The organism is Shinella yambaruensis, assembly GCF_022899355.1.
Lineage (GTDB): Bacteria > Pseudomonadota > Alphaproteobacteria > Rhizobiales > Rhizobiaceae > Shinella > Shinella yambaruensis.
This window is the reverse complement of record NZ_JALJCK010000006.1, coordinates 56,014-113,684: the sequence shown is the minus strand read 5'-3', so window position 1 is coordinate 113,684 and position 57,671 is coordinate 56,014. Positions and strand designations below refer to the sequence as shown.

Annotated in this window: 48 protein-coding genes (2 of these 48 only partly in view); 27 read left to right on the top strand and 21 right to left on the bottom strand. The window is 65.6% G+C overall.

Annotation, left to right across the window (positions count from 1 at the left end):
* Window positions 1–806 carry the 3' portion of an oxygen-dependent tRNA uridine(34) hydroxylase TrhO gene (gene trhO / locus MUU56_RS15595; protein WP_244768216.1) on the top strand. 133 nt of this gene lie to the left of the window's left edge, so only the last 806 of its 939 coding nucleotides appear in the window; its start codon lies off the left edge, out of view; its stop codon occupies window positions 804–806.
* Here the strand turns inward: trhO and MUU56_RS15590 are convergent, their stop codons facing one another.
* On the bottom strand, window positions 807–3,002 hold the full coding sequence (locus tag MUU56_RS15590) for a putative bifunctional diguanylate cyclase/phosphodiesterase (RefSeq protein ID WP_244768215.1): 2,196 nt from the start codon (window positions 3,000–3,002) through the stop codon (window positions 807–809).
* An 87-nt stretch (window positions 3,003–3,089) separates the two neighbouring features.
* A complete protein-coding gene (locus MUU56_RS15585) occupies window positions 3,090–4,463 on the bottom strand; it encodes a GH1 family beta-glucosidase (protein ID WP_244768214.1) in 1,374 nt (457 codons plus the stop codon).
* A 215-nt stretch (window positions 4,464–4,678) separates the two neighbouring features.
* On the opposite strand from MUU56_RS15585, the gene MUU56_RS15580 reads away from it, so the two are divergent.
* On the top strand, window positions 4,679–5,584 hold the full coding sequence (locus MUU56_RS15580; protein ID WP_244768213.1) for an HD-GYP domain-containing protein: 906 nt from the start codon (window positions 4,679–4,681) through the stop codon (window positions 5,582–5,584).
* Window positions 5,585–5,626: 42 nt separating this feature from the next.
* Here MUU56_RS15580 and MUU56_RS15575 read toward each other — a convergent pair whose 3' ends face one another.
* The 5 genes from MUU56_RS15575 to MUU56_RS15555 form a co-directional block, all read right to left on the bottom strand.
* Window positions 5,627–6,811: a Gfo/Idh/MocA family protein gene (locus MUU56_RS15575; RefSeq protein ID WP_244768212.1), complete on the bottom strand. Its 1,185-nt coding sequence runs from the start codon at window positions 6,809–6,811 to the stop codon at window positions 5,627–5,629.
* A gap of 177 nt (window positions 6,812–6,988) precedes the next feature.
* On the bottom strand, window positions 6,989–8,041 hold the full coding sequence (locus MUU56_RS15570; RefSeq protein ID WP_244768211.1) for a sugar phosphate isomerase/epimerase family protein: 1,053 nt from the start codon (window positions 8,039–8,041) through the stop codon (window positions 6,989–6,991).
* Window positions 8,042–8,329: 288 nt separating this feature from the next.
* Window positions 8,330–9,283 (bottom strand): substrate-binding domain-containing protein, encoded by a 954-nt coding sequence (locus MUU56_RS15565; protein ID WP_244768210.1) that lies wholly within the window; start codon window positions 9,281–9,283, stop codon window positions 8,330–8,332.
* Between the two features lie 93 nt (window positions 9,284–9,376).
* The gene (locus tag MUU56_RS15560) at window positions 9,377–10,387 is read right to left on the bottom strand and encodes an ABC transporter permease (RefSeq protein WP_244768209.1); all 1,011 of its coding nucleotides are present in this window, start codon (window positions 10,385–10,387) and stop codon (window positions 9,377–9,379) included.
* Window positions 10,388–10,433: 46 nt separating this feature from the next.
* On the bottom strand, window positions 10,434–11,960 hold the full coding sequence (locus tag MUU56_RS15555) for a sugar ABC transporter ATP-binding protein (protein ID WP_244768208.1): 1,527 nt from the start codon (window positions 11,958–11,960) through the stop codon (window positions 10,434–10,436).
* A gap of 220 nt (window positions 11,961–12,180) precedes the next feature.
* Between MUU56_RS15555 and MUU56_RS15550 the strand changes: the two genes are divergently transcribed.
* Window positions 12,181–13,212 (top strand): LacI family DNA-binding transcriptional regulator, encoded by a 1,032-nt coding sequence (locus tag MUU56_RS15550; RefSeq protein ID WP_244768207.1) that lies wholly within the window; start codon window positions 12,181–12,183, stop codon window positions 13,210–13,212.
* 34 nt (window positions 13,213–13,246) lie between these two features.
* On the opposite strand, the gene MUU56_RS15545 is transcribed toward MUU56_RS15550, so the two are convergent.
* The 7 genes from MUU56_RS15545 to MUU56_RS15515 all read right to left on the bottom strand — a co-directional run bounded on the left by MUU56_RS15545 (window position 13,247) and on the right by MUU56_RS15515 (window position 23,041).
* Window positions 13,247–14,755, bottom strand: a complete 1,509-nt coding sequence (locus MUU56_RS15545; protein ID WP_244768206.1) for a methyl-accepting chemotaxis protein — start codon at window positions 14,753–14,755, stop codon at window positions 13,247–13,249.
* A gap of 348 nt (window positions 14,756–15,103) precedes the next feature.
* Window positions 15,104–16,414 (bottom strand): xylose isomerase, encoded by a 1,311-nt coding sequence (xylA, locus tag MUU56_RS15540; RefSeq protein WP_244768205.1) that lies wholly within the window; start codon window positions 16,412–16,414, stop codon window positions 15,104–15,106.
* A gap of 27 nt (window positions 16,415–16,441) precedes the next feature.
* A complete protein-coding gene (gene xylB / locus MUU56_RS15535) occupies window positions 16,442–17,896 on the bottom strand; it encodes a xylulokinase (RefSeq protein ID WP_244768204.1) in 1,455 nt (484 codons plus the stop codon).
* 10 nt (window positions 17,897–17,906) lie between these two features.
* Window positions 17,907–18,956 (bottom strand): LacI family DNA-binding transcriptional regulator, encoded by a 1,050-nt coding sequence (locus tag MUU56_RS15530; protein ID WP_244768203.1) that lies wholly within the window; start codon window positions 18,954–18,956, stop codon window positions 17,907–17,909.
* A gap of 83 nt (window positions 18,957–19,039) precedes the next feature.
* On the bottom strand, window positions 19,040–20,185 hold the full coding sequence (locus MUU56_RS15525; RefSeq protein ID WP_398432643.1) for a metallophosphoesterase: 1,146 nt from the start codon (window positions 20,183–20,185) through the stop codon (window positions 19,040–19,042).
* Window positions 20,186–20,222: 37 nt separating this feature from the next.
* Window positions 20,223–21,812, bottom strand: coding sequence for a DHA2 family efflux MFS transporter permease subunit (locus MUU56_RS15520; protein WP_244768201.1), 1,590 nt, complete (start codon window positions 21,810–21,812; stop codon window positions 20,223–20,225).
* Between the two features lie 26 nt (window positions 21,813–21,838).
* On the bottom strand, window positions 21,839–23,041 hold the full coding sequence (locus tag MUU56_RS15515; protein WP_244768200.1) for an HlyD family secretion protein: 1,203 nt from the start codon (window positions 23,039–23,041) through the stop codon (window positions 21,839–21,841).
* A gap of 143 nt (window positions 23,042–23,184) precedes the next feature.
* Between MUU56_RS15515 and MUU56_RS15510 the strand changes: the two genes are divergently transcribed.
* From MUU56_RS15510 to lysS, 5 genes are all read left to right on the top strand, one after another.
* Complete coding sequence (locus MUU56_RS15510; RefSeq protein WP_244768199.1) at window positions 23,185–23,844, top strand: TetR/AcrR family transcriptional regulator; 660 nt, start codon at window positions 23,185–23,187, stop codon at window positions 23,842–23,844.
* 145 nt (window positions 23,845–23,989) lie between these two features.
* Window positions 23,990–24,739, top strand: coding sequence for a TerC family protein (locus MUU56_RS15505; protein ID WP_244768198.1), 750 nt, complete (start codon window positions 23,990–23,992; stop codon window positions 24,737–24,739).
* A gap of 297 nt (window positions 24,740–25,036) precedes the next feature.
* The gene (locus MUU56_RS15500) at window positions 25,037–26,809 is read left to right on the top strand and encodes an SLC13 family permease (RefSeq protein ID WP_244768197.1); all 1,773 of its coding nucleotides are present in this window, start codon (window positions 25,037–25,039) and stop codon (window positions 26,807–26,809) included.
* A 175-nt stretch (window positions 26,810–26,984) separates the two neighbouring features.
* Complete coding sequence (gltX, locus tag MUU56_RS15495) at window positions 26,985–28,454, top strand: glutamate--tRNA ligase (RefSeq protein ID WP_244768196.1); 1,470 nt, start codon at window positions 26,985–26,987, stop codon at window positions 28,452–28,454.
* A gap of 13 nt (window positions 28,455–28,467) precedes the next feature.
* Complete coding sequence (gene lysS, locus MUU56_RS15490; RefSeq protein ID WP_244768195.1) at window positions 28,468–29,961, top strand: lysine--tRNA ligase; 1,494 nt, start codon at window positions 28,468–28,470, stop codon at window positions 29,959–29,961.
* A gap of 203 nt (window positions 29,962–30,164) precedes the next feature.
* On the opposite strand, the gene MUU56_RS15485 is transcribed toward lysS, so the two are convergent.
* Complete coding sequence (locus MUU56_RS15485) at window positions 30,165–30,827, bottom strand: hypothetical protein (RefSeq protein WP_244768194.1); 663 nt, start codon at window positions 30,825–30,827, stop codon at window positions 30,165–30,167.
* A gap of 212 nt (window positions 30,828–31,039) precedes the next feature.
* On the opposite strand from MUU56_RS15485, the gene MUU56_RS15480 reads away from it, so the two are divergent.
* The 6 genes from MUU56_RS15480 (at window position 31,040) to MUU56_RS15455 (ending at window position 36,894) form a co-directional block, all read left to right on the top strand.
* Entirely contained in the window at window positions 31,040–31,942 is a 903-nt protein-coding gene (locus MUU56_RS15480; protein ID WP_244768193.1) for a metal ABC transporter substrate-binding protein, read from the top strand.
* Window positions 31,939–32,808 carry a manganese/iron ABC transporter ATP-binding protein gene (locus tag MUU56_RS15475; protein WP_280531076.1) on the top strand — a complete coding sequence of 290 codons (870 nt, stop codon included), beginning with the start codon at window positions 31,939–31,941 and terminating at the stop codon, window positions 32,806–32,808. The genes MUU56_RS15480 and MUU56_RS15475 overlap by 4 nt, the downstream gene beginning before the upstream one ends.
* Window positions 32,805–33,677, top strand: coding sequence for a metal ABC transporter permease (locus MUU56_RS15470; protein WP_284219076.1), 873 nt, complete (start codon window positions 32,805–32,807; stop codon window positions 33,675–33,677). The genes MUU56_RS15475 and MUU56_RS15470 overlap by 4 nt, the downstream gene beginning before the upstream one ends.
* Entirely contained in the window at window positions 33,674–34,528 is an 855-nt protein-coding gene (locus tag MUU56_RS15465; RefSeq protein ID WP_244768192.1) for a metal ABC transporter permease, read from the top strand. The genes MUU56_RS15470 and MUU56_RS15465 overlap by 4 nt, the downstream gene beginning before the upstream one ends.
* 122 nt (window positions 34,529–34,650) lie before the next feature.
* A complete protein-coding gene (locus MUU56_RS15460; protein WP_244768191.1) occupies window positions 34,651–35,886 on the top strand; it encodes an NAD(P)/FAD-dependent oxidoreductase in 1,236 nt (411 codons plus the stop codon).
* Between the two features lie 57 nt (window positions 35,887–35,943).
* Window positions 35,944–36,894 (top strand): nucleoside hydrolase, encoded by a 951-nt coding sequence (locus tag MUU56_RS15455; RefSeq protein ID WP_244768190.1) that lies wholly within the window; start codon window positions 35,944–35,946, stop codon window positions 36,892–36,894.
* A 24-nt stretch (window positions 36,895–36,918) separates the two neighbouring features.
* Here the strand turns inward: MUU56_RS15455 and MUU56_RS15450 are convergent, their stop codons facing one another.
* The 3 genes from MUU56_RS15450 to MUU56_RS15440 all read right to left on the bottom strand — a co-directional run bounded on the left by MUU56_RS15450 (window position 36,919) and on the right by MUU56_RS15440 (window position 39,879).
* Entirely contained in the window at window positions 36,919–37,893 is a 975-nt protein-coding gene (locus tag MUU56_RS15450; RefSeq protein WP_244768189.1) for a squalene cyclase, read from the bottom strand.
* Window positions 37,894–37,925: 32 nt separating this feature from the next.
* A complete protein-coding gene (gene ung / locus MUU56_RS15445; protein ID WP_244768188.1) occupies window positions 37,926–38,621 on the bottom strand; it encodes a uracil-DNA glycosylase in 696 nt (231 codons plus the stop codon).
* 85 nt (window positions 38,622–38,706) lie between these two features.
* Window positions 38,707–39,879 carry a dihydrodipicolinate synthase family protein gene (locus MUU56_RS15440; protein WP_244768187.1) on the bottom strand — a complete coding sequence of 391 codons (1,173 nt, stop codon included), beginning with the start codon at window positions 39,877–39,879 and terminating at the stop codon, window positions 38,707–38,709.
* Between the two features lie 373 nt (window positions 39,880–40,252).
* On the opposite strand from MUU56_RS15440, the gene MUU56_RS15435 reads away from it, so the two are divergent.
* The 5 genes from MUU56_RS15435 to MUU56_RS15415 are packed head-to-tail and all read left to right on the top strand — an operon-like array spanning window position 40,253 to window position 46,193.
* A complete protein-coding gene (locus MUU56_RS15435) occupies window positions 40,253–41,299 on the top strand; it encodes a LacI family DNA-binding transcriptional regulator (protein WP_244768186.1) in 1,047 nt (348 codons plus the stop codon).
* A complete protein-coding gene (locus MUU56_RS15430; RefSeq protein ID WP_244768185.1) occupies window positions 41,296–42,297 on the top strand; it encodes a Gfo/Idh/MocA family protein in 1,002 nt (333 codons plus the stop codon). Before MUU56_RS15435 ends, MUU56_RS15430 begins: the two co-directional genes overlap by 4 nt.
* Before the next feature lie 5 nt (window positions 42,298–42,302).
* Window positions 42,303–43,916 carry an acyl CoA:acetate/3-ketoacid CoA transferase gene (locus MUU56_RS15425; protein ID WP_244768184.1) on the top strand — a complete coding sequence of 538 codons (1,614 nt, stop codon included), beginning with the start codon at window positions 42,303–42,305 and terminating at the stop codon, window positions 43,914–43,916.
* Window positions 43,909–44,688, top strand: coding sequence for an enoyl-CoA hydratase/isomerase family protein (locus MUU56_RS15420; protein ID WP_244768183.1), 780 nt, complete (start codon window positions 43,909–43,911; stop codon window positions 44,686–44,688). The genes MUU56_RS15425 and MUU56_RS15420 overlap by 8 nt, the downstream gene beginning before the upstream one ends.
* Complete coding sequence (locus tag MUU56_RS15415; RefSeq protein ID WP_244768182.1) at window positions 44,688–46,193, top strand: aldehyde dehydrogenase family protein; 1,506 nt, start codon at window positions 44,688–44,690, stop codon at window positions 46,191–46,193. Before MUU56_RS15420 ends, MUU56_RS15415 begins: the two co-directional genes overlap by 1 nt.
* A gap of 47 nt (window positions 46,194–46,240) precedes the next feature.
* On the opposite strand, the gene MUU56_RS15410 is transcribed toward MUU56_RS15415, so the two are convergent.
* Window positions 46,241–47,293, bottom strand: coding sequence for a LacI family transcriptional regulator (locus MUU56_RS15410; protein ID WP_244768181.1), 1,053 nt, complete (start codon window positions 47,291–47,293; stop codon window positions 46,241–46,243).
* Between the two features lie 345 nt (window positions 47,294–47,638).
* Here MUU56_RS15410 and MUU56_RS15405 point away from each other — a divergent pair, with 345 nt between their 5' ends.
* The 8 genes from MUU56_RS15405 to MUU56_RS15370 all read left to right on the top strand — a co-directional run bounded on the left by MUU56_RS15405 (window position 47,639) and on the right by MUU56_RS15370 (window position 56,335).
* Entirely contained in the window at window positions 47,639–48,850 is a 1,212-nt protein-coding gene (locus MUU56_RS15405) for an ABC transporter substrate-binding protein (RefSeq protein WP_244768492.1), read from the top strand.
* A gap of 165 nt (window positions 48,851–49,015) precedes the next feature.
* Window positions 49,016–49,897, top strand: coding sequence for a carbohydrate ABC transporter permease (locus MUU56_RS15400; protein ID WP_244768180.1), 882 nt, complete (start codon window positions 49,016–49,018; stop codon window positions 49,895–49,897).
* Window positions 49,894–50,775: a carbohydrate ABC transporter permease gene (locus tag MUU56_RS15395; protein WP_244768179.1), complete on the top strand. Its 882-nt coding sequence runs from the start codon at window positions 49,894–49,896 to the stop codon at window positions 50,773–50,775. Before MUU56_RS15400 ends, MUU56_RS15395 begins: the two co-directional genes overlap by 4 nt.
* Before the next feature lie 4 nt (window positions 50,776–50,779).
* Complete coding sequence (locus MUU56_RS15390) at window positions 50,780–51,895, top strand: ABC transporter ATP-binding protein (RefSeq protein ID WP_244768178.1); 1,116 nt, start codon at window positions 50,780–50,782, stop codon at window positions 51,893–51,895.
* 8 nt (window positions 51,896–51,903) lie between these two features.
* The gene (locus MUU56_RS15385; RefSeq protein WP_244768177.1) at window positions 51,904–53,412 is read left to right on the top strand and encodes a GMC oxidoreductase; all 1,509 of its coding nucleotides are present in this window, start codon (window positions 51,904–51,906) and stop codon (window positions 53,410–53,412) included.
* Window positions 53,409–54,188, top strand: coding sequence for a 3-ketoacyl-ACP reductase (locus tag MUU56_RS15380; RefSeq protein WP_244768176.1), 780 nt, complete (start codon window positions 53,409–53,411; stop codon window positions 54,186–54,188). Before MUU56_RS15385 ends, MUU56_RS15380 begins: the two co-directional genes overlap by 4 nt.
* 162 nt (window positions 54,189–54,350) lie before the next feature.
* A complete protein-coding gene (locus MUU56_RS15375) occupies window positions 54,351–56,006 on the top strand; it encodes a GMC family oxidoreductase (protein ID WP_244768175.1) in 1,656 nt (551 codons plus the stop codon).
* Between the two features lie 8 nt (window positions 56,007–56,014).
* Window positions 56,015–56,335 (top strand): Dabb family protein, encoded by a 321-nt coding sequence (locus tag MUU56_RS15370; protein ID WP_244768174.1) that lies wholly within the window; start codon window positions 56,015–56,017, stop codon window positions 56,333–56,335.
* Here MUU56_RS15370 and MUU56_RS15365 read toward each other — a convergent pair.
* The gene (locus MUU56_RS15365; protein WP_244768173.1) at window positions 56,332–57,075 is read right to left on the bottom strand and encodes an ABC transporter permease; all 744 of its coding nucleotides are present in this window, start codon (window positions 57,073–57,075) and stop codon (window positions 56,332–56,334) included. The two genes, MUU56_RS15370 and MUU56_RS15365, sit on opposite strands and share 4 nt — an antisense overlap.
* A protein-coding gene (locus MUU56_RS15360) for an ABC transporter ATP-binding protein (RefSeq protein ID WP_244768172.1) crosses the window boundary here: on the bottom strand, window positions 57,072–57,671 show its 3' portion. The gene runs 339 nt beyond the window's last position; only the last 600 of its 939 coding nucleotides appear in the window; its start codon lies off the right edge, out of view; the stop codon is at window positions 57,072–57,074. Before MUU56_RS15360 ends, MUU56_RS15365 begins: the two co-directional genes overlap by 4 nt.

Here is a 57,671-nt window from a genome sequence, read left to right as displayed (position 1 = left end):
GCGGCACGCTGCTGCTCGCCCACGAGGGCATCAACGGCACGATCGCCGGTCCGGCCGATGGCATCCGCCGGGTGCTCGCCTTCCTGCGCAGCCAGCCGGAGTTTGCCGCGCTGGAGCACAAGGAGAGCCATGCGGCCGAAATGCCCTTCCTGCGCATGAAGGTGCGGCTGAAGAAGGAAATCGTCACCATGGGCGTCGAGGACATCGACCCCACGCGCTCCGTCGGCACCTATGTGGCGCCTGAGGACTGGAACGCGCTGATCTCCGATCCCGATACCATCGTCATCGACACGCGCAACGACTACGAGACGGCGATCGGCATGTTCAAGGGCGCGGTCGACCCGAACACGAAGACGTTCCGCGAGTTCCCGGACTGGGTGCGGGGCAATACCGGCCTGCACAACAAGCCGAAGATCGCCATGTACTGCACCGGCGGCATCCGCTGCGAAAAGGCGACCGCCTTCATGAAGGAACAGGGCTTCGACGAGGTCTACCACCTCAAGGGCGGCATCCTGAAATATCTCGAGGAGGTGCCGGCGGAGGACAGCCTCTGGGAAGGCGCCTGCTTCGTCTTCGACGAGCGCGTCTCCGTTCTTCACGGCCTGGAAGAGGGCGAGCACAAGCTCTGCCGCGCCTGCCGCCATCCGTTGACCGCGGAAGAGATCGCCTCGCCGCTCTACGAGGCCGGCGTCTCCTGTCCGCATTGTCATGCAACGCGCAGCGAGGAGGATCGCCTGCGCTTCCGCCAGCGGCAGATGCAGATGGATCTTGCAAGGAAGCGCGGCGAGCGTCACCTCGGCAAATAATCAACCGGCCGCGGCCTCGACGTCGACGGGCGGGGCCAGCAGGTCGCTTATCGCCCTCTCGCTCATCGGCTTGCCGAAGAAATAGCCCTGCAGCTGGTCGCAGCCGCACAGATGCAGGAAGGCCGCCTGCTCGGCCGTCTCCACCCCCTCGGCCGTTACCGGCATATCGAAGGAGGCGGCGAGCGCCACCGTCGCCTGCAGCATCGCCCCGCCCTTCGGCGACTGTTCCCCGGCAACGGTGAGCGAGCGGTCGATCTTCATGCGGTCGAAGCCGAAGCGGATGAGATAGCCGATGCTGGAAAAGCCGGCACCGAAATCATCGAGCGCGATGCGCACGCCGCCGGCCTTCAGCCGGTCCATGACGAGTTTCGCACGGCCGGGATTCTGGATAAAGTAGCCCTCGGTGATCTCCAGCGTGACACGGGACGGCGCGATACCGGCCTCCGCGATGATGCCGAGCGCCTGATCGGGGAAATAGGGATTGCGGAACTGCGCCGGCGAGACGTTGATCGAAATATCGATGTCCGGCCAGTTGCGCACCGCCGCGCAGGCCCGCCTGAGGATGAGCGGGCCGAGTGCATCGATGATGCCGGTCGCCTCCGCCAGCGGAATGAAGACACCCGGCGGCACCGGCTTCGTTCCGCCGCGATACCACCGGGCAAGCGCCTCGACGCCGCAGATCGTCCGGCTCCGTGCCCCGACGATCGGCTGGAACACGACGTCGATCTCGCCGCGTGCCACCGCAGCCCTCAGCGCCTCCTCCATTTCCCGCCGTTCGTCGCGGTCGTCGTCCATCAGCGTCTCATAGTGCATCGCACGGCCGCGGCCGGCATGCTTGGCCCGGTACATGGCGACATCCGCCCGGCGCAGAAGCTCCTCGCCCCCGACCGCCCCCTTGCGCGAGACGGCAATGCCGATGCTGGCGCCGACGACGGCGACGCGCTCGCCGATCGCGAAGGGTTCGGAGAAGAAATCCAGGATGGACCGGGTGAGGCGCTCGGCTTCCGGCCCGTCGGGCCTGTCGATGAAGGCGATGGCGAACTCGTCGCCGCCGATGCGCGCCAGCATGGCCTTGGCCGGGACGAGACGGGAAAGCCCGGCCGAAACCCCGCGGATCAGCCTGTCGCCGACCGCGTGGCCGTAAAAATCGTTGACGTCCTTGAAGCCGTCGAGATCGAGATAGAGCATCACGACGTCGCGCTCCTCCGCCCTCGCGCGGGCGGTCAGCTCGTCAAGGCCGAGATAGAGGCCGGTGCGGTTTTTGAGGCCGCTGAGCCTGTCGGTGAGAGCCTGGGTCCGCGCCGTGTTTTCATCCGCCTTGAGGCGTATGGCGAAGGCGGCGCCGGTCAGCACGAGGAGCGCGAAGAAGACGACGACTCCGGCGAGCGCCAGAAGCACGAGCGGGCGCACCTGCGCATAGCTCTGGTTACCCGGCGCATCCGGCGTCCAGGAGAGGAAGCCGAGGGTCTTTCCGTCCGGATCGGCAAGGGGCACGGCAGGCCCGCTCGAAGGAGCCGATTCCGCCAGCAACAGGCCCGAGATCAGGAAGTTGTCGGCAATGCGGGAAATGCGGGCGGGTGTCAGGTGGCGGATGATGAAGAGCGTGCGCAACGCCTCCGACGGAGCCTCGACCGCGCTGGAAACCGGCCGGATGGCGGAGGCGGCACCGACCGCGGGTCCATCCGGCGTTTGCAGGAAGACGCCGAGTTCCGCGCCCGGCTCCAGCCCGGCGCGCAGGATCTTGCGGTGCATCTCCAGGAAGGCGGCGCCGCCATAGCTGCGTGCATCGGCCTTAACGGGCGCACCGTTGCGATAGGCGAGCATCGTCCTGCCCGTCTCGTCGACCAGGAAAACCGTATCGAAAAGCGGCCCGCCCTCCGTGGCAAGGCCCATATTGGCGATGAGCCAGGGCATGTCGGTCGTGCCATAGACGGCCGCGACCGCATCGTCCCAGACGGCATAGTCACGCACGGTGGTCACCATGGAATTGCGCATGGTGGAGAGCGCGCCGAACACGGTCTGGCGCGTGCGCTCCTCGTCGAGTTCGTTCGCCCGGTTCGCGAGGAACCCGAGCGCCATCATGACGAGGACAGTGGCAAGGCTGACCACGACGGCAAAGGAGGCGAGCACACCCAGAACGACCGCAAGTCGTCGGGCGCCGATCATGCCTGAAAGGTGGCGCGCTAGCCGCAGCATCGTCTTCTCCGACCAAGCGGCGATGATGCGGCAGAACCGTTATGAATCCTTTACGTCGCGCGCGACAATGCAAGGCAGATGGCGGTTTCAGGCGGCCCGATGCCTGCCCTTGCGAAACGCGCCGGCGAGTTCGGCATACCACCTGCCGCTCTTCTTGATCGTGCGGAGCTGGGTCTCGTAGTCGACATGCACGATGCCGAAGCGCATCCGGTAGCCCTCGGCCCATTCGAAGTTGTCCATCAGGCTCCAGGCGAAATAACCGCGCATCGGATACCCTTCGCGGATGAGGTCCGCGGTGATGCCGAGATGCTCGGCGATATAGTCGAGGCGCGGCTGGTCGTCGACCGCGCCGTTCTCGACGCCCATATTGTAGCAGGCACCGTTTTCCGTGATGTAGCAGGCGGGCAGCGCGTAATCCGCGTTGAGCTTGCGGATGAGGTCACCGAGCGCCGGCGCAAACACCTCCCAGCCGATATCCGTCCTGATGTCGGCGACCGGCGGCGCGGGCACGGTCGCGGGGAATTCGGCGCCCTCCGCCGGATCGTGCGAAACCCGCATCGGCGTGTAGTAGTTGAGCCCCCACCAGTCGAGCGGCTGGCTGATCGTCTCCATGTCGCCCGGCTCGATGATCGGCATGCGGACGCCGAGCGCCGAGAGGAAGCTTTCGGGATAGTCTCCCTTGAAGACCGGGCCGAAGAAGACGCCATTGTGGAAGTCGAAGGCGCGCGCTGCCGCCGCCTGGTCTGCCTCGCCATCGCTGCCGGCATGGATGGAATGCGCATTCAGGACGAGGCCGGTGGCAAGCTGCGGGCGCTCCGCACGGATCGCCGCGACGCCGAGGCCATGCGCCAGGTTGGTGAAATGCAGGGCATGGAGCGCCGCATCCATGTTGCGCTCGCCCGGCGCATGAATGCCGTAGAGATGGCTGAGCCAGACGGAGCACCATGGCTCGTTGAAGGTCGCCACCGCATCCAGCCGGTCGCCGAGCCGGGCGATCACGGTTTTCGCGTAGCGCTGGTAGGCATAGGCCGTCTGCCGCGCCGTCCAGCCGCCGTCACCGGCCAGCATCAGCGGCAGGTCCCAGTGATAGAGCGTGGCGAAGGCCTTTATGCCGCGTGCCTTGAGGCGGTCCACGAGGCGATCGTAGAAATCCAGCCCCTTCTCGTTCACCGGGCCGGTGCCTTCGGGAATGATGCGCGGCCAGGCGATGGAGAACCGGTAGGCCGACACGCCGAGCGACTGGATGAGATCGAGATCCTCCTCCAAACGGTTGTAGTGATCGCAGGCCACGTCGCCATTGTGACGGCCATAAACACGGCCCGGCATGTTGGAAAACGCGTCCCAGATCGAAGGCTTGCGGCCATCCATCTTCGCAGCGCCCTCGATCTGGAAGGCGGCTGTCGCCACGCCGAACACGAAGTCGTCGGGAAACCGGCCGGCCAGGATTCTGGGATCGTTCATTTTCGTCTCTCACGCGCAGCGAATGGTGTGAATCTTGTTACTGCAACGTTGCAGTATGATTCCGGATCGCAAAAATCAATGTTTTTTCGGATCCGGAACCAGGTTTTACGCCTGGAAGCGGCCGACTCCAAAGCCGCCCTTAAACAGGGATTGCTTAAACAAGACTTAGGGACTTGCCCTCTAAACTGCCGATAGCCCGGGATGGAGGCACTGGCGTGGTACGACGAATTGCGAAGCATCTCGTGCGGAAGGGCATGTTCGTGGAATCGCTGGAATGCCCGAACGCCGAATTCTCCGGGCGACGTTTCCTCATCCAGTCCGACGAAACCGTACGGGCCATCCTGGCGACCTCCGCCGCCTATGCCCTGGTCAATCCGCAGAAGAGCACCGTGGACATTGACCTCGCCACCGGCATAGCGCCTGCCGCGCAGGCCGCCGAAGAGCGCGGACGCACGCTGGAGACGGTGGCGCAATCAACCCGCTCGCTGCGCAACAGTTTCGACGCCGCGCGAACGGGCCAGCTTGAAATCGACGCGCTGTCGCCGGTCGCCGACGAGATATCCGACCGCATCGACGCCGCCCCCGATGTCTTCCTGAAGGTCACGCGCCTGAAGACGAAGGACGAGGGGACCTATGTGCATTCGCTGGCGGTGAGCGCCCTCATGATGCGCCTTGCCCGCATGCTCGGCCATGATGAAAGCGCGGTGCGCGAACTCGGCGTGGCCGGCCTGCTGCACGACGTCGGCAAGCTGATGATCCCGAACGCCGTTCTCAACAAGAGCGGCCGGCTGGACAGCGAAGAAAGACGTCTGGTGCGCGGCCACCCCGAACTCGGATACCGCCTGCTGAAGGAGCAGGCCAACGTCTCCGACCTCGTGCTCGATATCTGCCGCTACCATCATGAAGCCCTGGACGGCAGCGGCTATCCGCTCGGCCTCAAGGCCGACAAGCTGAGCCCGGAAATCCGTCTTGCCACGGTCTGCGACGTCTTCGAGGCCCTGACGAGCACCCGCCCCTACAAGCGGCCGTGGACCACGCGCGACGCGCTGAACTGGATGTTCGACCGGGGCCAGCTGTTCGACAAGAAACTGGTGATCCGCCTCGGCAGCATTTTCGCCTGAAAGGCGCCGGCCGCCGCGGAGGGCGGCAATCCGGCGAAAACCTCAGACCTTGACCCAGGCCCCGTTCTTCTTCGACGACTGGACGCAGGCATCGACGAAAAGCATACCCTTGAGGCCGTCATCCACCGTCGGATAGGTGACGGCGGGATCGACCGGCGCGCCCTTGCGCTTGGCATGGATGGCCCGGGCGGCTTCGGAATAGATGTTGGCGAAGCCTTCGAGATAGCCTTCCGGATGACCGGAGGGCACGCGGCTGACGCGCGCGGCCGCCGCGCCGGAGCCGGCACCGCCCCGGGTAATCAGGCGCTTCGGCTCGCCGAAGGGCGTGTACCAGAGGTAGTTCGGATCGGCCTGCACCCATTCGAGACCGCCCTTGGTGCCATAGACGCGCACCTTCAGCCCGTTCTCGTGGCCCGGGGCCACCTGGCTGCACCAGAGCATGCCCTTGGCGGCAACCCCGTCCTTTTCCTTGAAGCGCATCATCACATGGGCATTGTCGTCGAGACGGCGGCCCGGCACGAAACTGTCGAGGTCCGCGGCAAGCTCGGCGAGCTCCAGCCCGGAGACGAAGCAGCCGAGATTGTAGGCATGCGTGCCGATGTCGCCGGTGGAGCCGCCGGCACCCGATTTCGAGGGGTCGGTGCGCCAGGCCGCCTGCTTCTGGCCGCCCGACTCGATGTCCTCCGTCAGCCAGTCCTGCGGATATTCCATCTGCACGAGCCGGATCGCGCCGAGATCGCCATTGGCCACCATCTCCCGCGCCTGGCGGACCATCGGATAGCCGGTATAGTTGTGCGTCAGAACGAAGAGCGCATCGCTCTCCTCCGCCAGCTTCTTCAGCTTGCGCGCATCCGAGAGCGTCGAGGTCAGCGGCTTGTCACAGATGACATGGATGCCGCGCTTCAGGAATTCCTTCGCCGCCTCGTAATGCACATGGTTCGGCGTGACGATCGCCACCGCCTCGATGCCGTTCTTCAGCTTCGCCTCGCGGATTGCCATTTCCTTGAAGCTGCCGTAGCTGCGCGCGGGATCGAGCCCGAGCTCGCGGGCCGACTGCGCCGCCTTTTCCGGCGAAGACGACAGCGCACCGGCGACGAGTTCGTAGTGATCGTCGAGCCGAGCCGCGATGCGGTGCACCGCGCCGATGAACGCGCCCGAGCCGCCGCCGACCATGCCGAGCCGGATGCGGCCCTCCCGCGCCTCGCTGGCGCTTCCTTCGATTGCCATGGGTTTCCTCCTACAGTGTCTCCGGGGCGGGTGCCCCTCATCCGGCCTGCCGGCCACCTTCTCCCCGCAAGCGGGGCGAAGGGGATATGCCGCGCCGTCTTCCTCATACAATAGCCATTCGTGGGGCACCTTCCCTCTCCCCGCCTGCGGGGAGGGGATTAGGGTGAGGGGCAGCCCTCAAAGCCCCAGCATGCGCCGGTTGGCCGCCTGGTCCGTGCCGCCGTCGGCAAAATCGTCGAAAGCCTTTTCCGTGACGCGGATGATATGCGCCTTGACGAATTCCGCGCCTTCCCGCGCGCCATCCTCCGGATGCTTCAGCGCACATTCCCATTCCACCACGGCCCAGCCGGCAAAGTCGTTGGCCGCCATCTTGGAGAAGACGGCGCCGAAATCGACCTGGCCGTCGCCGAGCGAGCGGAAGCGGCCGGCGCGGTTCACCCAGCCCTGGTAGCCGCCATAGACGCCCTGCCGGCCCGTCGGGTTGAACTCGGCATCCTTCACATGGAACATGCGGATGCGGTCCTTGTAGATGTCGATATTGTCGAGATAGTCGAGGCATTGCAGCACGTAATGCGACGGATCGTAGAGCATGCAGGCCCGGGCATGGTTGCCGGTGCGCTCCAGGAACATCTCGTAGGTGATGCCGTCATGCAGGTCCTCGCCGGGATGGATCTCGTAGCAGACGTCGACGCCGTTTTCTTCCGCATGGTCGAGGATCGGCTTCCAGCGCCTGGCCAGTTCGTCGAAGGCGGTCTCGACGAGGCCTGCCGGGCGCTGCGGCCAGGGATAGACGAAGGGCCAGGCGAGCGCGCCGGAAAAGCTGGCCATGGCATCGAGGCCGAGATGCCGCGAGGCCGTCAGCGCCATCTTCACCTGCTCCACCGCCCATTCCTGCCGTGCCTTCGGGTTGCCGCGCACTTCCGGCGCCGCAAAACCGTCGAACGCCTCGTCGTAGGCCGGATGCACCGCGACGAGTTGGCCCTGCAGATGGGTGGAAAGTTCGGTGATCTCGACGCCGTTCTCGCGCGCCCTGCCGGCGAAGTCGTCGCAATAGGCCTTGGATTCGGCGGCCTTCCTGAGGTCGATGAGGCGCGCATCCCAGCTCGGGACCTGCACGCCCTTGTAGCCGATGTCGGCGGCCCATTTGGTGATCGAATCCCAGGAATTGAACGGCGCGGCATCACCGGCGAACTGGGCGAGAAACAGGGCCGGGCCCTTGATCGTCTTCATCTGTGGCGTCCTCCCATGGACCGGGCCGCACCTTGCGGGCGGCCGACGATATTCTTGCGGTACGTACCGCAGCGCGTGGAAAGCTATCGGCGTTTGGCGGGGTGGGCAATGCCGATTTGCAAGGCGAGTACCCTTCTCCTCCGTCATGGTCGGGCTTCACCCGACCATCCACACCACGCCCGCGACCTGGATGCCCGGGTCAAGCCCGAGGATGGCGGAAGAGAATGAGGAACTGTCGTTGTCAAACCGCCCGGGCCATCATGTCCCGGGCGGCTCGTTTCCGTCAGGTCAGAACGGGGAATCCGGGAAGTAGAAGTCCTTCGCGTTGTCCTTCGTCACCAGCGTCGCGTCGATCGTGTAGACGCCGCGGACCGGGACCTGGCCGTAGAAGTTGGCGGCCGTCATTTCGAGCGCAGTGCCCACCATCGCCGGCGGATAGAGCACGTCGACCGGGATCATCTTGTCGCCGTCCATGACCTTCTTGATCATGTCCTTCGAGCCGGCACCGGCCACGACATACTGGATGTCCGTGCGGCCGGCCTGCTCGATGGCCTGCAGGACGCCGACGGCCATGTCGTCGTCCTGGCACCAGACGACGTCGATCTTCTGGTACTTGGTGAGATAGTCCTGCATGACCTTGAAGGCGTCGTCGCGGTTCCAGTTGCCGTACTGGCGATCGAGAACCTTCACGCTCGAGCCTTCGATGCCCTTGTCGAAACCGTCCTGGCGCTCCTGGTCGATCGGGATCGGCATGCCGCGGATGACGACGACCTCGGCTTCCGGCGTCGTGGCCTTGATGTATTCGCCGGCCGTCTGGCCGAGCGCGAAGTTGTTGCCGGCGACATAGAGGTCACGCACGGAATTGTCGTTCGTGCTCGGCGCACGGTCGACCAGCGCGACGAAGGTGCCACTGTCCTTGATTTCCTTGATGGCGTTGACCAGCGGATCGGGATCCGTCGGCAGGATGACGAGCGCATCGATGCCCTGCGTTGCAAGGTCCTGCACGGCATTCGCCTGGCTTGCCGGGTCCGGCGACGTCTTGACGACGACGTTGAGGCCCGGATGGCTCGCCATCAGGAGCTTGGCGACACGCTCGGCATGGAAGATCACGCCGGCCGTCCAGCCGTGGCTGGCCGCGGGGATCGAGACGCCGATCGTCACCTTCTTCTCTTCCTGTGCATGGGCGAAGCCGGTGAGAACGGCGAATGCCGCAACCGTCAGGCCCAGTAGTTTCTTGCGCATGAGTTTCCTCCCAAAATCAGGTCTTCCTCAGAGGCCGGGCGACCTGTAGACCCGGCTACTTCCCCGCAATTCCATGGCTGGAACTGCCTGGTCTCACGATTTGCGCACCAGCGAGCGCTGGACGAGCATCGCAATGATGATGATCGCGCCCTGGATGGCCCCGATCAGGTATTCGCTGATGAAGTTGGAAAGCAGCATGATGTTGCCGACCAATTCGAGGATGAAGGCGCCGCAGATCGTGCCCCAGACACGCCCCGCCCCGCCCTTCAGAGCCGTACCGCCGACGACGACCGCGGTGATCGCCTGCAACTCCCACAGGATGCCCGTCGTCGCCGAGGTGGACCCGAGGCGCGGCACATAGAGCAGCACGGCGATGGCGACGCACAGGCCCTGGATGACGAAGGCGATGGTGCGCACGCGGTCGACCGGAATGCCCGAATAGCGCGCGACATCCCTGTTCGAACCGACCGCCACGACATGCCGGCCATAGCGCATGCGATAAAGCACGAAGGCGGCGATGGCGGTGACGACGAGGATGACGGCGATCGGCACCGGCACGCCGAAGATCGAGCCGAAATAGACCGGGCGATAGAGCGCCTGCAATTCCGGCTCGCGCAGCGTGATCGCGCCGCCCTGCGAAAGCCAGGTCGTCAGGCCGCGATAGATGCCCATCGTGCCGAGCGTCGCGATGAAGGGCTCGATCTTGCCGACGGTGGTGATGAGGCCGTTCAGAAGGCCGCATCCCGCGCCGATGACGACCGTAAGAACCATCGCCGCGGTCAGCATCAGCGAGGGATCGGCGATCGCGCCGGAATTCATGAAGAGGATCATGAGGCTGGCGACGAAGGCGACCATGGCGCCGACCGAGAGATCAAGGTCGCCGGACGAGATGACGAAGGTGGCGCCGACCGCGATGATCGCGATGAAGGCGCTGCGCGTCGCCACGTTCGCCAGATTGGTGAAGCCGATGAAGTTGGGGTTCACCAGCGCGCCGACGACGAGCAGCAGGGCCAGCGCCGCGAAGGGCGCGACGGCCCTCAGGTCGACATCCCGCCAGCTGCGACCCTTGCCCTTCGTTTCGACCGCGTCTTCGCTTGCCGTCATGTCCGTCCCCAACCTTGAATTCTGTGTGATGCCGCCGGCGCAAGGCTCAGGCAGCGGCCTTCTTCTTCAACCCTGCCGAATAGCGCATGATCTCCTGCTCGGAGATCTCCTCGCCTTCGAGAATGCCGACGATCCGCCCTTCCCGCATCACGGCGACGCGGGTGCACAGGCCGATGATCTCCGGCATCTCGGAAGAGACGACGATGATCGACTTGCCGTCGCGGGCGAGCGCCGAGATGAAATGGTAGATCTGCTGCTTGGTGCCGACATCGATGCCGCGTGTCGGCTCGTCGATGATGATAACGTCGGGCTCGGTCTCCATGACCTTGGCAAGCAGCAGCTTCTGCTGGTTGCCGCCCGACATGCGGCCGGCGACGACGCGTCCGTCGCGCACGCGGATATCGAAGCGCCGGCGCGCGCGCTCCAGCGCCTCCGCCTCGCTCTTCGGGCTGAGGTAACCGTAATGACCGTGCTTCTCCAGCGATTGCAGCGTGAGGTTCGCCGTCATGCGGGAATTCAGGAGCAGGCCCTTGTGCTTGCGGTCCTTCGTCATATAGGCGATGCCGACGCGGTTGGCGGCATGCACGTCGCCGCCCGGCACGCTTTCCCCGCGCACCGAAACCTCACCGGAAAGGCGCGGGCGCAGCCCCGCCACGGCCTCCATCAATTCCGAGCGCCCGGAGCCGATCAGCCCGGAAAAACCGAGAATCTCGCCCTTGCGCACCTCGAAGCTCGCATCCTTGACGTAGTGGGTCGAAAGGCCCGCCACGGCGAGCGTTACCTCTTCGTCGACGCTGGGCTCCTGCTTGGAGGGATAGAGGCTGGAAAGCTCGCGGCCGACCATCAGCTGGGCGATCGACTCGCCGTCGAGAATGGCGGTGGGCGCGGTCTTCACCCATTGCCCGTCGCGCAGCACCGTGACCCGGTCGGTGAGCTCCATCACCTCGTCCAGCTTGTGCGAGACGAAGACGAAGGAGGTGCCCTCCTCGCGCAATTTGCGCACCTGGCGGAAGAGATAGCTGGTCTCCTCGCGCGAGAGCACGGCCGTCGGCTCGTCCATGAAGATGATGCGCGCATCGCGGCTGATGGCCTTGGCGATCTCCACCATCTGCTTGTCGGCGATGGAGAGCGAACTGATCAACGCGTTCTCGTCGACATGGGATCCGAGCTGGTCGAGCACGCGGCGCGTTTCGGCGCGCATGAATTTCCGGTCGAGCACGCCGTAGCGCGTCACTTCCCGGCCGAGAAACAGGCTCTCGGTGACGGTCAGGTGTTCGGCGAGGTTGAATTCCTGGTGGATGATGACGATGCCGAGCTGCTCGGCCTGGCCGTTCGGCGGCAGCTTGACCGGCTGGCCGTCAAGAAGGATCTCGCCCGATGTCGGCTGCTCGAAGCCGGAGAGGATCTTCACGAGCGTCGACTTGCCCGCGCCGTTCTCGCCCATCAGGGCATGGATCTCACCGGCGCGCAGCTCGAAATTGACGCTGAACAGCACCTGCACGCCATTGAAAGACTTGGCGATGCGGCGTGCAGCGAGAACGACGGGAGCCCCGTCGGCAGCGTCCGGATTCATGATTTCCTCCCTGCGGCTCCTCGACCGCTTGAGAAACGATGTAAACCTTTACACGATCCATGTAAAGGTTTACATCATGGGATATCAGGAATTTTCACCAAGCGCCGTTTGACCCTCAGTCCAGTCTGTGTAGTGTCCCCCGCACTTCGTTTGTTAATGCAATTCCGGATGCTGCGCTTCGCACCCCCGCCGGACTTGCCCGTGCCGAGTGAGAGCCAGTTTGTCGACGTCCAGCCCCGCCACGATCGAGGATGTTGCGCGCATCGCGCAGGTCTCGATCGCGACCGTATCGCGGGCGATCCACACCCCGGAAAAGGTGGCCAACTCGACGCGGCTGAAGGTCAACCAAGCGATCGCGATCACCGGTTATACGACCAATGCGATGGCGCGCAGCCTGCGCCTCGGCCGGTCGAACATGATCCTCGTCGTGGCACCCGACATCGGCGACCCGAACTTCTCCAACATCCTCGTCGGCCTGGAGAACGAGGCGCGCGCGCACGGCTACGGCATCCTGATCGGCCATACGCAGAACGATCCGCAGCGCGGCCTCGAATACCTGAAGTTCCTGAATTCCAACCAGGCGGCCGGGCTGATCCTCTTCACCGGCATCCTGCCCTTCGGCCACCAGTCCATGACGGCCCGCCTGCCGCCCAGCGTCGGCGTCTTCGAGCCGGTCTACAATGGCGGCATCCCCTATGTCGGCGTCGACGACATCGAAGGCGCGCGCAAGGCGGTCGATCTCCTCATTGCCGAGGGACATCGCAAGATCGCCTTCATCGGCGATTCGCGCACGCGCCTTGCCTATAGCCGGCGCCGCCAGGGCTATGATGCCGGGCTCGACGCCGCGGGCGTGCCGGCCGGCGAGCGCATCATCCTGGAGGGCGACGGCACGATCGAGAGCGGGCGCCTCGCGCTCGAGCAACTCTTCATGCGCGACACGCTGCCGAGCGCCTTCATGTGCGTCAACGACCAGACGGCGATCGGCGTGATGATCGGCCTCGGCGCGCGCGGCTACGACATTCCGAACGACTTTTCCGTCACCGGCTTCGACGACGTGCCGCAGGCGAGCTTCATGACGCCTTCGCTCACCACCATCCGCCAGCCGCGCACCGCGATCGGCAAGAGCGCCATGGCGCTGCTGTTCGAGCTTCTTTCCGACAGCGAGCCGACTGACACGGAAATCCTGCTCCGGCCGGATCTGATCGTGCGCAATTCGGTCTCCGCGCCGTCGCGGCGGTTCCAGAAACGGTAGAAGCCCTCGATCCGGGCACGCACGCCGCCAACCCTTACCCGTAGCGGCGCTGGGCCGGCTTTGCCATTCGCTGCTCGCGCGCCGCCGAAACCGTGAACCGGTCGACGAGACCCTTCAGCGTCGTGCTGATCTGCATGAGATTGTGCGTCGCGGCATTGGTCTCCTCGACCATCGCGGCATTCTGCTGGGTCATCTGGTCCATGCTGCCGACGGCCGTATTGATCTCGGAAATGCCGGCCGACTGCTCGCGGGCGGAGCTGGCGATGGCATCGATATGCGCGTTGATGTGCACGACCTGCTCGCCGATATGATGCAGCGCCTCGCCCGTCTTGTTGACCAGCGATACGCCGAGCTGCACGTCCTCGAAGGACTTGTCGATCAGGGCCTTGATCTCCCTGGCCGCGTCCGCGGATTTCTGCGCGAGTTCGCGCACCTCCTGCGCCACGACGGCGAAGCCCTTGCCCGCCTCGCCCGCCCGCGCCGCCTCGACGCCGGCATTGAGCGCCAGGAGGTTGGTCTGGAACGAGATCTGGTCGATGACGCTGATGATCTGCGTGATCTTCCCGGAGGAGTCCTGGATGGCGCCCATCGCGGAGACTGCCTGTTCGACGATCTGGCCGGAGCGCCGGGCCTCGTCCGTGGCGCTGCCGACGACGCGGCGGGCCTCTTCCGCGCGCTGTGCGGCCTCGCGGGAAATGGTGGTGATTTCCTCGACGGCCGCAGCGGTCTCCTCCAGCGAGGCGGCCTGCTGCTCGGTGCGCTTGGCCATGTCGTCCGTGGCATTCACCAGTTCGCCGGAATTGCCGGCCGCATCGTCCGCCGCCGTGACGATGGCGCCGAGCGTGTCGTCCAGCTTCTCGATCGCCCCGTTGAAATTGGAGCGCAGGCGCTCGAACTGCGGGGCGAGCGGCGTGCTGATCGAGGCCGTGAGGTCGCCGCCCGCAAGGCGGGTGAGCGAGGTGTCGAGCGCAGCCAGCGCCTCTTCCTGCTCGGCATTCAGCGCCTGCCGTTCGGCCTCCGCCTTCTCGCGCTCCTCCTGCAGCGCCTCCAGATAGACGGAGATCGCGTAGTCCATGTCGACGAGCGCGGCCTTCACGATGGCCGAGATCTCCTCGCCGAGCGCAGCCGCCTTCTTGCGGTAGATGAAGCCTTCGAGATGTTTTGCGATGACGCTCTCGACGATCGCCTCGAGGATCAGCGCGTAACCGCCGATATACCAGCGCGGCTCCAGGCCGAGGCGGGCATGCGTCTTGCCGATCATGGTGACGGCATCGACATATTGCGTATCGAAACGCGCCGAGCCGATCAGTTCCCAATGCTTGACCTGCCGGCCCTTGGCACTCTGGATATGGGCCTCATTGGCAAAGAAACGCGCCGTCTCGGGCGTGGCCCGCGCCTTGCGGTAGAAGGTGTCGAGGGCACCATCGAGCGAGGCGGAGATCGTCGGCAGCGCGCGCTTCAGCGCATCACGCTGGCCACCGTCGAGCTCGACGAAGGAGAGGCGCTCGTTCAGTTGCTGGGTCTTGGCATCCTGCGCTGACATCCGGAAATCCTCGTGCGGTTGGAACGGCGATCGACGCCGGCCCCAAATCGGGCTCCGGCTTGCGGTCTGTCGCGATTTTTCGCAGGAGATGGTAAACAAACATCTACGAACGGAACGGCGATACTTTACAGAAATTGATAGAAGTCAAAAAAGTTGCAGTTTTCTCCAATAATGGTTCCTTACCCATATAATTTTAGGGGATCTGGAAAGAAGACACCAAATACAACCAGACGCAAGGCAAAGTATATCTCACCTAAGGTGAGGCGGCTCGCCGCACGGTCTCCCCGAACAAGAAAGGGCGCTAGGAAGGCGCCCTCTCCGGTCCATGAATGACCTCTCCCAGACACGTCAGACGTAACGGTTGACGACGTTTTCCAGGAATTCCTGCCTGCCGGAGCGCGGCTGCGGATTGATGCCGTCGGCAAGCACATAGGCTTCCAGCGCGTCCAGCGAGGAGCCGCCGGACAGTATCTTCTGCGCTTCCGGCGTCTGCCAGCCGGCATAGCGCTCGGCGAGCGGACCGGACAGCGCCTTGTCCTCGATCATGCGGGCCGCGGCCTTCACGCCGCGCGCGCAGCAATCCATGCCGCCGATATGGCCGATCAGGAGATCGGCCGGATCGATCGACTGGCGGCGCAGCTTGGCGTCGAAATTCGTGCCGCCCGTGGTGAAGCCACCGCCGGAGAGCACCTGATAGAAGGCGAGCGCCATTTCCGGAACATTGTTGGGAAACTGGTCGGTGTCCCAGCCGGACTGGTAGTCGTTGCGGTTCATGTCGATCGAGCCGAAGATGCCGAGCGCATTGGCAAGCGCCAGCTCGTGCTCGAAGGAGTGGCCGGCGAGGATCGCGTGGCCCTGCTCGATGTTGAGCTTCACTTCTTTCTCCAGGCCGTATTTCCTGAGGAAACCGTAGACCGTGGCGACGTCGTAGTCGTACTGGTGCTTGGTCGGCTCCTGTGGCTTCGGCTCGATGAGGATCGCGCCCTTGAAGCCGATCTTGTGCTTGTATTCGACGACCATGTTGACGAAACGGCCGAGCTGGTCGAGCTCCTGGCCGATATTGGTGTTGAGCAGGGTCTCGTAGCCCTCGCGGCCACCCCACAGCACGTAATTGTCGCCGCCGAGGCGGTGCGTGGCGTCGATGCAGGTCTTCACCGTCGCCGCGGCGAAGGCGAAGACATCCGGATCCGGATTGGTCGCCGCGCCCCCCATGTAGCGACGGTTGGAGAAGAGGTTCGCCGTGCCCCACAGCAGCTTCACGCCTGTCTCGGCCTGCTTCTTTTCAAAGTAGTCGACGATCTCGTTGAGGTTCTTCGTGTTCTCGACGAAATCCCTGCCCTCCGGCCGCACGTCCGCATCGTGGAAGCAGTAGAAGGGAACGCCGAGCAGCTGGAAGAATTCGAAGGCGACGTCAGCCTTCAGCTTGGCCGCCTGCATGGAATCCTCGAACCACGGACGCTCGAAGGTCTGCCCGCCGAAGGGGTCGCCGCCCGGCCAGACGAAGGTGTGCCAGTAGGCAACGGCAAAGCGCAGGTGATCCTCCATGCGCTTGCCGAGCACGATCTCGTCGGGATTGTAGTGGCGGAAGGCGAGCGGGTTGGTGCTGTCGGGGCCTTCATATTTGATCCTGGCGATATCGCCGAAGAAGCCGGTGGCCATGGGTGTCTCCTCTGGTGTGCTTGCTGGTCAGTAGGCGGCGCGGATTGCCGGATAGAGGCGGCGATAGCGCTGGTAGGCGTCCTCGTAGGCGGCGCTCAGCGCCGTCTCGGGTTCGATCGTCTCGGCCGTCGCTGCCGCACTGCAGACCGCAACGGGGTCCGCACCGGTTGCCGCGACGAGGCCGAGGCGGGCAGCGCCGAAAGCGGCGCCGAAATCGCCGTCCGCCGGCAGGTCGACGGGCAGGTTCAGCGCGGTGGCGATCGATTTCAGCCAGTAGCGCGAGCGCGAGCCGCCGCCGATGGCGGTGACGCGGGAGAGCACCGTTCCGGCGGATTTCAACGCTTCGAGACTGTCGCGGATGGCGAAGGAGACGCCTTCGAGCACGGCTTGCGTCAACACCGTGCGGCTGCTCTCATGGCCGAGGCCGAGGAAGGCGCCGCGGATCGCCGCATCGTTGTGCGGCGTGCGCTCGCCCGAAAGATAAGGCAGGAAGGTGACGCCGGACGGCGCTTTCAGCGCATCGCCGAGTTCCTGTGTCAGGTCTGCGGCGGAGGCACCGGTGACGCGCGAATGCCAGTTCAGCGCATCGGTGGCCGACAGGATCACGCCCATCTGGTGCCAGGTGCCCGGCAGCGCATGGCAGAAGGCATGCACGGCACTTTCCGGGTTCGGCAGGTAGTTGGCATTGGCCGCAAACAGCACGCCCGACGTGCCGAGCGAGACGAAGGCCGCCCCCTCGCGCACCGTGCCCATGCCGCAGGCCGAGGCGGCATTGTCCCCCGCCCCGCCGGCAACGACGATACCGGCGCCGAGGCCCCATTTTGCGGCAAGCTCCGGCCGCAGGATGCCGGCGGCATCGGTGCCTTCCACCAGCGCTGGCATCTGGCGCTCCTCGAGCCCGGTCGCCGCCAGCAGTTCGCCGGACCATTTGCGCGCGCCCGTATCGAGCCAGGAGGTGCCCGCCGAATCCGACATTTCCGACATGTGCTCGCCGGTGAGCCAGACGCGCAGAAAATCCTTCGGCAGCAGGACCCAGCGGACCTTCGCGAAGATATCCGGCTCGTTGTTCTTCACCCAGGCGAGTTTCGGCGCGGTGAAGCCGGGAAAGACGATGTTGCCGGTGATCCGGCGAAAGCGTGGATCCGCATCGAGCGCCGCCGCCTCGCGGTGGCTGCGCGTGTCGTTCCACATGATGCAGGGGCGCAGCACCCTGTCCTCGGCGTCGAGCAGCGTCGCGCCGTGCATGTGGCCGGACAGGCCGATGCCGCGCACGGCGGCGAGCGCGGCGGGGTGGGCGGCGCGAAGGCCGGCGATCGCCTCCTCCGTCGCGCGGATCCAGTCCGCCGGGTCCTGCTCGGACCAGCCGGCCTGCGGCCGCGCGGTCTTCACCTCCGTGCTGGAGGCCGAGCCGACGACCGTCTGCTCCGCATCGATCAGCATGGCCTTGACGCTCGACGTGCCGAGGTCGATCCCGAGATACATGGCGTTCTCCCTAGTTGCCGTCATCCCCGTCCGGACCGGCCGGAAGGTTGTCCTTGATGAAAATGTCGAGGCGGATGCGCTCCTGCGCCGCGATGACGGGCAGGCCGTCCGCCTTGGCGCGCAGCACGCGGATGGCGCTGCGCACCTCGTGGCCGGCGTCCTGGTTGAGCACGGCATCGATGGTGCCGGTTTCGAGCGCGGCGCGGGTATGGTCCGTCAGTTCGTGGGCGATCACGCAGATATCGTCGCGGTCGCCGGCGGCAAGCGCCGCGACGAGGCCCCGGTTGCCGGCACCGAGGCTGTAGATGCCGGCAAGGTCCGGAACGGCGGCGAGGCACTCGGAAATCAGCGCACGGGAGCGGGCAGGATCGTCCTGTCCCTCCAGCACCGGCAGGATCGCGCGCGTGACGGGCATATCCGCCATCGCAGCGCAAAAACCCTCCAGGCGCTCGCGATGGTCGCGCACGCGCATCGAGCCGGCGAGCACGGCGACGGGACCGGGCCGGCTACCGAGGAAACGCCCCAACAGGCTGCCGGCCGTGCGGCCTGCGGCAATGTTGTCGACACCGACGAAATGATCGCGGCCGGAACCGGCAAGGTCGGAAACGAGCGTGACAAGGGGAATGCCGGCCGCATGCGCCCGGCCGATGGCCGCGGAGACCTCCGGCGCGTCCACCGCGACGGCGGCGATGCCGGAGACCTTTTCGGCAATGGCGCCGTCGATGGCCTTCGCCAGCGCGCCGGCGTCGAAGGCGGGAACGGTGACGACGGCAAGCCGGGTGCGCTCGTTCGCCGAATGCATGCCGGCGCGGCGCACCTCCGCCTCGAGCCCGCGCATGAAGGGATTGTCGCCCGCCGGCAGGATGAAGACGAGCGGATAGACCCGGCTCTTGGCAAGGTTCGCCGCCGCCACGTCGCGCACATAGCCGAGCGCCGCAATCGCCGCCTCGACCCTGGCCCGCGTCACGCCACGAACGCCGGGCCGGCCGTTCAAGACGCGGTCAACGGTGGCGAGGCTGACGCCCGCCTTGTCGGCAATATCGTGAACCGTAGGTCTCATTTCTCCTCCGTGCCGAGACCCATAGAGGAATTTCTGATGTACGTAAATCAGAAATTTTCACGCTGCTGCCCGGCCGTGATTTTTCAGCCCGAAAAGCGCTTGCTGAAGGCGTGGGTAAAGATGATCGCACCCGGCCTGTCCCCGGCGCGGGCAAGCACGACATCCATGAATCCGTTCGTGACGCGGACAAGCGCAAAGCCGCCCAGGAAGGCCGCGATGGGCTTGAAGATATCGTAGCCCTCGCGGTCGTAGATCATCGGCGTCGGATGCTCGTGGCCGTGGAAGATGCCGACGACGTTGTACCCCTTCAGTGTCGAAAGCAGACCGGCACGCTCCTCCTCCGTCCACCAGTGCGCGGAGCCGGCGCCCTGCGGATCGAAGGTCTTTGCCGCCGGATCCCAGTGTTCGGTGGAAAACCGGTCCCAGCCGTAGTGCTGGAACAGCACGACCGGCCGGCCATCCGCCGCATAGGTGGCAAGGTCCTGCTTCAGCCAGGGCAGGCCGCTGATGGCGCCCTTGGTATCGTCGCCGCCGAAGCGCTGGAGCTGCACGAGATGCAATCCGCCCCAGTCCCAGGAGAAATTGTCCGACTCGATATCGTAGTTCGTCACCGGCACCGGCGCCTTGTAGAAGACGGTGGAGCGGTGGTTCAGTTCGACATAGTCGCGCAATTCTCGCCGGTACCAGTCGAGATGCGGCGGCACGCCGTCCTGGTCGAGGTCGTGATTGCCGAGGCCGTTATAGACCGGATAGTGTACGCGGTCCGGCCCCGTGCCCTGCTGGTAGCGGCTGGCGAACTGCTGGAGCTGCCGCCCCTCGCCCGGCACCTTTACCTGCCCGCCGCCGTCATCCGTCATGTCGCCGCCGAGCACCAGGCCGAGCGGCGCCGCGATGGTCGTGCCGGCGCCGGCAAGGCCGGACGGCCTGCCGTCGATCTCCGCCGGCCAGGCAAGGCCGCCGACCGCATTCACCGCCGCGACATGCCGCAACAGCGCCGCATCGGTTTTGCCCTCGTCCGCGCAGTTGGGGCTGAGCCCGTCCGCCGAGACGAGGCAGGCATGCACGTCGCAGGAGAAAAGGAAGGTCGCATCCGTCGCCGGCCGGGCCGCGCGCGAAGGGAACACCGGCAAGGCAAGCGAGAGCCCCAGGCCGCCGGCGGCGGTGAGGAGACGACGGCGCGTGGGATCGAACGACAAGCGGGCCTCCGGGCAGGGACAGGACCACCCCATTGTGACGGAGCGATCCCGATCACCGCAAGAGGCAGGTTCAGTGCCCGCTGCCCCGCACCGCGCCCTGCGGCTTGCGGATTGCCAGCACACAGAAGATGAGCGTCGCAAAGAGGCCGGTGAGCAGCACGAAGATGTCGATGAAGGACAGGATATAGGCCTGCTGCTGCACCATGCCGGCCATCTGCTTGATGGCGATGGCGGGGCCGTCGAGGCCATGGGCGCTGTAGTTCGCGGCCATGCTGTTCATGCGCTCGACGGCTTCGGGATTGCCCCACTGCACATGCTCGGAGAGGCGCAGGTAATGCTCCTGCGAGCGCTGGGTGAGGATCGTGTTGATGACCGCGAGCCCCACGGCGCCGCCGAGATTGCGCGTCAGGTTGAAGAGGCCGGAGGCATTGCGGATGCGGTCGGGCGAGAGCGTGCCGAGCGCCACATTGTTGATCGGCACCATGCAGATCATCAGCGAGACGCCGCGCAGGATCTGCGGCACGAGCAGTTCGTAGAAATCCCAGTCGGCCGTCAGCTGCGTCATCGACCAGGTGCCGAGCGCGAAACCGCCGAAGCCCATCATCATCATGACGCGCGGATCGAGCCGCGACGACATCATGCCGGCGATCGGCGCCGTGCAGAACATGGCAAGGCCGGAGATGAACAGCGTCTCGCCGATCATCAGCGAATCGTAGCCGCGGATGCGCGCCAGATAGAGCGGATAGAGATAGGTGAGGCCGTAGAGGCCGATGCCCATCGTGAAGGAGAAGATCGAGCCGAAGGCGAAGTTGCGGTTCGCGAAGGCGCGTAGGTCCACCACCGGGAACGGCACCTTGAAGGCGCGCCAGAAGAAGACCACGGCGCCGACCACGACGGCGACGGATCCCATGACGATATGCTCGTCGCTGAACCAGTCCTTGTTGTTGCCCTCTTCCAGCACATATTCGAGCGAGCCGAGGAACACCGCCATGGAGATGAGGCCCCACCAGTCGAAGCGCTTCATCAGGCTGAATTCCGGCTTGTCGAAGTCGATGAGATTCCAGGTCAGCACCGTGACGATGATGCCGGGGATGATGTTGACGAGGAACAGCCAGTGCCAGGAGAAGGCGTGGCTGAGATAGCCGCCGACCGTCGGGCCGATGGTGGGCGCGAGCGTGGCGACGAGGCCGATCATCGGCGAGACGACCGACCGCTTGGAGGGCGGGAAGATGGTGAAGGCGGCCGCGAAGACCGAGGGGATCATGCCGCCGCCGATGAAGCCCTGGATGGCGCGGTAGACGATCATCTGGTCGATATTCGTCGCGGTCGCGGCAAGCGCGCTCGCCAGGGTGAAGCCGGCGGCCGAGAAGGCGAAGAGCACGCGCGTCGAGACGATGCGCGCCAGCGTGCCCGACAGCGGGATCATGATGACCTCGGCGATGAGATAGGAGGTCTGCACCCAGGCGATCTCATCGGCGCCTGCGCCGAGGCCGGCCTGGATCTCCGAGAGCGAGGCCGAGACGATCTGGATGTCGAGGATCGACATGAACATGCCGAAGACCATCGCGAAGAACGCGACGACGCGGCGGACGGGAACCTTGTCGGCCTGCGCGGGCGCCGCCATCAGGGCGCCGGCTGCCGGTTGAGCGGTCGCGGCCATGGCCCGCGCTCCCTTGCTGGAGGTCTCTACTCGGCCCGGGCGGCGAGCGCCGTGCCGTCCGGCGCCGTGCGGCTGTCGACGTCGACGACGACGCTAAGACCCGCGCGCAGCTTGCCGGTGTCGAGCGCTTCCCGGGGGATGGCGATGCGGACCGGCACGCGCTGCGTGACCTTGGTGAAGTTGCCCGTGGCGTTTTCCGCCGGCAGCAGCGAGAAGACGGAGCCGGAGGCCGGCGCGATCGAATCCACCGTGCCGACAATGTCGTCCTCCTCGAAGGCATCGACATGCAGATGCACTTTCGAGCCCGGCACGAGACGAGCGATCTGCGTTTCCTTGAAGTTCGCCTCGACATAGAGGTCCTTCACCGGAACAAGGGCCGCAAGGCGCTGGCCGGCCGAGACGAGATCGCCGACCTGCACGGAAATATTGCCGACGACGCCGTCATAGGGCGCCTTCAGCACGGTGAAGCCGAGGTCGCGCTCGGCCTTGTCGCGGGCAAGCTCCAGCGTGCGGATCTGGCTTTCGGCCTCCGCGCGCTGCGCCTCGAGCACGGTGATGGCCGCCTTGGCGGCAACGATATTGGCATCCGCGCCGACGAGATTGGCCTTGGCCTGGTCCAGCGCCACGGTGGCGCTGTCGAGCGAGGCGGTGGTGCCGACGGCCTTGGCGTTCAGCTCCTTGGCGCGCTTTTCGGCGACTTGCGCGCCGCTGAGGGCGGCCTGGTAGGCCGTCTTCTGGGCATCCGCCTGGGCAAGGCTTGCCCTGGCGCCTTCGATCTGCGCGTCGATGCGGCCGAGCGAGAGCTTCTGCGTCGCGATCTGCGCCTCGGCCTGCTCGCGGGCGAGCCGATAGTCGCCGTCATCGAGCGTGACGAGCGGATCGCCGGCCTTCACCGTCTGGTTGGCGACGGCGTTGACCACGGCCACATAACCGGAAACCTTGGGGGAGATGGAGGCGATATCGCCCTCGACATAGGCGTCGTCCGTCGAGATCATGAAGCGGCCGTTCGTCCACCATTCATGGCCGTACCAGCCGGCGGCGGCGATGAGGGCGACGGCAAGGATCGGCAGCGCTAGGCGCCGGCCGCCCTTTCTGGTCTCCGGCTGGGCCACGGTGGCGGCGGGTGCAGCCTCCGCCGTGGTTGCCGGCCGCGCCTCGGCGGTCTCCGCCTCGAAATCATCGTTGACCGGACGAACCTTCGCCGTGCCGGCGCCATGGGAAGTCGACATGGGCTTGCCACCATCTCTGGGATAAAATTCCGAACTGAACCGTTCGGTTCGATTTGACATAGTCCTCTTTCTCGCGCATATCAAGTAGAAATCGAACCGCTCGGTTCGAAATAGCTGGCGAGGCTTCGAGCGCGGGAACGGAGATGCAGACGACGGAAGAAAAATCGGCAGCCCCGCATACGGGCCGCCGCATTGCCGGCGAGGATCCCGCCAAGCGCGAGCAGATCCTCGACGGCGCGAAACGCGTGTTCATGGAACAGGGCTTCGAGGCCGCCAGCATGAACGACATCACGCGTGCCGCCGGCGTTTCCAAGGGCACGATCTACGTCTATTTCGAGAACAAGGAAGACCTGTTCGGCTCGATGATCGAGCGCGAGCGCCGGCGGATCACCGAAACGGTGCGCCATGTGCTGGACGGCAGGAAGCCGATCACCGAGACGCTGAAGGAATTCGGCACGCTGTTCGCCACCCACATGACGGCGGACAAGACGATCCGTGCCATGCGCATGGTGATCGCCGCCAACCATCGCCTGCCGAAGCTCTGTAGCCGCTTCTTCTCCGCAACGCCGATCAACCCGGTCTCGGTGCTGCAGGAATATCTCGACCGTCAGGTGGCGGCGGGCATCGTCGTTTCGGACGACACGGCGCACGCGGCCAAGCAGTTCATCGAGCTCACAACGGTCGGTCTTTTCAAGCCCCGCCTCTTCGGCGCGATGGAGGAGGTGCCGCCGAAGGCCGTGATCGAGCAGAACGTCGCCTCGGCCATAAGGGTCTTCCTCGCAGCCTATGGCGCGAAGCCGTAAAGCCGGGAAAACCGCCGGCCGGCCGTCCATCAGATGACGAAATCGTGATATGAGCTTGAACGGCCCTCGCTCAGCTTGTCAGCGGTCAAATTCTGCATAAATACGGAAGTCCATTCTCAAACCCGTATTTGGAGAGGAAGACCGGATGGACAGCATTCTTGCGCTCGTGCAAGACCCGGCCGCCTGGATAGCCCTCATCACGCTCATCGTGATGGAGGTCGTTCTCGGCATCGACAACCTTATCTTCATCTCGATCCTGACGAACAAGCTGCCACCCGAGCATCGCGAACGGGCCCGCCGCATCGGCATCGGCCTCGCGCTCATCATGCGCCTTGCGCTGCTCGGCACCGTCGCCTGGATCGTCCAGCTCACCACCCCGGTCTTCGAGGCCTTCGGCCATGGCTTCTCCTGGAAGGACATGATCCTGATCGCCGGCGGCCTCTTCCTCGTCTGGAAGGCGACGAAGGAGATCCACCACAATGTCGATCCCATCGACCACAAGGAGGACATGGTCGGCGGTGCGGTCTCGACGACCTTCACGGCGGCGATCGGCCAGATCCTGCTGCTCGACCTCGTCTTCTCCATCGACAGCATCATCACGGCCGTCGGCATGACGCCGCACCTGCCGATCATGGTGGTCGCCGTCCTGGTTGCCGTTGCGGTCATGCTGCTCGCGGCGACCCCGCTTGCCAACTTCATCGAGAAGAACCCGACGATCGTCATGCTGGCGCTCGCCTTCCTCCTGATGATCGGCACCACGCTGATCGCCGAAGGCATGGGCTTCCATGTGCCGAAGGGCTATGTCTACGCCGCCATGGCCTTCTCGGCCCTTGTCGAGGTGCTCAACATGTTCTCCCGCCGGGCGCGGCAAAAGAGCAAGGCCTCGGGCCACTAGCACAGAAAGACCGGCGGGACGAAGGTCCCGCCGGCTTCCGTTTGGAAGGGTGTCGAAGACGGGCCGGACGGGTGGGGAGCTCGACTGCCGTTTCGTTGGCCACGGGAAGAAACCGGAAAAACGCCCGCATTCTCCATCTCCGTCGCGTCCGGTTGACACGGCCCGCCTTCTCTTGGCAAACCTTTCGCCGGGTGGATTGTTCCGCGAAAGTTTGTAACCGGTTTGCGCGTCGTGCAGGAACCGGAAAGGCCCGTACGGAATTCATGCCGAGCATCGTCCCGCCGCACGGACCATAACATGACCCTTGAGCAGACCTTCGCCTTCGTCGTCATCTCACTTATGATGGCGGCGTTCATCTGGGGACGGTTCCGCTACGACCTCGTTGCCTGTTGCTCGCTGCTTCTGGCGCTCACGCTCGGCATCGTGCCCTTCGACAAGGCGTTTTCCGGCTTCAGCGACGACATCGTCATCATCGTCGGCAGCGCGCTGATGGTGAGCGCGGCCGTCGCCCGCTCCGGCATCGTCAACCTCGCGGTCAAGCGCTTCTTCCCGAACCTCACCGCCGGCCGCGCGCAGCTCGCGCTGCTGCTCGTCTCCGTCGCGGTGCTCTCGGCGTTCATCAAGAACATCGGCGCGCTCGCCATCATGATGCCGCTCGCCTTCCAGTTCGCCCGGAAATCCGGCACGCCCGCCTCGAAATTCCTGATGCCCATGGCCTTCGCCGCGCTGCTCGGCGGCCTGATGACCCAGATCGGCACCTCGCCGAACATCGTCGTCTCGCGGCTGCGCCAGGAGATCACCGGCGAGAGCTTCACCATGTTCGACTTCACGCCCGTCGGCGCCACGCTGGCGGTCTGCGGCATCCTCTTCATGCTGTTCTTCAACCGCATCGTGCCGGAACGCACGAACAGCAATGCCAGCATCGAGGAATCGCTGGAGGCCGCCGCCTATTCCTCCGACGCCACGGTGGAGGAAGGCTCGCCCTCGGTCGGCAAGTCGCTGAACGACGTGCTGAAGCATGGCGACGGCGAGGTGATCGCCACCGCCATCATCCGCGGCCATGTCCACCTCTCCCCGCTGCCCGACGTGCGCCTTGCCGCCAGGGATACGATCCTGATGGAGGGTACGGCGAGCGCACTCGACAAGGTCGTTTCCGCCGCCGGCCTCATGCTGTCCGGCAAGCCGATCCGCGCCGGGCGCGGCGAGGAAGGCGAGATCAGCGCCATCGAGGCCGTCGTCGGCAACGATTCCCGGCTGATCGACATTTCGGCGCGCAGCATCGCGCTGTTCCATTCCTACGGCATCAACCTGCTCGCCGTCAGCCGCCAGGGCGAGCGGCTGCGGGAAAAGCTCTCCGAGGTGCGGCTGCGCCCCGGCGACATGGTCGTGCTGCAGGGCAACAACCGCACCCTGCCGACGCTCTTGCCGGAACTCGGCCTGCTTCCCCTCGCCCAGCGCGAAATCCTGCTCGGCGCCCCCCGCCGGGCGATCATCCCCGTGCTGGTGCTCATCGCCGCCATGGCCTCCACCGCCGTCGGCCTCGTGCCGGTGGCGACCGGTTTCTTCGCCGCCGCCGTCGCCATGGTGCTCTTCCGCGCCGTGCCGCTGCGCGAGGCCTATGCCGCGCTCGACGGGCCGATCCTCATCATGCTCGCCTGTCTCATCCCCGTCTCCGACAGCCTGCGCACGACAGGCGCCAGCGAGCTCATCGCCGGCTGGCTGGGCGATGTCGCCGTACACCTGCCGCCCTTCGGCGCGCTCGCCCTCATCCTTCTGACCGCCATGGCCGTCACGCCCTTCCTCAACAATGCCGCGACGGTGCTGGTCATGGCGCCGATCGCCGCGAGTTTCGCCGGCGCGCTCGACTACCGGCCGGAGGCCTTCCTGATGGCGGTGGCGATCGGCGCGGGCTGCGATTTCTTGACCCCCGTCGGCCACCAGTGCAACACGCTGGTCATGGGACCGGGCGGCTACAAGTTCGCCGACTATCCGCGCGTCGGCCTGCCGCTGTCCTTCCTCATCGTGCTGGTCAGCGTGCCCGCGCTGCTCTACGTCTGGCCGGTGCAATAGGCCGGACTGACTTTTTCTTGACGTGCCGGGCTGAATATGGTCTCACCCAGCCCAACGGAAGGCCCTTTCCCGCCGCATATCCGGCGCAAAACCGGGCTCTCCCTCCCTAACGTGACGCCTTCGACGCCGGAACCTCCGGCCGGGGGCGTAAAACCATGTCAAGACGGGCCAAACCATGAGCACTCCCGCAACCGCCTCCGGCGTTCGCGTACGCATCGCACCCTCCCCGACCGGCGAGCCGCATGTCGGCACCGCCTATATCGCACTGTTCAACTATCTCTTCGCCAAGAAGAACAACGGCACCTTCATCCTGCGCATCGAGGATACGGACGCCACGCGCTCGACGCCCGAATTCGAGCAGAAGGTGCTGGACGCGCTGAAATGGTGCGGCCTCGAATGGTCGGAAGGCCCCGACATCGGCGGCCCCTACGGTCCCTATCGCCAGTCCGACCGCAAGGACATCTACCGTCCGTTCGTCGACAAGATCGTCGAGAACGGCCATGGCTTCAAGTGTTTCTGCACGCCCGAGCGGCTGGAGAAGATGCGCGAGGCGCAGCGCGCCGCAGGCAAGCCGCCGAAATATGACGGCCACTGCCTGCATCTTTCCGCCGAGGAAGTGGCCGCGCGCGTCGAGGCGGGCGAGCCGCATGTCGTGCGCATGAAGATCCCCACCGAAGGCTCCTGCAAGTTCGTCGACGGCGTCTACGGCCCGGTCGAAATCCCGTGGGACGCCGTCGACATGCAGGTCCTGCTCAAGGCCGACGGCATGCCGACCTACCATATGGCGAACGTCGTCGACGACCATCTGATGAAGATCACGCATGTCGCGCGCGGCGAGGAGTGGCTCGCCTCGGTGCCGAAGCACATCCTCATCTACCAATATCTCGGCCTCGAGCCGCCGGTCTTCATGCATCTGTCGCTGATGCGCAACCACGACAAGTCGAAGCTCTCGAAACGCAAGAACCCGACGTCGATCTCCTACTATTCCGCGCTCGGCTATCTGCCGGAAGCGCTGATGAACTTCCTCGGCCTGTTCTTCGTCCAGATCGCCGAGGGTGAGGAGATGCTGACCATGGATCAGCTCGCCGAAAAGTTCGACCCGGAGAACCTGTCCAAGGCGGGCGCGATCTTCGACATCCAGAAGCTAGACTGGCTGAACGGCCGCTGGCTGCGCGAGCAGCTTTCGGAGGAAGAGTTCGTCCAGCGCGTGCTTTCCTGGGCGATGGAGAACGACCGCGTCCGCCAGGGGCTGAAGCTCTCGCAGTCGCGCATCTCCAAGCTCGGCGAACTGCCGGACCTTGCCGGCTTCCTGCTGAAATCCGATCTCGGCCTGACGCCGGAGGCCTTCGCCAAGGTGAAATCCACGCCGGAAGAAATCCTCGAAGTCCTCAATCAGGTGCAGCCGGACCTCGAAAAGATGCCGGAATGGACCGTCGAGAGCATCGAGGCGGAACTGCGTGCGAGCGCCGACCGGCTCGGCAAGAAGCTGAAGGTCGTCGTCGCCCCGCTCTTCGTCGCCGTCTCCGGCTCGTCGCGCTCGCTGCCGCTCTTCGATTCGATGGCGATCCTCGGCCGCTCCGTCGTGCGCCAGCGCCTGAAGGTCGCGGCGCAGGTCGTCGCCTCGATGGTGGGCAGCGGAAAGTAAGGAACAAGAAAGAATGAACGAGAAGACAGAAACCGCCCTTTCCTCCGACCCGACGGAGGTCCGCCGCCAGAAGCTCGGCCAGCTTCGCGAGACGATCGGCGACGTCTATCCGGCACATTTCCACCGGACGATGACGAATGCCGAACTTGCGGAAAAATACGAAGGCCTGGCGCCCGACACGGAAAGCGGCGACGTGGTGACGGTTGCCGGCCGCGTCTATTCCTCGCGCAATTCCGGCATGTTCATGGACATCCATGACGCCTCGGGAAAAATCCAGATCTTTTCGCACAAGGACACGACGCCGGAGGAAGCCCGCGCGCTGCTGCCGATGATCGATCTCGGCGACATCATCGGCGTGACGGGCGTCGTGCGCCGCACCAAGCGCGGCGAGCTGACGATCAACGCGCAGGACATCGTCATGCTGACGAAGACCCTGCTGCCGATGCCGGAAAAGTGGCACGGCGTCTCGGATGTCGAGATCCGCTACCGCAAGCGCCACCTCGACATCATGACCAACGAGGAATCCAAGCTCCGCTTCCAGCAGCGCTCGAAGATCGTCTCCGGCATCCGCCGCTTCATGGAGAACGACGGCTTCATGGAAGTCGAGACGCCCATGCTGCACTCCGTCTATGGCGGCGCGACGGCCGAGCCCTTCAAGACGCACCACAATACGCTGAAGCTCGACATGTTCCTGCGCATCGCGCCGGAACTGTTCCTGAAGCGCACGCTGGTCTCCGGGCTTACCGACAAGGTGTTCGAGATCAACCGCAACTTCCGCAATGAGGGCGTGTCCACCCGGCACAATCCCGAATTCACCATGATGGAGTGCTACTGGGCCTATGCCGACTACGAGGACATCATGGACCTCGTGGAACGCCTCTTCGCCGAGCTCGCGGTCAAGATCCACGGCTCGACCGAATTTTCCTACGGCGACAAGGAAATCTCCTTCAAGGGCCCGTTCAGGCGCGTGCCGATGCCCGATGCGGTGAAGGAAGCCACCGGCATCGATTTCCTCGCCATCAGGACGGACGAGGAGGCCCGCGCCGCAGCGAAGGCCGCCGGCTTCGAGGTCGAGAAGGACTGGACCTGGGGCGAATGCCTCGCCTTCATCTTCGAGGAGAAGGTCGAGCCGACGCTGATCCAGCCCTCGCACGTCACGCACTTTCCGAAGGACATCTCGCCCTTCGCCAAGGAAGTGCCGGGCGAGCCGCGCCTCGTCGAGCGGTTCGAGACCTATTGCAACACCTGGGAGCTCGGCAACGCCTTTTCGGAGCTGAACGATCCCGAAGAACAACGTGCCCGCATGGTCGAGCAGCTGGAACAGGCCCATGCCCGCGGCGAAAAGGCCAAGCAGCTCGACGACGAGTTCCTGGATGCCATCGACCAAGGCATGCCGCCGGCCGGCGGCCTCGGCATCGGCGTCGACCGCCTGATCATGCTGCTTACCAACGCCCCGTCGATCCGCGACGTCATCCTCTTCCCGGCACGCCGGGCAAAGGTGGATTGAGGGCTGAGGTGGCTGATGCCGGCCACCTCTTGTCTGATTTCGTCCTTGGCTCTTGCCCCTCACCCTCTCCCCGCAGGCGGGGAGAGGGGACATACCCCACGACCGGCTATTGGTTGAGGAAACGAGCGCGCCCTATCCCCTTCTCCCCGTTTACGGGGAGAAGGTCGCGGCAGCGGGATGAGGGGCATCCCCTCCTCTAACCGTCAATGTTCGCTGGCGGCGACCTCGTGCGACCCTTCTTCGACCGGCGCTTCGCCGCCCTCGGCCTTCGCCTCAGCGTGGCCACCCGCCTCCTCGACCGCATGCGGATCGACGCAATCCGCGCGATCCTCCATCGCGGTGACGATGGTCTTGATCTCGTCCAGCGACAATTCCTTGCGCTCACCATAGAATTCGCCGTTGCCCGCCGGCTGGCCGGTCGTGTAGCGCGCGACGAACGGCGCCGTCATGCCCGGAATGGCGGAAGGATTGCGTGTGAAGAGCACCTCGGCGCCGATGGCGCGGCCGCGCATGTCGGCCCGGTTCACCGGGCCGGCGGCATCGAGCAGGATGACCTGGTAGAGATCGGCCTCCTCGTGATTGGACACGGCGCCGGCGACACGCAGTGCCGTCTTGACGCGTGTATCCCCGTCCCTGGCGTCCGAACGTACATATTTGCGCAGCCAGTGCTGGCCGTTGCGCTCGAGGCGGACGGTGGACACCGTCGTGCAGGCGGCGCCCGACACCTGCTCCGCCGGCGGCCCGAGCAGCGCATCGCGCCCGACGAAGATCGCGGCGGCCCCCGACGCGCCCGTCAGCACGACGACGCCGGCGACGATGATCAGAAGCTTCCGGGACAACCGGAAAGAGGTCGGAAGGAACTTCACGGGCGGTGGTCTTCTCTTGAAACGCAGGAACACGAACGCGCCGAGAGCACGCGAACTGCACGCACTCTACCGGCCGGGCGTTTCGGAAGTTTTAAACGCCGGACGTCCGATTTCGGGACGTTGTTGCGAATGATTTGCAATTGCGTTGACAGGGGCGAAAACAGCCCTATAGTTTAATGCAACTCATTCGCAAAAGCAGACAAGGAGAGCCGATGCTCCGCCGTTCATTCCATGCCCTTCTCCTCAGCCTGCCGCTCCTTGGCGCGGCCCCAGCCCTGTCTCCCGCCCTTGCCCAGGAAAAGCCGAAGGTCGTCACGACCTTCACCATCATCGCCGACATCGCGGCGAATGTGGCGGGCGATGCCGCCATCGTGGAATCGATCACCAAGCCGGGCGCGGAGATCCACAACTACCAGCCGACCCCGCGCGACATCCTGAAGGCGCAGGACGCCAAGCTCGTTTTGTGGAACGGACTGAACCTCGAGCTCTGGTTCCAGAAATTCCTCGCCAATCTCGGCGACGTGCCGAACGTCACCGTCAGCGAGGGCGTCGAGCCGATGAGCATCGTGCAGGGTCCCTATGAGGGCAAGCCGAACCCGCATGCCTGGATGTCGCCGGCCAACGCGCTCATCTATGTCGAGAACATCCGCAAGGCGCTGGCCGCACTCGATCCCGCCAATGCCGCGACCTACGACGCCAATGCCAAGGCCTACAGCGAGAAGATCACCGCGCTCGGCGTGGAGATGAAGGCGAAGATCGACGCATTGCCCGAGGAAAAGCGCTGGCTCGTCACCAGCGAGGGCGCCTTCAGCTACCTCACCCGCGATTTCGGCCTCAAGGAACTCTTCCTCTGGCCGATCAACGCCGACCAGCAGGGCACCCCCATGCAGGTGAAGGCCGTGATCGACGCGGTGCGCGAACACAATATCCACGTCGTCTTCTCTGAAAGCACCGTTTCCGCCGATCCGGCAAGGCAGGTCGCCGCGGAGACCGGCGCGGCCTATGGCGGCGTGCTCTATGTCGACTCGCTGAGCGAGGCGGACGGCCCCGTGCCGACCTATCTCGACCTCCTGCGCGTCACCTCCGAAACCATCGTGAAGGGTCTTTCACAATGATGATGGGTGGCAGGCCGAAGAAGGTGGACGGCATTCTCGCCGAAGACGTGACCGTCACCTATCGCAACGGCCACACGGCGCTGACGCATGCCAGCTTCTCCGTTCCCAAGGGCACGATCACCGCGCTCGTCGGCGTCAACGGCGCCGGCAAGTCCACGCTCTTCAAGGCGATCATGGGCTTCGTGCCCGTCGCCGCCGGCAAGGTGACCATCCTCGGCCTTTCCGTGAAGGAGGCGCTGAAGAAGAACCTCGTCGCCTATGTGCCGCAGGCCGAGGAGGTCGACTGGACCTTCCCCGTGCTCGTCGAGGACGTCGTTATGATGGGCCGCTACGGCCACATGAACTGGCTGCGCATCCCGACGAAACGCGACCACGAGATGGTCGACGAGGCCCTGTCGCGGGTCAACATGAGCGATTTCCGCAAGCGCCAGATCGGCGAGCTCTCCGGCGGGCAGAGGAAGCGCGTCTTCCTCGCCCGCGCACTCGCGCAGGAAGGCCAGGTGATCCTGCTCGACGAACCCTTCACCGGCGTCGACGTGAGGACGGAGGAGCAGATCGTCGAGCTGCTCGGCAAGTTGCGCGACGAAGGCCGCGTCATGCTGGTCTCCACCCACAATCTCGGCAGCGTGCCGGATTTCTGCGACCGTACCGTCTTCGTGAAGGGCACCGTCATCGCCTCCGGCCCGACGGCCGAGACCTTCACCGAAGCCAATCTGGAGCGCGCCTTCGGCGGCGTGCTGCGCCACTTCATCCTCGGTGGCCACGACCTGCACGACGACGAGGACAAGCGCTCCGTCAAGGTCATCACCGATGACGAACGCCCCTTCGTCATCTACGGCGAGCGCGAGGCGGAGAAGACACCGTGATCGACACGCTCCTCGAACCCTTCGGCTACGGCTACATGGTGAATGCCATGTGGGTGAGCGCGCTGGTCGGCTGCATCTGCGGCTTTCTCTCGGCCTATCTCATGCTGAAGGGCTGGTCGCTGATCGGCGATGCGCTCTCCCATTCCATCGTGCCCGGCGTTGCCGGCGCCTACATGCTGGGCCTGCCCTTCGCGGCCGGCGCCTTCCTCTCCGGCGGGCTTGCCGCCGCCGCGATGCTTTTCCTCAACCGGAAGACCCGGCTGAAGGAAGACGCCATCATCGGCATGATCTTCTCCTCCTTCTTCGGCCTCGGCCTCTTCATGGTCTCGCTCGCCCCGACGCCGGTGAACATCCAGACCATCGTGCTCGGCAACATCCTCGCCGTCAGCCCCGAGGATACGATCCAGCTCGCCATCATCGGCGTCGTCACGCTCGTCATCCTGCTTCTGAAGTGGAAGGAACTGATGGTCACCTTCTTCGACGAGAGCCACGCCCGCTCGATCGGTCTCAACCCGACGGGTCTGAAGATCCTGTTCTTCACGCTGCTCAGCGCCTCGACGGTCGCGGCCATGCAGACCGTCGGCGCCTTCCTCGTCATCGCCATGGTGGTGACACCGGGCGCGACCGCCTACCTGCTGACGGACCGCTTCCAGCGGCTGATCACGATCGCCGCCGCGCTCGGCGCCGGCACCAGCCTCGTCGGCGCCTATATCTCCTATTTCCTCGACGGGGCGACGGGCGGCATCATCGTCGTGCTGCAGACGGCCATCTTCCTCCTCGCCTTCCTCTTCGCGCCGAAACACGGCCTTCTTGCCGCGCGCCGCAGGGGCCGCCTCGCCCTCGAAACCCTGGAGGCGAAACAGCCATGAACGAGACGCTCGACCTTGCGATCATGCCCTTCCAGCTCGCCTTCATGCAGAACGCCTTCCTGGTGACGCTGATGATCGCCCTGCCGATGGCGCTGCTCTCCTGCTATCTCGTGCTGAAGGGCTGGTCGCTGATGGGCGACGCGGTCTCCCATGCCGTCCTGCCGGGCGTCGTCATCGCCTATGTCGTGGGCCTGCCCTTCGCCACAGGCGCCTTCGTCGCGGGCCTGTTCTGCGCACTTTCGGCCGGCTACCTCAAGGACAACAGCCGGGTGAAGGAGGATACGATCCTCGGCATCGTCTTTTCCGGCATGTTCGCGCTCGGCCTCGTTCTCTATGTCAAGATCCAGCCGGACATCCATCTCGACCACATCCTCTTCGGCGACATGCTCGGCATCGGCGCAGCCGATCTCGTGGAGACGGCGGCGATCGCTGCAGCCTCGACGGCCTTCATCCTCCTCTTCCGCAAGGATCTCCTGGTGCAGGCCTTCGACCGGCAGCACGCCGCTGCCATCGGCCTGCCGGTGAAACTGCTGCACTACGGCCTGCTCGCCGTGCTGTCCCTCGTCGTCGTCGGCGCGCTGAAGGCGGTCGGCATCATCCTCGCCATCGCCATGCTGGTCGCGCCGGGCGCCATCGCCGCCCTCCTCACCCGGCGTTTCCCGAGCATGCTCATGGTCGCCGTCGCGGTTGCCCTCGGCGCCACCTTCTTCGGCATCTGGCTGAGCTTCCTCATCGACAGCGCCCCCGCCCCGACCATCGTGCTCCTGATGACCATCCTCTTCGTGCTCGCCTTCCTGTGGCAGGTGCTCCAGAGCCGCAAACCCGTGCAGGAAGCAGGTAAGCAGGCCTGATCCGGCCCGGCCTGCCGCTCAGTCGACAGCCGGGCGCTTTCCGTCTATCGTCCGCCGCGATCCGCCGTTCCTGCTTCGCGGGCTGCGGCACAACGAACGAAAACAACACGCAACGGGACGGCATGGCGCATATCGGTATCGTCGGCGGCGGCCTCATGGGCTGCGCCACAGCGCTCAATCTGTTGGAACAGGGCCACAGCGTCACCATTCTGGAGCGGGACGCCGGCGGCCTGCCGGCATCGGTCGGCAATGCCGGCATCCTGGCGGTGCCGGAAATCGATCCGCTCGCCCGGCTGGACATGCTGCTCTCCGTGCCGAAATGGCTGCTCGACCCGCTGGGGCCGCTGACCCTGCGCTGGCAGGATCTGCCGGCGCTCACCCCTTGGCTGATCCGCTTCCTCCTTTCCGCGCGTGCCGGCAAGGCCGCCGAAAGCCGCATGGCCCTGCTCCACCTGATGAAGACGGCGGAGGCCGATCATGTGCACCTCGGCGCGATGGCCGGCCTCTCCGGCCATATGCGCGATACCGGCGCGCTGACGGTCTTCGACACCGTCGCGGCCCGCGACAAGGTTTTCACGCACGAGGCGGAGAATGCCCGGCTGGTCGGCTGCAACGTCGAGGCGCTGGACGTGGCGGAAGCCCGCCGTCGGGTGCCGGCCCTCTCGGGACCTTTTGCCGGCGCCATCTTCAACGACGGCTACAAGACCTTCGAATATCCGCTGACCTTCCTGCGCCGCCTGCAGGCGCTGCTGCGCGAACGCGCGGCGTTGATCGACGCCACCGTGTCGCGGGTCGCCCGGGCGGAGAGCGGCATTACCGTGACGACGGAGGGCGGCCGGACCTTCACCTTCGATCGTCTTGCGATCACCGCGGGCGTCTGGTCGCGCCGTTTCGTCGCCGATCTCGGCCTGAAGGTGCTGCTCGAAACCGAGCGCGGCTACAACACCACCTTCATGAACCCGTCGACGACGCTCGAAATGCCGGTCTTCTTCTCCGAGCACGGCTTCGTGGCGACACCCTTCGAGAATGCGCTGCGTATCGGCGGCGCGGTGGAGCTTGCCTCGCCGGACGCGCCCGCCAACTACAGGCGCGCCGCCGCCATGCGCAGGAAGATGCGCCGCTACGTGCCGGACCTCCAGGAGGAAGGCGGCACCGAATGGATGGGCCGGCGTCCCTCGACGCCGGACTCGCTGCCCGTCATCAGCCTGCATCCGGCCGATCCGCGCATCGCCTTTGCCTTCGGCCACGGCCATCTCGGCCTCACGCTTTCCGCAACGACCGGCCGCCATGTGGCCCGGCTGCTTGCCGGTGAAGGCGAAAGCGCGCTTGCTCCCTTCTCCATCGCCCGCTTCCAGTAGGCGCGCGATCCCACGACCACAAGAAGCCCCATAAGAACAACAAGAAAGAGACCGACCATGCACAAGGTTATTTTCGACACCGATCCCGGCGTCGATGACGCCATGGCGCTGCTGTTCCTGCACAACCATCCCGAGATCGACCTCATCGGCATCACCACCGTCTTCGGCAACGCCGCCATCGAGACCACGACACGCAACGCATTGTTCCTGAAGCGCGAATGGGGCATTGCGGCGCCCGTCGCCCGTGGCGAGGGCAAGACCTACAACCCGATGCGCAACCCGATAGACTGGCCGGTGATGATCCATGGCCACGACGGACTCGGCAATATCGACGTACCCGACACGATCGACCTGCCGCTCGATCCGCGCCCGGCGCACCGCTTCATCATCGAGACGGTGCGGGCCAATCCCGGCGAGGTGACCCTGATCGCCGTCGGCCGCATGTCGAACCTAGCCTATGCGCTGAAGGAAGATCCCGGTATCGCCGGCCTCGTCAAGCAGGTCATCATCATGGGCGGCGCCTTCGACGTGCCCGGCAACATCACGCCCGCGGCCGAAGCCAACATCCACGGCGACCCGGAAGCCGCCGACGCGGTGATGACGGCGCCGTGGAAGGTGGTGGTGGTCGGCCTCGACGTGACGATGAAGACGGTGATGACCCGCAAGCGCCTCGCCGACCTCACCGAGCGCAACGGCAGGCACCTGAAGCTGCTCTCCGGCATCTCGCAGTTCTATATCGACTTCTACGGCCAGCATGTGGAGGACGAGGGCATGGTGGTGCACGACAGCTGCGCCTGCATTTACCTCGTCGCCCCCGAGCTCTTCACCACCCGACCCGGCGCCATCCGCGTCGTCGCCGGCGGCATTGCCGACGGCCAGACGATCCAGAAGCCGGATGCCCGCAAGTTCCCGCCGGGCAACTGGGACGACCTGCCAAGCCAGCACGCCTGCATCGGCATCGATGCGGAAAAGGTGATGGCGCTGCTCGGCGAGACGCTGGCACGGTAGGACGAAATGACCGGCCGGTGCCCGTCACCGGCCGGCATGCCCCTCCCACCAGCGCAGCACGCGCAACGCCCGCAGCGTGATCCAGCGCGAGGGTTTTCCCGCCTCTTCCATCTCGAACCACACCGGCCCTTTCAGCTGCCAGTCGAGCGGCCAGGTCCCGTCCTCCGATTGCCGGGAACGCAGATGGCCGATGGCTTCGCCAAGCCGGGGATCCGGTGGCGAGCCGGTCGCCAGCGAGGCGGCGCGGAAATAGTCGAGCCCGCGCAGGACATCGTAGCGCCAGCGGTTCGGGTGCAGGAACGTCAGATAGCGCTCGTCGGCCGGCGCGCCGCTGCTCAAACGGCGAAAGAGACCACGTTTCAGGAGATACTCCTCGCCGGCCGCCCGCGCCGCGCGCGTTTCCGGCGTCGCCCCCACGGCGGTCTCGTATTCCAGAAGTCCTTCCAGCACATTGATCGTCGAATGGAAGGAAGAGCGGTGAGACCCGTTGCAGCGCTCGCAGTTCCAGCCGCCGTCGGGCTGCCGCTCGCCAAGCAGGCGCGCAACAATCGGCGAGACATCGACGCCGAAATAGGCCCCGGCGATCACTGTGCGCCCGTTGATGCACTCCTCCACCTCGCCATCCCAATAGGGCTGGCCATCATGGTCCCAACGGGAATTCCGTCCGATGAGATCGACCGTCCGCCGTGCCCGTGCGCTCGATGGATCGAGGCCGAAATCATGGAGTTGCTGGAGCGAGAAGCAGGTGGCGGTCCAGGCCTGGCCGAGTTCGCGCCATTTCTTTTCCGTATAGTCCGCCGGCATGAAAGCGCCGCCGGCCCATTGCCCGTCGGCATCCTGATGGGAGAGAAGCCTTGCTCCCCAGCCTTCGGTCTCCACCCTGGCACGTTCGGCCCGCCATTCCGCCTCCGGCGCATCGGTGAGATCGCGCATGACCTGCCAGCGGATCGCGGGATCCGAAGCAAGGAGCCAGTCGATGACGGAACCGGTGCGCGCCATGAGACAAGCCTACCAGCCCGGCCTGCGCATGGCTATTGCGGCGTTGCCGGCAATTGCCAGTCGATCGGCTTGCGGCCGTGCTTTTCGAGAAAGGCGTTCGCCTTGGAAAAGGGCCGCGAGCCGAAAAAGCCGTTATGGGCGGAAAGTGGCGAGGGATGGGCCGAGCGCAGCACGAGATGGCGGTCCCGATCGACGAAGGCCGCCTTCTTCTGCGCATAGGAGCCCCAGAGGATGAAGACGACGGGCTTTTCCTGCTCGTTGACGGCGCGGATGACCGCGTCGGTGAACCGTTCCCAGCCGCGGCCCTGGTGCGAGGCGGCGCGGCCCATCTCCACCGTCAGCACGCTGTTCAAAAGCAGGACGCCCTGCTTGGCCCAATGCTCGAGGAAACCGTGGTGGACCGGCGGGATGCCGAGATCGTCCTGCATTTCCTTGTAGATGTTGACCAGCGACGGCGGAATGCGCACGCCGGGCTGCACGGAAAAGCAGAGCCCGTGCGCCTGGCCCTCGCCGTGATAGGGATCTTGCCCGAGGATGACGACGCGCACCTCGTCGAGCGGCGTCAGGTCGAGGGCGCGGAAATATTCCGAGCCCTTCGGGAAGATGCGCCGCCCCGCCTGCTTCTGCTCCAGGAGGAAGGCCTTGAGGTCGGCCATGTAGGGGCTGGAGAATTCCGCCGCCAGCGGCGCCTTCCAGCTTTCCCCGACCTTCACTTCGCCCGCTGCCATCGCCCGCTCCCGTGTTTTCCTTCGAGAAGACGCAGTTTAGCGCCTGACAGCGGCAAGAACCGGCGGCAAGGCCGGTCATCCACAGCTAATCTTGCCCGACGCCGAGCACCGCCATCAGGTTCTTCATGCGCGCAGCGGCAAGGTCCGGCCTGTCGAGCACGTTGGCCCGGTCGGCAAGGCGGAAGACCTCGGCATAGTGCAGGAGGCCACGGGCCGACTGCATGCCGGCCGGCATGGTGAAATGGTCCTGGTGGCCGTTGAGCCAGGCGAGGAAGACGACGCCCGCCTTGTAATATTGCGTCGGCACCTCGAAGATCTTGCGCGAGAGCGGCACCGTCGGCTCGATGATGGCCCGGAAGGTGGCGGCATCGCCGGCCGCAAGCGCCGCCAAAGCCTTGGAAGCCTGCGGAGCCACCGCATCGAAGATGCCGAGCAGGGCGTGGCTGTACTTCTGCCCGTCACCCTCGATCAGCTCGGCATAGTTGAAGTCGTCGCCCGTGAAGCAGAGCACGCCCTCCGGCAGCCGGTTGCGCAACGCCACCTCACAGGCATTGTCGAGCAGCGAGATCTTGATGCCCTCGACCTTGCCGCGGTTCTCCGCGATGATCGACAGGACCGTCTCCAGCGCAGGCGCGAAATCCCTGGAGCCCCAGTAGCCCGCAAGCTGTGGGTCGAACATGTCGCCCAGCCAGTGCAGCACGACCCTGTCCTTCGCCTGGCCGAGGATGCGGCCATAGACCTTGCGGTAATCGTCCGGCGAGGCCGCCAGGCGGGCGAGCGCCCGGCTCGCCATCATGATGGCCCGGCCACCGTGTTTCTCGACGAAACCGACCTGCTCCTCATAGGCCCGGATCACGTCGTCAAGCGAACGCGCATCGGCGGGGTTGAGATGGTCCGTGCCCGCACCGCAGGCGAGATCGGCGCCCGGCACGGCCTTCGCCTCGGCCAGCGAGCGGCGGATCAACTCCTGCGCGCCGGCCCAGTCGAGCCCCATGCCGCGCTGCGCCGTGTCCATCGCCTCGGCGATGCGGAAGCCGAGCGACCAGAGATGATGGCGGAACGCCATCGTGCGTTCCCAGTCGATGGCCGGCGCCTCCCAGGGTCGCGCGTCGCGACGCGGATCGGAAACCACATGGGCCGCCGCATAGGCGATGCGGTTGAAGACAGGCGCTGCGGTGGGGCGCCCAAGCGGCGTCCCGACAAGATGGTAGCGGGCAAGGCCGCCATCCGGCTGCGGCAGGGTAAGGCTGATCGGCATGAAATCCTCCGGGTTTTTCAGGGCAATAATTTAGATCGTTCCAAATTTCAAGGGAGATTTTTGCCGGATTGCGTTCGGCAGCGACGCGTCGCCAGCCATGTCGAGAGACAGGAAAGCGCCTGCCCCGCCCTCTGCGGTCATTCTCGACCTTGAGCCGAGAATCCATGAATCTGAGACCTTGCGGACGTAGCATGGATGGTCGGGTCAAGCCCGACCATGACGAGTGGAGAGGATGGCGATACAATATGAGGGCATCTGGCCTTTGCCATTCAACTTCATCAAGCGCGATCCAAACCCTCTTGACAAATTTGGAACGATCCAATTAATTGCCGTCAACAAGCGGGCTCGAACGCCCTGCGCAGGGAGGAAGACCGTGAACAAGAGCCGGGTGACCGTCGTCGATATTGCGCGCGCCGCCGGCGTGTCGAAGTCGACCGTCTCGCTCGTGCTGCAGGCAAGCCCCCTTGTGAACGAGGCGACCCGCGCCAAAGTGAACGCCGTCATCCGCGAACTCGGCTATGTCTACAATCGCGGTGCGGCGAACCTGCGCCAGTCCGCCTCCTCGCGGATCATCGGCATCATCGTCAACGACCTTACCAACTCCTTCTTCGCCGAGCTTGCCGTCGGCATGGACATGGTCATGCAGTCGGCCGGCTACGTGCAGTTCCTGTCGAACTCCGCCGAAAGCGTCGACCGCCAGCGCGAGGTCATCGCCTCCATGCGCGAGCACGGCATTGCCGGCCTCATCCTGTCGCCCGCCCGCGGCACGGAGGCGGGCGACCTGAAGCCGCTCGCCGCCAGCGGCATCCCGGTCGTCGCCGTGGTGCGCAATGTCGTCGGCGCCAAGGTCTCGACGCTGTTCTCGGACAATTATGCCGGCGCGAAGGATGCCGTGCGGCACCTCGTCTCGCTCGGCCACACCCGCATCGCCTTCCTCGGCGGCATCGCCAATACCACCGTCTTCACCGAACGCGTCGAGGGCTGGCGGGATGCGCTTTCGGAAGCGGGGCTTGCAGCGCCGGACCGGCTCGTCATCGGCACGGCGGCCTCGCGCGCCGGCGGCGTTGCCGCCATCGAGCGTGCGCTGCTTCTGCCCGAGGCGCCGACCGCCGCGCTCTGCTTCAACGACGCCGCCGCCTTCGGCGTGTGCGACGGCCTGCGCGCCGCCGGCAAGGAGCCGGGCCGCGACTTCGCCGTGGTGGGTTTCGACGACGTGATCGAGGCCGAAACCGCCGTGCCGGCGCTGACGACGGTCTCCGTCGACCCACAGGGCATGGGCCGGCGCGCGGCGCAACTCTTGCTGAAACAGATCAATGCCGGCCGGGTGGAGCCCGAGACCATCGTCAGCTCCGTGCGCCTCGTCGTGCGCCAGAGCTGCGGTGCCGGCCAGACGGACAGGACAAGGAGGATTTCCGCATGACAAACTGGGGTTTGATCGGCGCAAGCACGATCGCGAAGGAATGGGTGATCGGCGCGATCCGCGCGACGGGCGGCGAGGTCGTTTCCGTGATGAGCACGAGCGCCGAGCGCGGCCGCGCCTATGCGGGCGAACAGCGCATCGCAAAGTCGGTCACGGCGCTTGCCGACCTGCTCGACGACCCCAAGATCGACGCCGTCTACATCTCGACGACGAACGAGCTGCACCGCGACCAGGCCCTCGCCGCGGCGAAGGCGGGCAAGCATATCCTGTGCGAAAAGCCGCTTGCCCTTTCGCTCGACGATGCCCGCGCCATGATCGCGGCGGCAGAGGCGGCCGGCGTCGTGCTGGCGACGAACCACCACCTGCGCAACGCCGCGACGCACCGGGCAATGCGCGAGGCCATCAAGGCCGGCCGCATCGGCAGGCCGCTGTCGGCCCGTGTCTTCCACGCGGTCTACCTGCCGCCGCACCTGCAGGGCTGGCGGCTCGACAAGCCGGAGGCCGGCGGCGGCGTCATCCTCGACATCACCGTGCACGATGCCGACACGCTGCGTTTCATCCTCGACGACGATCCGGTGGAGGCTATCGCCTTCTCGCAGGCCGGCGGCATGGGCAAGGCCGGGCTGGAGGATGCCGTGATGGGCGTGTTGCGCTTCGGCTCCGGCACGATCGCGCAGTTCCACGACGGGTTCACCACGAAATTCGCCGAAACCGGCCTCGAAGTCCATGGCACGGAGGGCTCTCTCATCGGCCGGAATGTCATGACGCAGCGCCCCACCGGCACGGTGACGCTCCGGGATGCCGACGGCGAGCACGAGCTGCCGCTCGACCATCGCAACCTCTACGAGATCACCCTTGCCGCCTTCCACGCCGCCATTGCCGGCAAGGGAACGCCGTCCGCCACCGGCAAGGACGGGGTCTGGTCGCTGGCGACGGGCCTTGCCGTCGTCGAGGCGGCCCGCACAGGCCATGCGGTCCGCATCGAGCCGGGACTGTGAGCCCCATGAGCAAGCATATCACCCCGCGCGAGGCGGCAGGCCTGATCCCCGACGGCGCCGTCGTCTCGGTCTCCTCCTCCTCCGGCCTCGGCTGCCCGGACCTGATGCTGAAGGCGATCGGCGCTCATTTCGACGAAACGGGCCATCCGAGGAACCTGACGACGCTGCACCCCATCGCCGCCGGCGACATGAGCGGCATCAAGGGTGTCGACCACATCGCGAAAAAGGGCCTGCTGAAGAAGATCATCGGCGGCTCGTATCCGTCCGGACCCTCGTCTTCCGAACCGCCGCTGATCTGGCAGATGATCGGCAAGGATGAGGTGGCCGCCTACAACATCCCCTCCGGTATCCTCTTCGACATGCACCGCGAGGCCGCCGCAAAGCGCCCCGGTGTCATCACCAAGGTCGGCCTTGAAACTTTTGTCGACCCAAACCGCGAAGGCTGCGCGATGAACGCCTCCGCCGCAAACGAGCCGGTGGTCGAAAAAATCACCTTCGCCGGCGAGGAATGGCTCTACTTCAAGGCGATCGCGCCTCACGTGGCGATCATCCGCGCCACCACCGCCGACGAGCGCGGCAACCTCACCTATGAACACGAGGGCGCCTACCTCGGCGGGCTCGACCAGGCGCTCGCCGCCCGCAACAATGGCGGCATCGTCATCGCACAGGTCAAGCGCATCACCAAGGACGGCTCGCTGAAACCGCACGACGTGCGTGTGCCCGGCGTGCTGGTCGATTACATCGTGGTCGATCCGGACCAGAAGCAGACGACGCAGACGCTCTACGACCCCGCCATTTCAGGCGAGATCTTCCGTCCGCTCGACAGTTTCCGCGTGCCCGAGTTCAACATCCAGAAGGTCATCGCCCGCCGTGTGGCCGAGGAGCTGGAGGCCGGCAGCGCCGTCAATCTCGGCTTCGGCATCTCCGCCAACGTGCCGCGCATCCTGCTGGAAGAAGGCCTGCACGGCGCCGTCACCTGGGTGATCGAGCAGGGCGCCGTCGGCGGCGTGCCGCTGCTCGACTTCGCCTTCGGCTGCGCCTCGAACGCCGATGCCTTCATGCCCTCGCCCTACCAGTTCACCTATTTCCAGGGTGCGGGCTTCGATGCCTCGCTGCTCTCCTTCCTGGAAATCGGCAGGGACGGCTCGGTGAACGTCTCGAAACTCTCCTTCCGTCCGCATGTGACGGCGGGGGCCGGCGGCTTCGTCGACATCACGGCGCGGGCGAAGAAGATCGTCTTCTCCGGCATGTTCAACGCCGGCGCCAGGCTTGCCATCGCGGATGGAAAGCTCGTCATCGAGAAGGAAGGCAAGCTGAAGAAGCTGGTCAATGCCGTCGAGCATGTCACCTTTTCCGGCCCGCGCGGCGTCGCGCAGGGGCAGGACATCACCTATGTCACCGAGCGCTGTGTCATGAAGCTGACGCCCGACGGCATCGTGCTCACCGAGATCGCGCCCGGCGTCGATCTCAAGACGCATATCCTCGACCAGTCGGATTTCGCGCTGATCGTTTCGCCCGACCTCAAGGTGATGGACGCAAAGCTCTTCACCGATGCGCCGATCGGCCTCACGCTGCCCGAAAAGGCGCCGCGCACGCTGGCAGGGGCCGCCCATGGCTGAGCCGCGCATCCGCATCGATATCGAAGGCTCTCTCGCGACGATCACCGTCGCGCGGCCGGAAAAGCTGAACGCTTTCGACATCGACATGCTGAAGGAGCTTTCAGCGGCCTGCGACACGGTCGAGGCGAATGCCGCTGTGCGTGTCGCCATCCTCACCGGCGAAGGCAAGGCCTTCTCCGCCGGCGGCGATATCCGCGCCTGGGCCGGCATGGAGCCGAACGAATTCGGCCATGCCTGGGTGCGCTTCGGCCACCGCGTCTTCGAACGGCTGGCGACGCTGCGCATGCCGCTGATCGCCGCCGTCAACGGCCATGCGCTCGGCGGCGGGCTGGAGCTCGCGGCGGCGGCGGATATCCGCATCGCGGAGGCCCAAGTGAAGATCGGCCTGCCGGAGGCCGGCCTCGGCATGGTGCCCGGCTGGTCCGGCACGCAGCGGCTGGTGAAGCGTTTCGGCGCCCAAACCATACGCCGCATGCTGCTCGGCGGCGAGGTGCTGACGGCGGCGGAAGCCGCGATGCTCGGCATCGTCGATCAGGTGGTGGAAACCGGGACAGCCGTGCAGGCGGCCAAGACCTATGCCGCGCGCATCGCGGCCCGCGGGCCGGCGGCAACGGAAATTTCCAAGCTGATGATCGCGGTGGCGAACGGCGAGGACAATGGCGCGGCGGTGGAGACGCTCGGCTCGATCCTCGTCGCCAAGACCGGGGACCTCAAGGAAGGCGTCGCCGCCTTCACGGGCAAGCGCCCCGCTGATTTCAAGGGAGAATGGTGATGACCGCGCATGTGAAACCCAAGGCGCTGGAAAACTTCAAGGCACGCGATTTCCGCATGCTGATCGACGGCACGTGGACGGAGGGCGCCGGCCAGCCGATCGAGCGCATCGCGCCCGGCCACGGCATCGTCGTCAGCCGCTATCCGGCCGGCAGCAAAGCCGATGCCGAACGCGCCATCGCCGCCGCGCGCAAGGCCTTCGACGACGGACCATGGCCGTCCATGACCGGCGCCGAGCGTTCCAACATCCTCCTGAAGGCCGCCGACCTCATCGCCGCCCGCGCGGACGAGCTCGCCTTCCTCGACTGCATCGAAAGCGGCAAGCCGATAAGCCAGGCCAAGGGCGAACTCGGCGGCGCGGTCGACATCTGGCGCTACGCCGCGGCGCTTGCCCGCGATCTTCACGGCGAAAGCTACAACACGCTCGGCGACGGCACGCTCGGCGTCGTGCTGCGCGAGGCGATCGGCGTCGTGTCGATCATCACGCCGTGGAATTTCCCCTTCCTGATCGTAAGCCAGAAATTACCTTTCGCGCTTGCCGCCGGCTGCACGACGGTGGTCAAGCCGTCCGAGCTCACTTCGGGCTCGACGCTCGTCCTCGGGGAGATCCTTATCGAGGCCGGCGTGCCCGCAGGCGTCATCAACATCGTCACCGGCACCGGCCCGGAGGTCGGCGCGCCGATGACGACGCATCCGGATGTCGACATGGTCTCCTTCACGGGCTCGACCGGCGTCGGCCGCCTGACCATGGCCAATGCGGCGCAGACGTTGAAGAAGGTGTCACTCGAACTCGGCGGCAAGAACCCGCAAATCGTCTTCCCCGACGCCGATCTCGACGCCTTCATCGACGCCGCCGTCTTCGGCGCCTATTTCAATGCCGGTGAATGCTGCAATGCCGGCTCGCGGCTGATCCTGCACACGTCGATTGCGGCCGACGTGACGGCCCGCATCGCGGACCTGGCGAAGAAGGTGAAGGTCGGCGATCCGCTCGATCCGACGACACAGGTCGGCGCGATCATCACGCCGCAGCACCTCGCAAAGATCGGTGCCTATGTCGATGGTGCCGCCAAGGCCGGCGCTTTGGTGGCGCTTGGCGGCGCCGCGCTCGATCTCGGTCTCGGCCAGTTCATGGCCCCGACCATCCTTTCGGGCGTCCGGCCGGACATGGCCGTCGCCCGCGAGGAAGTCTTCGGCCCAGTGCTTTCGGTCCTGACCTTCGAGACGACGGAAGAGGCGATCCGCATCGCCAATGCCATCGACTACGGCCTTTCGGCCGGCGTCTGGAGCCGGGACTTCGACACCTGCCTCACCATCGGCCGCAAGGTGCGTGCCGGCACGATCTGGATGAACACCTTCATGGACGGCGCTTCGGAGCTGCCCTTCGGCGGTTATCGCCAGTCCGGCCTCGGCCGAGAGCTCGGCCGCCATGCGGTGGAGGATTATACGGAGACCAAGACGCTCAACATGCATATCGGCGCGCGCACCGGCTGGTGGATGCCGCGATGAGCCACCCTTTCTCGACAACCATGGCTGGGACCGGCGCTGCCGCCCGCTCAGGGCGTCGGGAAGCTGAGTTGTGGGCTCTGCAGGATGGTGAGATCCTCGATGGGCTCGCCGCCGATGCGCTTCAGCAGCAGCCGGCCCATCGCCTCGCCGGCCGCCGTCAGGTCCTCGTAGATCGTCTCGACCTTCGGCTGGATCTGGCTGAGCAGCCGCGACGTCTGCTTGGCGACGATGTCGTATTCGCCACCGAGCGAAAGGCCCCGATCGCTCATGCCGGTGATCGTGGCGAGCGCCGAGACTTCGCCGGGACAGGCGAAACCGTCGGGCGGATCGGGCTCGGCGCTGCGGCGGCGAACATAGTCGCGGATCATGTCGGCGGGGCTGTCGAGATCGAGCGCCTCGGGAATCTCGTAGGCGGCGCCGGCCTCGCGCACGGCGGTCATGAAACCGTGCAGCATGTGCTGGTAGAAGGTGAGGCGCCGGGGCGGCAGGATGATCGTCACCTTGCGCCGGCCCTTGACGATCAGCCGTCTGGTGGCCGCATAGGCGAAGGCGAAATTGTCGTAGTCGACGAAGGCGTGCGGGATGGAGAATTCGGTGCGGCCGTGGGTGACGAAGGGGAAGCCGTTTTCCAGCAGCAGCCGCACGCGCGGATCGAAGGGTTCCGTGCGCGAGAAAATGAGGCCGTCGGCCATGCCGTTGCGGATGATGTAGTTGACGGCATCGACATTGCTGCCGTCAAGGAAATTCGGCGTGACGATGAGGTGGTAGGCGGTGCCCTGAAGGGCGCGCGCCAGGCCATGCATGATGGACGTGCCGAAGCCCAGGATCTCCTCGTGCGGATCGAGCAGGACGGACACGACATTGGTGCGGCCGGTCTTGAGGCGCTGGGCGGCACGGTCCGGCAGGTAGCCGATCTCGGCGGCGACCTCGTGCACGCGCCGGCGCGTCGTCTCGGAAATCTGCGGCGCGTTGCCGAGCGCGCGGGAGACCGTGGTGATCGCAAGGCCGGTGATTTCCGCAATCGTCTTCAGCGTCGGCTTGCCGGTTCGAAGCGCGTTGCGGGCGGGGTCACTGTCGGCGGGCTTTTCGATGCGGGACACGGGTGCGGTTCTTCGGATGGCGGCAGGCGATATGCGGCACCATACCGGCGAGCCCCGTCTTCGGCAATCTTGCGCCGCACAGAATTTAAAACGATTTCAGTGCGCTGCACAATGCCGCGCGAGCTGTGCCGATCACCCGGATTTCCGGAATTTACTGCATTTGCAAAAGCATGCCCGAGGATGGGTGGCATGTGCTTGACTCCGCAAATTTACAACGTTTTAAATTGGCTCGGCGCTTTGAGCCGCAGATGAACCATCGGCGGGAGGAGGCTCTCGCCCTTCGAACTTGCAAACGGGAGGAATACGATGCGCAAGTTTCTGACGACCACCGCGATCGCCGCGGTGATGATGACGATGGGCGGCCTGTCCGCCAAGGCCGCGGAAGGCGTGGAAGTCCTGCACTGGTGGACCTCGGGCGGTGAAGCCGCCGCGCTCGACGTGCTCAAGAAGGACCTCGAATCCAAGGGCATCTCCTGGACCGACATGCCGGTCGCCGGCGGCGGCGGCACGGAAGCCATGACGGTGCTGCGCGCCCGCGTCACGGCCGGCAACGCGCCGACCGCGGTGCAGATGCTCGGCTTCGACATTCTCGACTGGGCCAAGGAAGGCGCGCTCGGCAATCTCGACGAGATCGCCGCCAAGGAAGGCTGGGACACGGTGATCCCGACCGCCCTGCAGCAGTTCTCCAAGTATGACGGCCACTGGATCGCCGCGCCCGTCAACGTGCACTCGACGAACTGGGTGTGGGTCAACAAGGCCGCGCTCGACGCTGCCGGCGGCAAGGAGCCGGCGAACTGGGACGAACTGGTCGCCCTGCTCGACAAGTTCAAGGAACAAGGCATCACGCCGGTCGCCCATGGCGGCCAGCCGTGGCAGGACGCGACGATCTTCGACGCGGTCGTGCTCTCCTTCGGCAACGATTTCTACAAGAAGGCCTTCATCGACCTCGATCCGGAAACGCTGGGCAGCGCCCAGATGAAGGAAGCCTTCGACCGCATGACGAAGCTGCGCTCCTACGTGGACGACAACTTCTCCGGCCGTGACTGGAACCTGGCTTCCGCCATGGTCATCGAGGGCAAGGCCGGCGTGCAGTTCATGGGCGACTGGGCGAAGGGCGAATTCATCAAGGCCGGCAAGAAGCCCGGCACGGACTTCGTCTGCATGCGCTTCCCGGGCACGCAGGGCTCCGTCACCTTCAACTCCGACCAGTTCGCGATGTTCAAGGTGGCCGAGGACAAGGTCCCGGCGCAGCTGACCATGGCGTCGGCCATCGAGAGCCCGACCTTCCAGTCGGCCTTCAACGTGGTCAAGGGCTCGGCCCCGGCCCGCACGGACGTTCCGGACACGGACTTCGACGATTGCGGCAAGAAGGCGATCAAGGACCTGGCGGAGGCCAACACCAACGGCTCGCTCTTCGGCTCCATGGCCCACGGCCACGCCAACCCGGCTTCGGTCAAGAACGCGATCTACGACGTCGTGACCCGGCAGTTCAACGGCGAGCTTTCCTCCGAGGAGGCCGTCGAGGAGCTGAAGGCCGCCGTCGAGGCCGCGAAGTAAGCGAACGACGCTGCCCCTCACCCGGCCCTCTCCCCGCAAGCGGGGAGAGGGAGACGGAGAGGTCACGGCATAGTCCTTCTCCCCGCCTGCGGGGAGAAGGTGCCGGCAGGCGGATGAGGGGCGTGCCTCGCCGCCGACAAACACACAATAACGGTGGTATCGACCATGGATAGCCGAAGCCGGCTGCAGGAGCTTCTGCCGAAGCTCGTGCTGGCACCCAGTTTCCTCATCGTGCTCGTCTTCGTCTACGGCTTCATCGCCTATACGGGCTTCCTGTCGCTGACGGACAGCAGGATGCTGCCCTCCTACAATTTCGTGGGACTGAGCAACTATTCCAAGCTCTGGGCGCTGCCGCACTGGTGGCGGGCGATCTCGAACCTTGCGATCTTCGCCTCGCTCTATATCGTCATCTGCTCGGTGCTGGGCCTGGCGCTCGCCATCCTGCTCGACCAGAAGATCCGCGCCGAAGGCATCCTCAGGCCGATCTACCTCTACCCGATGGCACTCTCCTTCATCGTCACGGGCACCGCCTGGAAGTGGTTCCTCGACCCCGGCATCGGCCTTGAGAACACCATGCACCTCTGGGGCTGGGAAAGCTTCGCCTTCAACTGGATCAAGGATCGCAACTACGCCATCTACTGCGTGGTCATCGCCGCCGTCTGGCAGTCCTCAGGCTTCGTCATGGCGATGTTCCTCGCCGGCCTTCGCGGCGTCGACAACGAGATCATCAAGGCCGCGCAGATCGACGGTGCCTCCACCGCCACCATCTACCGCCGCATCATCATTCCGCTGATGCGCCCGGTCTTCCTCTCCGCCTTCGTCGTGCTCGCCCACCTCGCCATCAAGGCCTATGACCTCGTCGTCGCCTTGACGGGCGGCGGTCCCGGCCAGGCGACCGAGCTGCCGGCGACCTTCATGTATTCCTATACCTTCACCCGCAACCAGATGGGCATCGGCGCCTCCTCGGCGATCATCATGCTGGTCATGATCTTCTCGATCATCATCCCCTACCTCTATTCCGAGATCCGCGGAGGCAAAGGCCGATGAGCGCGCAAAACCCCGACAATGTCATCTCGCACAACAGGCTGACGCGCGCGCTGATCTACATCGCGCTCATCCTCTTTGCGGTCTACTACCTGCTGCCGCTCTACGTGATGCTGGTGAACTCGCTGAAGCCACTGGAGGAAATCCGCCAGGGCGGCATGCTGAACCTGCCGCAGGTCTGGACGATCGAGCCCTGGCTGCAGGCCTGGTCGACGGCGCAGATCGGCGTGCAGCCGACAGGGTTGCGCCCGTTCTTCATCAACTCGATCCTGATGGTCGTGCCGGCGGTCGCCATCTCCACCATCATCGGCGCGCTGAACGGCTACGTGCTGACGAAGTGGCAGTTCCGGGGCTCGAACGTCTTCTTCGGCCTGCTTCTCCTCTCCTGCTTCATCCCGTTTCAGATCGTGCTCATCCCGATGGCACGCATCCTCGGCATGCTCGGGCTTGCCGGCTCGCTCTGGGGCCTCATCCTCGTGCACGTCGTCTACGGCATCGGCTTCACGACGCTCTATTTCCGCAACTACTACGAAAACTTCCCGACCGAGCTGGTGCGCGCGGCGCAGATCGACGGTGCAAGCTTCTTCCAGATCTTCTACCGCATCCTGCTGCCGTCCTCCGGCCCGATCATCGTCGTCTCGGTCATCTGGCAGTTCACCAACATCTGGAACGACTTCCTGTTCGGCGCCTCCTTCTCCGGCGCGGCGACAACGCCGATGACCGTGGCGCTCAACAACCTCGTCTCCTCGTCCACCGGCGTGAAGGAATACAACGTGCACTTCGCCGGCGCGATCCTCGCGGCGCTGCCCACCCTCATCGTCTACATCGTCTCCGGACGGTACTTCGTGCGCGGCCTGATGTCCGGCGCCGTGAAAGGATAGTCCCATGTCGTTCCTGAAGATCAGCAACCTGCGCAAATCCTACGGCGCGCTCGAAATTCTGAAGGACATCAACCTGGAGATCGAGCAGGGCGGCTTTCTCGTGCTGGTCGGCCCGTCCGGCTGCGGCAAGTCCACGCTGCTCAACACCATCGCCGGGCTGGAGCCGATCACCTCCGGCGACATCGCCATCGACGGCCGCTCGGTCGCGGGCCTGCACCCTTCCAAGCGCGACATCGCCATGGTGTTCCAGTCCTACGCGCTCTATCCGAACATGACGGTGGCCGGCAACATCGCCTTCGGCATGGAGATCCGCGGCGTGCCGAAGGAGGAGCGCGACAAGGCGATCAAGCAGGTCGCCGACATGCTGCAGATCGGCCATCTTCTCGACCGCAAGCCCGGCCAGCTCTCCGGCGGCCAACGCCAGCGCGTCGCCATGGGCCGCGCGCTGGTGCGCGACCCGAAGCTCTTCCTCTTCGACGAGCCGCTGTCGAACCTCGACGCCAAGTTGCGCGTCGACATGCGCACGGAGATCAAGCGCCTGCATCAGCGCATGAAGACGACGATCGTCTATGTCACGCACGACCAGATCGAGGCGATGACGCTCGCCACCAAGATCGCCGTGCTGAAGGACGGCGTGCTGCAACAATTCGGCTCGCCGGCGGACATCTACAACAATCCCGCCAACACCTTCGTCGCCGACTTCATGGGCTCGCCCGCCATGAACCTGCTCAAGGGCAAGGTGGAGCAGAACGGATCCGGCCTTGCCGTCTCGCTCGCCCGCCATCAGGCCGAGCCGCTGGTGCTGTCCGTCCCCAACGCACCCGGCAGCCTTTCCGCCTATAGCGGCAAGGACGTGATCTTCGGCATACGCCCCGAGGCGCTGACCGACCCGGACGGCGCGGACCGCAATGCCTGCACGGTGGCCGAGGGCGACTGCCTGATCGAGGTGGTGGAGCCGGCCGGCGCGGATACCTTCGCCGTCACCCATCTCGGCGGCAAGGAGATCGTTGCCCGCCTGCGCGCCGACGTGCGCATCGCCGCCGGCCAGACGGCACGCCTTGCCTTCAACCTCGACAAGGCGGTGTTCTTCGATCCCGCCAGCCAGCTTCGCATATCCTGAGCAAGATCATGACCACGCAGCCGGACATCGTCATCATCGGATCGGGCATCGGCGGTTCCACCATGGCCGCCGCGCTCGCCCCGACGGGCGCGAAAATCGTCATCCTCGAAGCGGGCGATCACCTGCCCGACCGCCCGGAAAACCGCGACCAGCGCGCCATCTTCCAACACGGCCATTTCCGCCCGAAGGAGATGTGGTACGAGGCGGACGGCACCGCCTTCAACCCCGGCAACTACTACAATGTCGGCGGCAACTCGAAATTCTACGGTGCCGTGCTGGTGCGCTACCGCCGGGAGGACTTCGAGGAGATGCGCCACCGCGACGGCGTCTCCCCCGCCTGGCCCTTCCCCTATGAAGCGCTGGAGCCGTGGTACTGCGCCGCCGAAAAGCTCTACAACGTCCGCGGCACGCTCGGCGAAGATCCCACCGAACCGCACCATTCCGCACCCTACCCCTTCCCGCCCGTGCCGGACGAGCCTGCCATCGCCGAGGTGCGCGCAAAAATGAAGGCGAACGGCCTGCATCCCTATTCGCTGCCGCTCGGCGTCGACATCGACCGCTGGCTCGCCAAGGCGAAGACGCCGTGGGATGCGCATCCGAACGCCGACGACGGCAAGATGGACGCGGAAAGCGTGGCGCTTGCCGAAGCCCTGAAGCATCCGAATGTCGAACTGCGCACGAATTGCCGGGTGACGCGGCTCGCCACCGCCCCGCACGGCCGCACCATCGCGACGGTGCACTACCAGCGCGGCGACGTGGCGGAGAGCGTTTCGCCGAAACTCGTCATCCTCTCGGCCGGCGCGGTCCAATCCGCCGTGCTGCTGCTGCGCTCCGCCTCGGAAGCCTTCCCCAAGGGGCTCGCCAACAGCTCCGACCAGGTCGGCCGCAACTTCATGAACCACAATTCGAGCGCCGTGATCGGCCTCTCGCCCTTCTACAGGAACACCTCCGTCTACCAGAAGAGTTTCGGCTTCAACGACTATTACCTCTCTGACGGAAACGGCGGGCCGCCACTCGGCAATGTGCAGCTTCTCGGCCGCGTCTCGGGAAAGATCCTGAAGGCCAACATGCCCTCCGCGCCGGAGTGGCTGCTGGAACAGGTCGCGTCCCGCGCCATCGATTTCTACGCCATGAGCGAGGACCTGCCGCATCCCGAAAGCCGTATCATGGTCGATCGCGACCGGATCGTCCTGAAATGGACGCGAACCAACTGGCAGGCCCATCTCGATCTCGTCGCCAGGCTCAAGGCTGCGCTGAAGAAGGCGGGCTTTCCCGTCGTGCTCGCCAGAGCCTTCGACAAGCGCACGCCCTCGCACCAGTGCGGCACCGTGCGCATCGGCAACGACCCGGCGAGCGCGCCGCTCGACATCTGGTGCCGTGCCTATGACCATCCGAACCTCTTCGTGGTCGACGCCTCCTACCTGCCGACATCGGCCGCCGTGAACCCGGCGCTGACGGTCGCCGCCCAGGCACTGCGCGTCGCCGACCACATCCACTCGAGGGATCTCGCCGCATGACGACCTCCGCACGCTCCGTCGCCATCGTCACCGGCGGCCGCCGCGGCATCGGCTTCGGCATCGCCAGGGCGCTTGCGGCGGAAGGTTTCGACATCGCCATCACCGGCATCGGCGGGAGCGATGCGGCGACCGACACCATGCTCGCCGACCTCGCCACGCTCGGCGCGCGCGCGATCTACCTCAAGGCGGACCTCGCCGATCTCTCTGGCCATGCAGCAACGGTCGCGGCTGTCGAAGACCAGCTCGGCGCCATCGGCTGCCTCGTCAACAATGCCGGGATCGCCTCCGTCGTGCGCGGCGATTTCCTCGATCTCGCACCGGAGAATTTCGACGCGATCGTCGCCACCAACCTGCGCGGCACGGTCTTCTTCACCCAGGCCGTGCTGAAGGCGATGCTGCATTCGAACGAGGCGGCAAGGTCACGTTCGATCATCAACATCACCTCCGTCTCGGCCGGCCTCACCTCGCCAGAGCGGCTCGACTATTGCATGACCAAGGCGGGGCTTGCCGCCTTCAGCCAGGGGCTGGCGCTCAGGCTGGCGGAGACGGGCATCTCCGTCTTCGAAATCCGCCCCGGAATCATCCGCTCCGACATGACGGCCGGCGTCTCGGCGAAATACGACACCCTGATCGATGACGGCCTGGTGCCGATGAAGCGCTGGGGAGAGCCGGACGACATCGGCACCGCCGCGGCCGCGCTGGCGACCGGAAAATTCGCCTTCGCCACCGGCTCGGTGATCAATCTCGACGGCGGGCTGTCGATCGGCCGGCTGTGAGCAAGGATTGGCCCCTCACCCCGCCCTCTCCCCGCAAGCGGGGCGAGGGGGACGAGAGGGCACGGCAAATACCTTCGCCTCGCTTGCGGGGAGAAGGTGCCGGCAGGCGGATGAGGGGCAGCCCCACCCGGCACGGCACCGAACGTTTCTGAGGACGAAGACATGACTTACGACTATATCATCACCGGCGCCGGCCCCGCCGGCTGTGTGCTGGCAAACCGGCTTTCCGAGGACCCGACGGTGCGCGTGCTGCTGCTGGAGGCCGGCGGCGGCGACCGGAACCCGCTGTTCCACATGCCGGCGGGATTTGCCAAGATGACCAAGGGCGTCGCCAGCTGGGGCTGGGAGACCGTGCCGCAGAAGCACATGAAGGGCCGCGTGCTGCGCTATACGCAGGCAAAGGTCATCGGTGGCGGCTCCTCGATCAACGCGCAGCTCTATACCCGCGGCAACGCCGCCGACTACGACCTCTGGGCCAGCGAGGACGGCTGCGAGGGCTGGAGCTACCGGGAGATCCTGCCCTATTTCAAGCGCGCCGAAGACAACCAGCGCTTCGCCGACGACTACCATGCCTACGGCGGCCCGCTCGGCGTTTCCATGCCGGTCTCGGCCCTGCCGATCTGCGACGCCTATATCCGCGCCGGCCAGGAGCTCGGCATTCCCTACAACCACGATTTCAACGGCCGCCAGCAGGCCGGCGTCGGCTTCTACCAGTTGACGCAACGGAACCGCCGCCGCTCCTCCGCCTCGCTCTCCTATCTCTCGCCGATCCGGGACCGGAAGAACCTCACCATCCGCACCGGCGCCCGCGTCGCCCGCATCGTGCTGGAAGGAACGCGCGCCGTCGGCGTCGAGGTGGCCACGGGCAGTGGCGTCGAGACGATCCGCGCGGATCGCGAGGTGCTGGTCTCGTCGGGGGCCATCGGCTCGCCGAAACTGCTCCAGCAATCCGGCATCGGCCCGGCCGACCACCTGAAATCGGTCGGCGTCACGGTCAGGCACGACCTGCCGGGAGTCGGCTCCAACCTGCAGGACCATCTCGACCTCTTCGTGATTTCCGAATGCACCGGCGATCACACCTATGACGGCGTGGCGAAACTGCACCGCACGCTCTGGGCCGGCCTGCAATATGTGCTCTTCCGCTCCGGTCCCGTCGCCTCCTCGCTCTTCGAGACGGGCGGTTTCTGGTATGCCGATCCCGATGCGCGCTCACCGGACATCCAGTTCCATCTCGGCCTCGGCTCCGGCATCGAGGCGGGCGTGGAAAGATTGAAGAACGCCGGCGTGACGCTGAATTCGGCCTATCTGCACCCCCGCTCGAAGGGCACGGTGCGGCTTTCCTCCGCCGATCCCGCCGCCGCGCCGCTGATCGACCCGAACTACTGGGAGGACCCGCACGACCGCAGAATGTCGATCGAAGGGCTGAAGATCGCCCGCGAGATCATGCAGCAGGCGGCGCTGAAACCCTATGTGATGGCCGAGCGCCTGCCGGGACCGAAGGTCGTCACCGACGAGGACCTGTTCGAATACGGCTGCGCCAACGCCAAGACGGACCACCACCCGGTCGGCACCTGCAGGATGGGGACGGGAGCCGACGCCGTCGTCGGGCTCGATTTGAAGGTGCACGGGCTTGAAGGTTTGCGCGTCTGCGACAGTTCCGTCATGCCGCGCGTTCCCTCCTGCAACACCAATGCGCCGACCATCATGGTGGGCGAGAAGGGCGCCGACATCATCCGAGGCCTGCCGGCGCTGCCCGCCCAGGTCTTCCTGCATGAACGCAACGACGCGCGCCCGCGCGCCCGCGCCAACATCCGGTAGGTAGAACCATGATCCGTCATTGCGTCTTCATCCACTTCAAGCCGACCATCTCCGCCGCCTACAAGGCCGAACTCTTCAACGAGATCGACGCCCTGAAGGATCGCCTGCCGGGCATGCTCGCCGTCCATATCGGCGTGAATGTCAGCCCGGAAGCAGGCATGGACAAGGGGTTCAGCGACGGCTTCATCGTCGATTTCGCCGACAGTTTCGCGCGGGACGCCTATCTGGAGGACCCGGAGCACAAGCAGACGGGCGCCCGGCTCGTCACCGCCGCCGAAGGCGGCATCCAGGGCATCCTCGTCTACGACCTCGAAACCGAAGATCGCTAGACCCGTCCCGCCCGGCGCGACAGCACCCGTTCGAGGGCGGAAAAGCCGTCATAGATCAGCACCGCCAGCACGGCGACGACGAGGCCGCCCTGCAGCACGAAGGCGAGGTTGTTCGATTGCAGTCCGGCGATGATCACCTCGCCGAGCGTCTTGGCCGCCACCGTGGAGCCGATGGTGGCGGTGGCGAGGCTGATGACGACGGAGAGGCGGATGCCGGCGAGGATGACCGGCAGCGCCAGCGGCAGCTCCACCCGTGTAAGCCGCTGCCAGGCGGTCATGCCCGTGCCGCGCGCGGCCTCCGTGACGGCGGGCGGCAGGGTGGAAAGGCCCGTCATGGCATTTTCGAAGATCGGCAGCAGGCCGTAGAGGAAGAGCGCGATCAGCGTCGGCTTCTCGCCGAAGCCCACGGCGGGCACAGCGAGCGCCAGCACCGCGACCGGAGGAAAGGTCTGGCCGATATTCACGAGGCTGCGCGACAGCGGCAGGAATTCCGCGCCGATCGGCCTTGTGACGAGGATGGCGAGCCCGACGGCGACGACGGTCGCGGCGAGCGTCGCGGCGAAGACCGTGGCGAGGTGCGAAAGCGTCAGCGACAGCAGGCTGCCCTGGTTGTAGACGGCCGGCGCATTGGCCTGCACCAGCGGTTTCAGCAAGGGCTCGAAGAGCGCCGGCTGGACGAGAAAGGCGATGAGGACGAGGAGTGCCGCCAGCCGCAGGAGATTGGGCAGGAGCCGCTTCATTGCGGCCTCGCGGCGCGCCGGGCAAGGCCGGCAAGCGTGACGCGGCCAAGCCGGGCGCCATCCGCGCCGACGACCGGCAGGGCCTCACGGCCGGACCAGAGCAGGGCAGACAGCGCATCGCGCTGGCTGGACGCCGCGGCGATCGGCTCGCCCTCCGCCTCGCCGGCCTCTGCCGCATCCGCGACGGCGCCGATCGACAACAGCCGGAAGGGCCGCTCGCCGGCGCCGATCAGCGTCTCGACGAAATCCGTCGCCGGATTCACCAGCATCTCCTCCGGAGCCGCATATTGCACGATCCTGCCCTTGTCCATGACGGCAATGCGGTCGGCGAGGTGGAAGGCCTCCTCCATATCATGGGTGACGAGCACGATGGTCGTGCCGAAATGCTTCTGGATCGCCAGCAGGTCATCCTGCGCCTTGGCCCGGATGACCGGGTCGAGCGCGCCGAAAGGTTCGTCCATCAGGAGGATGTTCGGCTCGGCGGCGAGCGCCCGGGCAACGCCGACACGCTGCTGCTGGCCCCCCGACAGTTCATGCGGATAACGCGGGCCGAAGGCGGCGGGGTCGAGCTGGAACAGCGACAGCAGCTCCTTCAC

Excerpts from the sequence above, each read along its gene's own strand:
- MUU56_RS15590 (WP_244768215.1), bottom strand. The coding sequence starts at position 3,002 with ATGCTGCGGCTAGCGCGCCACCTTTCAGGCATGATCGGCGCCCGACGA.
- MUU56_RS15585 (WP_244768214.1), bottom strand. The coding sequence starts at position 4,463 with ATGAACGATCCCAGAATCCTGGCCGGCCGGTTTCCCGACGACTTCGTG.
- MUU56_RS15575 (WP_244768212.1), bottom strand. The coding sequence starts at position 6,811 with ATGGCAATCGAAGGAAGCGCCAGCGAGGCGCGGGAGGGCCGCATCCGG.
- MUU56_RS15570 (WP_244768211.1), bottom strand. The coding sequence starts at position 8,041 with ATGAAGACGATCAAGGGCCCGGCCCTGTTTCTCGCCCAGTTCGCCGGT.
- MUU56_RS15565 (WP_244768210.1), bottom strand. The coding sequence starts at position 9,283 with ATGCGCAAGAAACTACTGGGCCTGACGGTTGCGGCATTCGCCGTTCTC.
- MUU56_RS15560 (WP_244768209.1), bottom strand. The coding sequence starts at position 10,387 with ATGACGGCAAGCGAAGACGCGGTCGAAACGAAGGGCAAGGGTCGCAGC.
- MUU56_RS15555 (WP_244768208.1), bottom strand. The coding sequence starts at position 11,960 with ATGAATCCGGACGCTGCCGACGGGGCTCCCGTCGTTCTCGCTGCACGC.
- MUU56_RS15545 (WP_244768206.1), bottom strand. The coding sequence starts at position 14,755 with ATGTCAGCGCAGGATGCCAAGACCCAGCAACTGAACGAGCGCCTCTCC.
- xylA (WP_244768205.1), bottom strand. The coding sequence starts at position 16,414 with ATGGCCACCGGCTTCTTCGGCGATATCGCCAGGATCAAATATGAAGGC.
- xylB (WP_244768204.1), bottom strand. The coding sequence starts at position 17,896 with ATGTATCTCGGGATCGACCTCGGCACGTCGAGCGTCAAGGCCATGCTG.
- MUU56_RS15530 (WP_244768203.1), bottom strand. The coding sequence starts at position 18,956 with ATGAGACCTACGGTTCACGATATTGCCGACAAGGCGGGCGTCAGCCTC.
- MUU56_RS15525 (WP_398432643.1), bottom strand. The coding sequence starts at position 20,185 with ATGGGGTGGTCCTGTCCCTGCCCGGAGGCCCGCTTGTCGTTCGATCCC.
- MUU56_RS15520 (WP_244768201.1), bottom strand. The coding sequence starts at position 21,812 with ATGGCCGCGACCGCTCAACCGGCAGCCGGCGCCCTGATGGCGGCGCCC.
- MUU56_RS15515 (WP_244768200.1), bottom strand. The coding sequence starts at position 23,041 with ATGTCGACTTCCCATGGCGCCGGCACGGCGAAGGTTCGTCCGGTCAAC.
- MUU56_RS15510 (WP_244768199.1), top strand. The coding sequence starts at position 23,185 with ATGCAGACGACGGAAGAAAAATCGGCAGCCCCGCATACGGGCCGCCGC.
- MUU56_RS15505 (WP_244768198.1), top strand. The coding sequence starts at position 23,990 with ATGGACAGCATTCTTGCGCTCGTGCAAGACCCGGCCGCCTGGATAGCC.
- MUU56_RS15500 (WP_244768197.1), top strand. The coding sequence starts at position 25,037 with ATGACCCTTGAGCAGACCTTCGCCTTCGTCGTCATCTCACTTATGATG.
- gltX (WP_244768196.1), top strand. The coding sequence starts at position 26,985 with ATGAGCACTCCCGCAACCGCCTCCGGCGTTCGCGTACGCATCGCACCC.
- lysS (WP_244768195.1), top strand. The coding sequence starts at position 28,468 with ATGAACGAGAAGACAGAAACCGCCCTTTCCTCCGACCCGACGGAGGTC.
- MUU56_RS15480 (WP_244768193.1), top strand. The coding sequence starts at position 31,040 with ATGCTCCGCCGTTCATTCCATGCCCTTCTCCTCAGCCTGCCGCTCCTT.
- MUU56_RS15475 (WP_280531076.1), top strand. The coding sequence starts at position 31,939 with ATGATGATGGGTGGCAGGCCGAAGAAGGTGGACGGCATTCTCGCCGAA.
- MUU56_RS15465 (WP_244768192.1), top strand. The coding sequence starts at position 33,674 with ATGAACGAGACGCTCGACCTTGCGATCATGCCCTTCCAGCTCGCCTTC.
- MUU56_RS15460 (WP_244768191.1), top strand. The coding sequence starts at position 34,651 with ATGGCGCATATCGGTATCGTCGGCGGCGGCCTCATGGGCTGCGCCACA.
- MUU56_RS15455 (WP_244768190.1), top strand. The coding sequence starts at position 35,944 with ATGCACAAGGTTATTTTCGACACCGATCCCGGCGTCGATGACGCCATG.
- MUU56_RS15450 (WP_244768189.1), bottom strand. The coding sequence starts at position 37,893 with ATGGCGCGCACCGGTTCCGTCATCGACTGGCTCCTTGCTTCGGATCCC.
- ung (WP_244768188.1), bottom strand. The coding sequence starts at position 38,621 with ATGGCAGCGGGCGAAGTGAAGGTCGGGGAAAGCTGGAAGGCGCCGCTG.
- MUU56_RS15440 (WP_244768187.1), bottom strand. The coding sequence starts at position 39,879 with ATGCCGATCAGCCTTACCCTGCCGCAGCCGGATGGCGGCCTTGCCCGC.
- MUU56_RS15430 (WP_244768185.1), top strand. The coding sequence starts at position 41,296 with ATGACAAACTGGGGTTTGATCGGCGCAAGCACGATCGCGAAGGAATGG.
- MUU56_RS15425 (WP_244768184.1), top strand. The coding sequence starts at position 42,303 with ATGAGCAAGCATATCACCCCGCGCGAGGCGGCAGGCCTGATCCCCGAC.
- MUU56_RS15420 (WP_244768183.1), top strand. The coding sequence starts at position 43,909 with ATGGCTGAGCCGCGCATCCGCATCGATATCGAAGGCTCTCTCGCGACG.
- MUU56_RS15415 (WP_244768182.1), top strand. The coding sequence starts at position 44,688 with ATGACCGCGCATGTGAAACCCAAGGCGCTGGAAAACTTCAAGGCACGC.
- MUU56_RS15405 (WP_244768492.1), top strand. The coding sequence starts at position 47,639 with ATGATGACGATGGGCGGCCTGTCCGCCAAGGCCGCGGAAGGCGTGGAA.
- MUU56_RS15400 (WP_244768180.1), top strand. The coding sequence starts at position 49,016 with ATGGATAGCCGAAGCCGGCTGCAGGAGCTTCTGCCGAAGCTCGTGCTG.
- MUU56_RS15395 (WP_244768179.1), top strand. The coding sequence starts at position 49,894 with ATGAGCGCGCAAAACCCCGACAATGTCATCTCGCACAACAGGCTGACG.
- MUU56_RS15390 (WP_244768178.1), top strand. The coding sequence starts at position 50,780 with ATGTCGTTCCTGAAGATCAGCAACCTGCGCAAATCCTACGGCGCGCTC.
- MUU56_RS15385 (WP_244768177.1), top strand. The coding sequence starts at position 51,904 with ATGACCACGCAGCCGGACATCGTCATCATCGGATCGGGCATCGGCGGT.
- MUU56_RS15380 (WP_244768176.1), top strand. The coding sequence starts at position 53,409 with ATGACGACCTCCGCACGCTCCGTCGCCATCGTCACCGGCGGCCGCCGC.
- MUU56_RS15375 (WP_244768175.1), top strand. The coding sequence starts at position 54,351 with ATGACTTACGACTATATCATCACCGGCGCCGGCCCCGCCGGCTGTGTG.
- MUU56_RS15370 (WP_244768174.1), top strand. The coding sequence starts at position 56,015 with ATGATCCGTCATTGCGTCTTCATCCACTTCAAGCCGACCATCTCCGCC.
- MUU56_RS15365 (WP_244768173.1), bottom strand. The coding sequence starts at position 57,075 with ATGAAGCGGCTCCTGCCCAATCTCCTGCGGCTGGCGGCACTCCTCGTC.